We start from the raw sequence: 56,315 nt of genomic DNA on the forward strand, positions 1-56,315 counted from the left end.
CCAGATGGTACAGGCGCAGCTCGCGCTCGCCGGCAATTTTGGCCTCTTTCGAGTGCATATCCAGACAGAAGGTGCAGCCGTTCAGCTGCGACACGCGAATGTCGATCAGGTGCTTCAGCGCCGGGTCGATGGAGGTTTTTGCCACCTCCATGCTCAGGGCAGACAGCGCGTTGGCGAGGGCAGGTGTAACTTTATGGTGGTTAACGCGAGTGCTCATTGTCTTTCCTCTTTTTTTTGTGCGGCATGTGCTATGCAATGCAGCAAATCTACGCCGTTCATGACATAGTAAAAAGATACAAAAAGCGTGAAACGAGGTAGGACATGAAGCCGGGCTATCACGAGATTTACTCCCGCTATCGCGACAACATCACGCGCGGCGTGCTGAAGCCGGGCGATAAGGTCCCGGCTATCCGCGTGCTGGCGGAAGAGCTGAAGGTGGCGCGTAAAACCGTCGAAACGGCGTACGCCATTCTGACGGGTGAAGGGTATCTGGTGAGCCAGGGCGCGCGCGGCACGCGGGTCAACCCGGATCTGCTGTTGCCGGATAAGAGTGCCCCTGCGGAACAGCCTACCGGTGCGCTTCCGGCATCGCTCATCAGCCAGCGCGAGCGGGCGGGGTTTCTGCGCCCCGGCATCCCGGCCCTCGACAGCTTTCCGTATAAAAAATGGCTGCTGCTGGCAGGCCAGGCGACGCGCGCCATGCGTCAGGAGGAGATGCTCAACCCACCGGTGCTGGGCTGGTACCCGCTGCGCCAGGCCATCGCCAGCTATCTCAATATTTCGCGCGGGCTGTCCTGCACCGCTGAACAGGTACTGATCACCAGCGGCTACAGCGGCAGCCTGCGGCTGATCCTCGACACCCTTGCCAGCCGCAGCGACAAGGTGGTGTTCGAGGATCCGGGCTACTTTATGGGCCAGCAGCTGCTCAAGCGGATCGTGCCGCGCCTGCACACGGTGCCGGTCGATCGCAGCGGCATCGATACGAACTACCTGCTCCGTCACCACCGCGACGCCCGTTTTGCCATCGTCACCCCGTCGCACCAGAGTCCGCTGGCGGTCACGCTATCGCTGCCGCGCAAGCAGCAGCTGCTCGACTGGGCCAGCCAGAACGAGGCGTGGATTATCGAAGACGATTACGACGGGGAGTTTCACTACACCCGCAAGGTGCTGCCGTCGCTGAAAAGCCTCGACCAGCACGACCGGGTAATTTTTATGGGCACATTCAGTAAAACCATCATGCCGTCGCTGCGCATGGGCTACGTGGTGATGCCCGCCAGCACCGTCGGGGCCTTTACCGACTGCGCGGACATTACCACCAGCGGCCAGCCGGTGCTGACGCAAAAGATCCTCACCGCGTTTCTCAACGAAGGGCATTTTTTCCGTCACCTGAAAAAGATGCGCGCGCTGTATCAGACCCGCCGCGACTGGATGATTGCCGCCCTGCGCGAGGTGTATGGCGATCTGTTTTTCACCGAGCAAAATGACGGCGGGATGCATATCGTGGCGTTTCTGACCAGAGGAAGCGGTGACCGGGAAGTGGCGCGCTGCTGGCAGGAACAGCAGCTGCAGGTGAATGCGCTTTCGGAGTGGTATCGCGGCTCGGGCAAACGCTACGGGCTGGTGATGGGCTATAACAACGTGCGATCATATGAAGAGGCGGTGGCGTTGCTGGAGAGGCCGAAGCGGCAGACGCTTGAAATATTATTCTGAAATCAAATATCTGCCCAATTAGCATCGATTTAAAATATCGATATAATCTGATGGCTTTTTTACATTTCTAAGGAAAAGAAAATGAAATCAATTTTGGGATTTGATTATTTATTAACACCACGCGTGCTGGTCTTATTTTACTGGATCGCCATGCTGCTTATTTTTGCAGGCGGTGTGTATACCATGTTCAGCGACCATCTCATCACCGGCTTTATCGGTACGGTATGCAGCCTGGTCGGATGCCGAGTGATGTTCGAACTGATTATGGTTGCGTTCAAGAACAACGAATATTTGCGCCGCATCGCTGAAAACACGTCGATAAAATCTGCCGAATAATCCGCTTGTTATATGCCGGGTGGCGGCTACGCCTTACCCGGCCTACGGGATCGAGCAAGCCCGGTAAGCGAAGCGCCACCGGGCAATCCTATGCTCACACATCATACCGCGACAGCCCAACGTCCTTGAGCTGCTCGTCGCTCATCTGGCTCAGGATGCGGCGGGTACGGTTGATGCGATACCAGTTGCAGATCGTTTTGCCGATCCAGACAAACACGACGAACGGACGTTTTGAACGGTTCTCATAGAATTCCATGATGCTCTCCTCACTGTACCAGTGGGGTTATCATCCTGGAAATCGGCCTGTGCAATACAGACTCAAAAACACCTTTTGTTTAACATACAGATCCGCTAAAACAGTATCTGCATGCCAATTTTTACGGCAATCTGTACTGGTTTTACAATCTGTATGGTGAAAACAAAGGATACAGCATGACGCGCTATCAACATCTCGCCAACCTTCTGGCAGAACGCATTGAACAAGGGCTGTATCGCAGCGGCGAACGTCTGCCGTCGGTACGCACGCTGAGCCAGGAGCACGGCGTGAGTATCAGCACCATACAGCAGGCCTATCAGATCCTCGAAAACCTCCAGCTGATCACCCCTCAGCCGCGCTCCGGCTATTTTGTCTCGCAGCGCAAGGCCCAGCCGCCGGTTCCGGCCATGACGCGCCCGGTGCAGCGCCCCGTGGACGTCACCCAGTGGGATGAGGTGATGATGCTGCTGGACGCCCGCGCCGACAAAGAGATGATCTCCTTTGGCGGCGGCTCGCCGGATATTAACCAGCCGAGCCTGAAGCCCCTGTGGCGCGAGATGAGCCGCATTGCGCAGCATAATCCGGGTGAAATGCTGAGCTATGACGTGCTCGACGGCCGCCTGGAGCTGCGCGAGCAGATCGCCCGCCTGATGCTGGACGGCGGCTCGACCGTGGCAGCGAACGAGATTGTCATCACCAACGGCTGCCACGGCGCGCTGTCGATCGCCCTGCTCTCGGTGTGCAAGCCGGGGGACATCGTGGCGGTGGAGTCACCGTCGTTTCACGGCACCATGCAGATGCTGCGCGGGTTTGACATCAAGGCGATTGAAATTCCTACCGATCCCGAGACCGGGATCAGCATAGAGGCGTTAGAGCTGGCGCTGGAGCAGTGGCCGATCAAGGCGGTGATCCTGGTGCCCAACTGCAATAACCCGCTCGGGTTTATCATGCCGGAAGCGCGGAAAAAGCAGGTGTTAGCCCTGGCCCAGCGGCACGATATCGTGATCGTGGAGGATGACATTTACGGGGAGCTGGCGGCGGAGTACCCGCGCCCGCGCACCATCCACTCGATGGATATCGACGGCCGCGTGATCCTCTGCAGTTCGTTTACCAAAACCGTGGCGCCGGGCCTGCGCGTCGGCTGGATTGTGCCTGGGCGCTATTACGACCGGGTGATGCACATGAAATACGCCGCGGGCGGGTTTAACGTGCCGGGCACGCAGATGGCGGTGGCGGCGTTTATTCGCGACGGGCATTACCATCGCCACGTGCGCCGTATGCGTCAGATTTATCAGCAGAATATGGAAACCTACACCTGCTGGGTGCGGCAGTATTTTCCGGCAGAGATTTGCGTCACGCGCCCGCAGGGAAGCTTCCTGCTGTGGATTGAGCTGCCGGAGAAGGTCGATATGGTGTGCGTCAGCAAGCAGCTGTGTCGGCTGAAAATCCAGGCCGCGGCCGGGTCGCTGTTTTCCGCCTCCGGGAAGTACCGCAACTGTCTGCGGATCAACGTGGCGCTGCCGCCGACGGAGAAGAATCGTGAAGCGTTGAAGAAGATGGGTGAGGCGATTGTGATTGCGATGGAGGAGGGCTAGCGCGGCCTGATGCCCTCACCCCGGCCCTCTCCCACAGGGAGAGGGAGAAAACCGTGCCGCACTACTCGTCGAAGTACCAGTACCCCTGGTTAATCAGCCCGGTGAGCTCTTCAACAAACGCCGGGTTATTCAGCGCATCGCCCAGCTCGGCCTGGCCGAGTTCGGTGTAGCGGCACAGCGCATCCGCCGCCTTCGCGTCTACCGTCTCCAGCTGTTCGCTGTTGATAAAGAAGCTGCCGTTAACGTTCAGCACGCGCAGGCCGCTCAGGCGAGACAGCGTTTCGCCGCCCTGCAGCGCGTCCAGCACCTCTTCCGGCGCGTACGGCGGCTCGGCGGTGGCGATATCCAGCTCGTGGCGTGGCGTCGAGACAAAGCTGCCGAACCATTTTGTGAAATCATCCGGCTTGCTAATCATGTCGAACATCATCTGACGAATGCGATCCAGCTCGTACTGCTCCACGCGGCCCGGGTGTTCGCGACAGGTCAGATCCGGATCGCTGTAGTGCTCGCCGCCCAGATCGTTTTCCAGCGCGTAATCGGCGAAGCTGCTGATCAGATCGCGACCGTTCGGCCCGCGGAAGCCGACGGAGTAGTTGAGCGCCGTCTCATGGGTAAAGCCGTCGTGCGGGAATCCAGGCGGGATGTAGAGGATATCGCCCGGGGCCAGATCTTCGTCGATGATCGGCTCAAACGGATCCACATGCAGCAGCGCCGGATGCGGGCAGAACTGACGCATTGGCAGCTTGTCACCCACGCGCCAGCGGCGGCTGCCCATCCCCTGAATAATAAACACGTCGTACTGATCGATATGCGGACCCACGCCGCCGCCCGGCACGGAGAAGGAGATCATCAGGTCATCCAGACGCCAGTCCGGCAGGACGCGGAACGGACGCACCAGCTCTGCGGCGGGCATATGCCAGTGGTTCACCGCCTGCGCCAGCAGCGACCAGCCGGTTTCGCCCAGATCGTCAAAGTGCTCAAACGGACCATTGCTGGCCTGCCACTTACCGTTGAAATGGCTCACCAGGCGGCTATCGACTTCCGGCTCCATCGCCAGGCCTGCCAGCTCGTCCGGGGTAATCGGATCGACAAAATTCGGGAAGGCATTTTTCAGCACTACGGGTTGTTTTTGCCAGTATTTTTCGAGAAATTCCGGCCAGTTCAGGTTCAGTTGATACGCCATGGGTAGCACCAGTGAGAGGGGAAACAGGCGCGATTATAGGCAAGAAGGCAGAGGGGGAACTTGTCATGGGTCAAACGAGGGCGTGTAGGTCGGGTATCACCCGACTCAAACACGCCGCGAAAACTTAATCCAGCTTCAGCTCGTCATAATGGGTAATCAGCTTGCCCACGATGCCGTAGTCCAGCGCTTCTGCCGGAGACATCCAGAAGTTGCGGTCGGTGTCTTTTTTAACTTTTTCCAGCGGCTGGCCGGTGGCGTCGGCGATCAGCTTGTTCACGCGATCCAGCATGCGGATGATCTCGCGCGCTTCGATCTCAATATCCGTTGCCTGACCGCGCACGCCGCCCAGCGGCTGGTGGATCATAAAGCGGGTATTTGGCAGCGAGTAGCGGTGCTCTTTCTTCGCCGCCAGGAAGATGGTGATCCCGGCGCTCGCCACCCAGCCGGTGCCGATGACGTGCACTTCCGGGCGGATGAACTTGATGAAGTCGTGGATGGTATCGCCCGCTTCCACGTGGCCGCCCTGGCTGTTGATGTACAGCTTGATCGGATCGTTGCTGACGCTTTGCAGCAGGATCATCTGGGTAATGACCTTCTGCGCCAGCTCCTGGTTGATCTCACCAGAGATCACAATCGAACGGGACTCCAGCAGTTTTTGCTGCAGAGCGCCCGCGCCGTTTGACCCTTCCGCCTTTTCCTTGTCGCTTTCTTTCAGTGTGTAGTGCATTGTTATTTCCTCAGCTTGTAGCGCTCAAAACCAGAGTGTAGCCTGTTTTACCGATCAAAGTCCTCACAGACAAATAACGAGGGAGCATATGAATATTGCACATGTCGCACTCTGGACCCGCAGCCTGAACGCGCAGGTTGAGTTCTGGGAAACGGTGTTTAATGGCCGCAGTAACGAACGCTACGTCAGTAAAAATCGTCCCGGTTTTGAATCACACTTTATTACGCTGGATGACGGGCCGACCATCGAGCTGATGACGCTGCCGGACCTGCCAGACGCCCCTGCGCACCCGGAGTTTATCGGCTGGGCGCATATCGCCATCAACGTCGGCAGCAGGGCGCAGGTCGACAGCATGGCCGAGCGGGCGCAGGCAAACGGCACGCTGCTCAGCGCCCCGCGCATGACCGGGGACGGCTTCTATGAAGCGGTAATCGCGGATCCGGACGGCAACCGCATCGAGCTTGTGGGTGCATAAAATCAGCGTTTCGTTGCTTAACCGCCCCGGCCACGTATCGCTATACTTCATCTTCATACGGTTATCATATTGTTAAATGATAATGATAGTTAATGTGTTAAGATGAAAGTCAGCATAAACAGTCCCTTACGTAACGGTCGGGATTGTTTGCATCCTCGACATGTCAATCAGCACCGGGGCGGTGAATGGAACACATTGTGTATGTGGTAGATGACGATGACGCAGTCAGGCAGTCCGTGATCGGGCTGCTGGATTCGGCAGACCTGAACGCCGTCGGCTTTTCATCGGCAGAAGCGTTTCTTCAACACCGCTTTGAGGATTTGCCGTCGTGCGTGGTCCTCGATATGCAAATGCCCGCCATCTCGGGCTTTGAGGTGGCTGACGCCCTCAAGGACAGCGGGCGCGAGATCCCGATTATTTTTCTTACCGGCCACGGCACTATCCCGATGTCGGTGCGCGCCATTAAAGGCGGCGCGTACGAATTTCTCACCAAGCCCGTCGAATCCACCGCGCTTATTGACGCCATCGAGTCCGCGCTTCAGCTGGCGGAACATAACGCCGTGCGCAATAAAGAACACTACGCCCTGAAGCAGCGCCACATGTCCCTCACCCCGCGCGAGCACGAGGTGCTGACGCTGGCGATAAGCGGCATGCTGAACAAGCAGATTGCCGCCGAGCTGGGCGTCAGCGAGATCACGGTTAAGGTACACCGTCGCCGCGTGATGGAGAAAATGCAGGTGCGCTCCGTGGCGGAGCTGGTCAGGGCCGTTGAGCGCCTGACCAATAGCCAGCCTGCGGAGTAACCTTTACCCTTCCTGCGCCGCCAGCGGCAGCGCAAACGCGAACACCGTGCCGTACGGCTCCCGGCGGCGCGCGCTCAGCTTCCCGCAGTGGCGCTCGATGATGCTGGCGCTGATGGTCAGCCCCATCCCCATCCCCTGCGCCTTGGTGGAGTAGAACGAGTCAAAAATCTGCTCCAGCCGCTCGGGCTCAATGCCGCTCCCGGTATCGGCGATCTCGACGATCACCTTCCCGTCCGCGTTGGCGGTGCTGAGGGTAATGGTGCTGGCGCGATCCTTCACCTCGGCCATTGCCTCTACCGCATTCATCACCAGGTTCAACAGCACCTGCTGGATCTGCACGCTATCGCCGGTGATAAAGCTGTCCTGCGCCTTTAAAAGATAATCAACGCTAATGTGTCTCTGCTCCAGCTCGCTGCGCGAGAGCGTGATGATATGGTGGATTAGGTAGTGCATGTCGATGCGCGAGAAGGTGGGATCCTGCTTGCGCGTCAGGGACTGAATGCTGCGAATGATCTCCCCCGCCCGCGCGCCTTCCGCGGCGATCTCCTCCAGCCCTTCGCGCACTTTATCCAGCCGGGCGGGCTCGCGGTTGAGCCAGCGGAGGCTCGCCCCGGCGTTCGAGACGATCGACATCAGCGGCTGGTTGATCTCGTGGGCGATGGAGGAGGTCAGCTGCCCGACGGTGGTGGCCCGGGACACCCGCGCCAGATCCGCCTGCGCGACCCGCATGGCATCCTCCGCGGCGCGCTGGCTGGTGATATCGGTGATGATGCCGTAATACTCGTTCACCTCGCTGCCCACCCCCACCGGATCGCCAATCCCGAGGATGTAGCGGGTTGAGCCGTCGGTACGCTTAACGCGGAACTCCGCGCGCATGGAGAGCCCGTCGCGCACGCTCTCGGTGACGATGGCGCTGATGCGGGCGTAATCGTCCTCATGAACGAAGGTCAAAAACTCCGCCATGGAGATCATCTTTTGCCGCTCGGGCAGGCCGAGAATGCGGGCGTACTCTTCCGAGACAAACATCAGATCCTGCTCCAGCTCCCAGCGCCAGCTGCCGGTGTGGCTGATCTGCTCGCCGAGCATCAGCGAGGTCTGGCTGGATCGCAGCTCTTTCTCCACCCGTCGGCGCTGGATGTTCTCCGCCAGCAGCTCGGCGTACAGCCGCGCCGTCTCCAGGGATACCGCAGCCTGCGCGCCCAGCAGGCTCACCACGCGCGAGTGCTCGGCGGTGAAGACCTCCGGCATCAGGCGGTTTTCCAGGTACAGCACGCCCACCAGCCGCGCCTGTTTGAACATCGGGACGCACATAACCGCCGCCCCCGAGGTCACCAGATAGGGATCCTGACTGAAGGGATGGAACTCCTCCGGCCTGCCGGTGCGGATCTCCTGCCCGGTGCGGATCACCGCCGCCAGCACCGACAGCGGCAGGTCGGTCGCCGTCGGCACGTCTTTCAGGATCCGCACCCGCACGCCCTCGGTGCTGGTCCAGGCGCTGGCCTCGATCTCCGGGATGAGGCTCTCGCTTACGCGCAGCAGCAGGCCGCGCTGCGCCCCGGCGCGTTCGAGCAGGATGGTCATCAGGTTTTCGATTAAGCGCTCAAGGTTAATCTCTTCCGACAGCGCGCGGGAGGCTTTGATGACGCTTTGCAGATCGCGGATGGTCTCGTTCTGGGCGAACGCCACCGTGTCGTAGGCGCTGGCCTGCCCAGAGGCCAGCAGGTGCGGGAAATCCTGCTCCAGCTTGCGCACCTTGGCCTGCGCGCCCGCGCGGCCCCAGGCGGCAATCGAGCCGCGGAAGTGCGCGTCCGAGGCGGTCGGGTAGCCGCAGGCCAGCGCAAAGCGCCCCGCCAGCTCGTGGGCCAGGGCGTTGATCGGGTTAAAGCCGCCCTCGCGGGAGAGCCGCACCGCCTTCTCATACTGCTCGAGCGCAATGCTGTTCATCCCGTCCAGACGCACGATTTCGGCGTAGATCAGCGCCTCTTTATCCGCGAACGTACCGGGATTAACTCGCGCCCAGAGGGCGATTTTGTCGTAGTGGGTATGAATGCTGCGGCGGTGATTCGCCGAGAAGGTCTCCGGCGTCAGCTGACGTGACAGCGCCAGGGCGCTGTAGAGATGGTAATCCAGCAGATGGATGTGGCCCGGCGCAGACCACGCGTACCAGCCCGCCATCTCGAAATCCGCCTGCGCGTCGGCATATTCGCCGCAGGTAAAGTGCGCCATGCCGCGATACAGCCAGTACCAGAACAGCATGGTGGAGTTCTTCTCCGGCGCCTGCTCCGGCGACGCGGGAAGCAGCGCCTCCGGCAGCACCTGCGACGCGGTCCAGGTGCCGATGACCGGCGTGCGCAGAAACTCAACGTAGCCGCGCTGGACCATCAAAATGGTTTCCACGTCCTGGAAGTGGGTTTTACGCACGAACGCCAGGCCGCGATCGATGCTGGTCAGCACCCCGTCCAGGTGATCGCCCCGCGAGAGGAAGTTAATCACCTGGTGACAGGCCGCAAAGCAGGCCATCGTCATATCCCCGTGGGTCACCGCCGAGGTGAAGCAGGCCTTCGCGCACTCGATGGTAAACGATAAAGGCTGGGTCCAGACGCTGAGCTGGTCGAGCGGCAGAAGGGTTTTGGCTTCAAAGGCGTCGTAGCCGTGGCGATTGACCAGCTCGCGGGCCAGGGTGCCGTACTGAAACCCGAGACGGTACTCGGCGTAGCGGTGGCCAATCAGCACGCCAAACCAGGCCATCGCCGTGGTGGACGCGCCGGCAATGCCGTGGTCGAGGGTCAGGTGCATCATGCGGCAAAGCAGCAAAAAGTGCAGGCGCGGGCAGATGAAGCTGGCGCAGATGCTAGCGCTGTAGAGCAGGTTCATCACCGCTTCGGTTTCCGGGTTATCCATCCGCGAAAGCTGAGCATAGCGGCTTTGCGGCGCGTCGGCCGTGCGGTTGCAAAACAGCGCCCAGGCCTCGTCGCAGTCGGCATCTTCCGGATAGCGGCTAATCTGGATCCCGAAAATCCCCAGCCAGCAGAGCGCCGCCTCCAGCGCCAGACGGCTGTCCGACTGGCGAATGTACACTTCCACCAGCAGGTTGGCCGCCAGCGCCTTTTCGGTCAGCCCGCCGGGGCAGCCGAGAATGGCGTCGCACAGCTCGCGGGTGCGCTCCAGATGCCCCAGCGCAAACTCGCAGCCCGCCTCTTCGATGTCGAGCATAAAGTCCGACACCGTCCCGGCGTTGCCCAGCGCTCTGGCGGTCTGGATATAGCCGAGCGCCGAAAGGTAATCTCCCGAACGCTTCGCGCGTCGCGCGGCCAGCAGGCTCAGCTCGCGGAACATCTGCCGCTGCGGCGCGGGCTGGATGCTGTCCAGCGCGGCCGTGACGTGGTGAACGGCGCGGAACAGCAGCTCGTTCCCCGCCGCCTGACGCGCGGCGTCGGCCAGCAGGCTGGCGGTGGTCAGGTGAATATGGCTTTTCTCATGCCGATCCAGCAGCGCAAAGGCCGCCTCCTGCACCCGGTCGTGGGTGAAGGCGTACTTTTTTTCCGTCAGCACGATGAGCTGGGCCATCACCGCCGGGTGCAGCGCATAGCGCATTTCCGCCATCGACATGCTAACCACGCGGCAAATCATCTCCATCTCGCCCGTGCCGCCGAGGCAGGCGATGCTGCCCAGCAGGCGGCGCGTCTCGTCGGGCAGCTCTTCAAGCTGCTCCAGCACCAGAGTGACGACGTTTTCGGTGTAATGCCTGGCGCGGATCGCCTGCAGATCGTAGTGCCACTTGTCCTGATATTTGTTGTGCACCACCAGGCCGTCGTCGACGATGCGGCGGAAAAACTCGTGCACAAAGAGCGGGTTGCCGCCCGTCTTCTCGTGGATCAGCGTGGCGAGATCGGTCGTCGCCGCGCTGCGGGTGCGAAATACCGTCGCCAGCCAGCGCGCCACCGCCTTAACCGAGAGCGCCTGTGGGACAATCTCGCTCGCGTTTTGCGCCGCTTCCGGCAGGCACGCCAGCAGCGCCTGCAGGGCGGCGTCGGGCACGGCGCTGATATCCCGGTGGGCCGCGACCACCAGCAGCGGAACGGCGCCGCAGTTCATCAGCAGATATTTGAGCGTGTGCAGGCTGGCGGCGTCGCTCCACTGGAGATCGTCGAGCACCAGCACCAGCGGGCAGCCCTGCGAGGCAAAGGTTTTTACCAGCGCCAGCACCATATGGCTGAAGCGCGCCCGGGCATCAATGGAAAACGTATCCGCCGAGAAGCGCGGCTTGCTCTCAAGCAGCAGGCCCAGCTCGGGCACCAGGCTGACGGCCAGCGCCTCGTGCCCCTCCAGGGCGCGGGAGAGGAGGATTTTCCACTTCGCCACGTCCTCTGCGGGCAGTCCCAGCAGGTGCAGCGTCAGGGTGCGGAACGCGGAGCTTAATACGCCGTAGGGCAGCGACGGTGAAAACTGATCGACTTTGCCCACCGCCAGCAGCACCGTACGCTGCTGCAGCGTTTTGAGCGCAGTCGCGATAATTGAGGATTTGCCGATCCCCGACGGCCCGCCGATCGTCACCAGCTCCGGCACCAGGTTCTGCCCCACCCGCTCAAACGCGGCAATGACGTCGTTCGCCTGCGGATGCGTCGCGAACAGGGAGTCCGCCAGATGGATCGCCGGGGTGCGGTCCTGCTGGCCGGGGGTAAAGGCGACGATCTCGCCCTCGCAGGTCAGCGTCGCCTGGCAGCGGCGGAGGTCGGCAATCAGCCCGTCGACCGTCTGGTAGCGGTTATCGGGATGCTTTTCCAGCAGCTTCAGGATGATGGTCGACAGCATTCCCGGCACGTCCGGGCGGATCGCGTCCGGGGCCAGCGGTGCCGAGGCAATATGGTAGTGCGCCCAGTTGTCCCGATCGTTCTCCCCCAGCTCAAACGGCAGGCGTCCGGTCAGGAGCTCATACAGCACCATGCCGAGGCTGTAGAGATCGCTGCGGCCGTCGACGGGGCGCTGGGTGCGGGTGGTGTGCTCCGGCGACATATACGCGGGCGTACCGCCTGAAACGGCAAGCCGGGTCTGGGTGATGGCATCGGAGAGACTGCTGGAAAGGCCAAAGCTGCCCAGACGGCAGGTGGCATCGTGATGAACAAAAATAGTGCCGGGCTTGATATCGCCGTGGATCAGGTTTTGCAGGTGCATCTGGCGCAGGGGAACGCAGATCTGGATCGCCATCTCGAGAAAGCGCGTGATGCCCGAGATCGCCCTGCCCGCGCGCCGCGCCAGCAGCTCAAACGAAAACGGGGCGTACACCAGCGCGAAGCGCCCCCGGTACTGGGTGGAGGCAACGGCGCGGATGGCCCAGCTGTCCTGCAGCACGTCGCGCAGCGCAAACTCGTTTTTGAGCAGCCGGGTGGCCCGCTCTTCCTCTTCGTCGCTCACCGCGGTGGCGATAATGAACGAGCCGCCGGAGTGAGGATGTCGCGCGTGCATCCAGGCGATACCGCCCTCCTGCGCCAGCACGGTAAAAATCACATCCTCTTTAAGGACAAAAACCCGCCCCTGGTGAAGATTCCCCTGGGCGGGCCAGAATGCAGGCTGCTCGTGTTCGTTCATCCGCGATCCTTATTGTCGGCGGGCCAGCTCCCGCTGAATATGATCCAGCAGAATATCGATGTTAATGGGCTTACGCAAAAATGCAGCGGCGCCCAGATTAAGAGCGTACCGCTGCATATTTTCATCAGCATGACCGGAGATAAAGATCACGGGCGGAGGCGGTACGGCCAGCAGCCGCAGCTTGTCAAACAGCTCCAGGCCGCTCATGCCCCGCAGCTTGATATCGGCGATCACCAGCGCCGCGCCGGACAGGGCGAGCGGATGGCTCAGAAATACCTCTGCCGAATCAAACGTATCGGCGGCATAGCCTTCCGACTCCAGGAGATTACTCAGCCCGCTGCGGACGGAACGTTCGTCATCAATGATGGCAATGCGCCACGGCAGCGTCATGCTGTCTTTCCTCTGGTAAATCATTAAACGTCGCGATCGTCCTTCGCGGGCGCAGGAGGCGCCGTGCCGCTGATTTTCGGTACGCATTCGTGACGAAACCAGGCGAGGGTAAGCGGTTCGCGACTCAGTAAACGCCGTCCCACCGGGATGAGCTGTTCGCCCACCAGCATGCCAAACAGGCCAAGCAGGGCGACAACCGGCGGCGCCGGGGAATGGACGTCGAGCAGAGCGTAAATTACCCCAGCAACCACGCCGCACACCAGCGAAATTATCCATGCTTTCATGACGACGCTCCCGTCTGCGATTTGGCCTGCGGAACGGTCGCCTGAGGAGGGGGCGCGGCGTCGCGGGATAACAGATGGCGCGTCGCCTGTTCACCCGCCAGCATCCCCAGCAGGCCAATCAGCGCCAGCGCGGGCGGCGCGGGGGAGCGCACCTTCAGCACGGCATACATCAGGCCAATCAACACGCCTGCGGCAAGGGATATCAGCCCAGTACTCATTGTGAACTCCAGAGAAAGAGGCAGCGGCGAGCCGGATGAGGGACCAGCCCGCCAGCGGAACTTAGCGAGCCGGGACCGGCGCTAAGGTGCGGTGCTCGCTCTTCTGGCGAGACGGCGCTTTGTGCACCATGGTGTAGGCGTAATCGACGCCCATGCCGTACGCGCCGGAGTGCTCGCGCACGATATCCATTACCGCGGTGTAGGTCTCTTTACGCGCCCAGTCGCGCTGCCACTCCAGCATCACCTGCTGCCAGGTCACCGGGATCACGCCCGCCTGGATCATGCGCTGCATCGCGTAGTCGTGGGCTTCTTTGGAGGTGCCGCCGGACGCGTCCGCCACCATATAAATTTCGTAGTCGCCTTCCAGCATCGCGCACAGGGCAAAGCTGTTGTTGCACACTTCGGTCCACAGGCCGGCAACCACCACCTTCTTCTTGCCGTTGGCCTTCAGCGCGTCGCGCACCTTCTGGTCGTCCCAGGAGTTCATGGAGGTACGCTCCAGAATGTCCTGGCCCGGGAACACGTCCAGCAGCTCCGGATAGGTGTTACCGGAGAAGCTTTCGGTCTCAACGGTGGTGATGATGGTCGGGATGTTGAACACCTTAGCCGCTTTCGCCAGCGCCACGGTGTTGTTTTTCAGCACCTGACGGTCAATAGACTGCACGCCAAACGCCATCTGAGGCTGGTGATCGATAAAGATGATCTGACAGTTCGCAGGGGTTAACACTTCGAGCTTTGAAGAGGTCATAGCATTTTCCAGTGGTTAAGGGTGAAATCGCCGCGAGCGCCGCGACGATAAAGTCACCCTCATCCTGCGGTTTTCCGTCCCTGCGCGTAATTATCTCTTCGTATAGTTAACCTTAGGTATAGTTATACTTTGGTATACCTATCCTATTGTATAACTGGATCTTTGCCGAAACCGGTTCCCATAATCCTGACCATTCCCCTCTCAGTCAGGAGCAGTTTATGGTTACCCTCGGTAAAGCCGATCTCATTCTGGTTAACGGCCAGTTTCACACCGTCGATCGCGAGAACCCCGTCGCGGAAGCCGTTGCCGTGCGCGACGGAAAATTTCTGGAAGTGGGCACCGTCGCGGAGGTGATGCAGCACCACTGCGAAGGCACCAAAGTGGTCGACTTAAAAGGCCATACCGCCATCCCCGGCCTGAACGACTCGCACCTGCACCTGATCCGCGGCGGGCTGAACTACAACCTCGAGCTGCGCTGGGAAGGCGTGCCGTCGCTGGCCGACGCCCTGCGGATGCTGAAAGAGCAGGCCCTGCGCACGCCGTCGCCCCAGTGGGTGCGCGTGGTGGGCGGCTGGACCGAGTTCCAGTTTGCCGAGCGCCGCATGCCAACCCTGGACGAAATCAACGACGCCGCGCCGGACACCCCGGTCTTCATCCTGCACCTGTACGACCGCGCCCTGCTCAACCGCGCCGCGCTGAAGGTAGTCGGCTACACCAAAGACACGCCAAACCCGCCGGGCGGGGAGATCCAGCGCGACGCCAACGGCAACCCAACCGGGATGCTGATTGCCCGTCCGAACGCCATGATCCTCTACGCCACGCTGGCCAAAGGGCCGAAGCTGCCGCTGGAGCAGCAGGTCAACTCCACCCGCCAGTTCATGCGCGAGCTGAACCGTCTGGGGCTGACCAGCGCCATCGACGCGGGCGGCGGCTTCCAGAACTACCCGGAGGATTACGAGGTGATTGCCGAGCTGCACGAGAAAAAGCAGATGACCATCCGCATCGCCTACAACCTGTTTACCCAGCGTCCGGGCCACGAGCTGGAAGACTTTGAAAAATGGACCGACATGCTCACGCCGGGCCAGGGCAGCGACTTCTTCCGCCACAACGGCGCGGGCGAGATGCTGGTCTTCTCCGCCGCCGATTTTGAAGATTTCCTCGAGCCGCGCCCGGACCTCGCGCCGGGCATGGAGGACGAGCTGGAGCGCGTGGTGCGCCATCTGGTGGAGCACCGCTGGCCGTTCCGCCTGCACGCCACCTACAACGAATCCATCAGCCGCATGCTGGACGTCTTCGAGAAGGTGAACCGCGACATTCCGTTCAACGGCCTGCACTGGTTCTTCGACCATGCGGAAACCGTCACCCAGGCCAACATCGACCGTATCAAAGCACTGGGCGGCGGCATTGCCGTGCAGCACCGCATGGCCTTCCAGGGGGAATACTTTGCCGAGCGCTACGGCATCGAAGCTACCCGCCACACGCCGCCGGTGGCGAAAATGCTCGAGACCGGCGTGCCGGTGGGCTTAGGGACGGACGCCACCCGCGTGGCGAGCTACAACCCGTGGACCGCGCTCTACTGGCTGGTCTCCGGCCGCACCGTCGGCGGGATGCAGATGTACGATCACAGCGCCCGTCTGGACCGCGATACCGCCCTGATGCTCTGGACCCAGGGCAGCGCGTGGTTCTCCAGCGAGCAGAACCAGAAGGGGCAAATTAAGGTCGGCCAGCTCGCCGATCTGGCGGTGCTGAGCAAAGACTACTTCCGCGTGCCGGAAGAGGAGATCAAGGGCATCGAGTCCGTCCTGACGGTGGTCAACGGCGACATCGTCTACGCCGCAGGCAGCTTTGGCCCGCTCGCGCCGCCGGCCATTCCGGTTCTTCCCGAGTGGTCCCCGGTGGTGAAGGTACCGGGCCACTACCGCAGCGCGCCGCCGCAGGCCGCCCGCGTCGGGATGAGCGCCATCCATCACTGCAGCGGCCCGTGCGGGGTTCACAGCCACCAGCATGATTTCGCCCGCACGTCAGAGATGCCGGTGTCCGACGATAACGCTTTCTGGGGGGCGCTGGGCTGCAGCTGCTTTGCATTCTGATGAAAAACACCTTTGCTCCGCCCCGGGTCGACCTGGGGCTGTTCTTCCTGCGCCTGACCGGCAGCCTGCTGCTGCTGTACGTGCACGGCCTGCCGAAGGTGCTGCACTTCAGCGAAGAGCTGACGCGCATTGAAGATCCGTTCGGCTTCGGGCCTTACGCCAGCCTGATCCCGGCGATTGTCGCCGAGGTGGTTTGCCCGCTGTTTATCATTGCGGGCGTGTACACCCGCCTGGCGTGTCTGCCGATTATCGCCGTGCTGCTGGTGGCGATGCTGGCGGTCCACCCGAACTGGTCGATTGCCGAAGGGCAGTTTGGCTGGCTGCTGCTGATTATCTTCACCACCCTCGCCCTCACCGGGCCGGGCCAGTGGCGGCTGCAGCGTAAGACAGCGGAGAGGTTCGCATGACCCAGGTTAACGACGTTCGCGACGCACACGTCGAGACGACGCCCGCATCGACGGTTTCTCCCTGGCAGCCGCTGAGCCAGCCGGTGTTCCGCATGCTGTGGATCGCCACGGTGGTCTCTAACGTCGGCTCATGGATGAGCGACGTCGGCATCAACTGGAGCATGCTGACCCTGAGCGCCGACCCGCTGGATATCGCGCTGGTACAGGCGGCCAGTAGCCTGCCGATGTTCCTCTTCGCCCTGCCGTCCGGGGTGATGGCGGACATCGTCGACCGACGTAAATACCTGCTCTTCTCCCAGCTGTGGGTGTTCATCGCCGCCGCCGGGCTGACGGTGCTCTCCTTCACCGGACACGTCACCCCCGCCGTTCTGCTGGTGGCGACGTTTCTGCTGAGCGTGGGCGCGGCGATGAGCTCGCCGCCGTTCCAGGCCGTGGTGCCCGATCTGGTGAGCAAGCCGGAGCTGGGCGCCGCCGTGGCGCTGAACTCGCTCGGAGTGAACATCAGCCGGGCGATTGGCCCGGCGCTGGGCGGTTTCCTGCTGTCGCTCGCCGGGCCGTGGATGGTGTTTGCCCTCAACGCGCTCTCCGTAGTCGGCGTGGCGTGGGTGCTGTGGCGCTGGCGTCCGGCGCCGTCCATACAGCGTCTGCCGCCGGAGCACTTCTTCTCGGCGGTGCGATCCGGGATTCGCTACGTACACGCCGCGCCGGTGCTGCGCAACGTGCTGGTGCGCACCGTGGCCTTCTTCGTTTTCGGCAGCGCGGGCTGGGCGCTGCTGCCGCTGGTGGCGCGCCGCGAGCTGGGCTTAGGCCCGGCTGGCTACGGCGTAATGCTGGCGTGCATTGGCCTGGGGGCGATTGCCGGGGCCATCCTGCTGCCGCGCCTGCGCCAGCGGCTGGACGCCGACCGCCTGATGGTGGCCGCCAGCCTGACCTTTGCTCTCACCATGCTGGCGCTGGCGTTCGTGCGCCACGTCTGGCTGCTCAACCTGTTTGAGTTTTTCACCGGCTTCGCGTGGATTGCGGTGCTCTCTACGCTGAACCTCGGCGCGCAGCGCAGCGCCGCCCGCTGGGTGAAGGCCCGCGCGCTGGCGGTCTACCTGACGGTGTTCTTCGGCTCGATGACCGCGGGCAGCGCCATCTGGGGGCAGATCGCTTCCCGCTTCGGCACCCCGACCTCGCTGGTTGTCGCCACGCTGGGAATGGTGCTGGCGAGCGCGACGGTGTTCCGCTGGAAGCTGGGCAAAGATCCGGATCTGAATCTCGACCTCAGCGGCCAGCCGCTGGACGGCGTGGAGATCGACTTGCCCAACGAGCGCGGCCCGGTGCTGGTGTCGCACGAGTACATCATCGACCCGAACAACACAAAGGCCTTCCTCGAGGCGGTCCACGAGCTGCGCCGGGTGCGCCGCCGCGCCGGGGCGATGAGCTGGGCGGTGTACGAGGATATCGAACGTCCCGGCCTGTTTATCGAGACCTTCCTGATGGGCTCGTGGATTGAGCATCTGCGCCAACAAGAGCGCCACACCATGAATGACCTTCTGCTGCAGAGCCGCGTTCTGGCTTTTCATCAGGGCACAACATCACCGGCAATTCGCTACCTGGTCGCGCCGGTATAACCATAACCATCACCTGCACAGGAACACACTATGGCAACGTTTAAGGCAAAAGACGGCACGCAGATTTACTACAAGGACGGCGGCGCGGGCAAACCGGTTCTCTTCAGCCACGGCTGGCCGCTGGACGGCGACATGTGGGACAGCCAGCTGAACTATCTGGCCGAGCGCGGCTTCCGCGCCATCGCCTTTGACCGTCGCGGCTTTGGCCGCTCGGATCAGCCGTGGAACGGCTACGACTACGATACCTTTGCGTCCGACATCAACGACCTGATCGTCACCCTGGACCTGCAGGACGTGACGCTGGTGGGCTTCTCCATGGGCGGCGGCGACGTGACCCGTTACATCAACAACTACGGCAGCGCGCGCGTGGCCGGTCTGGCGCTGCTGGGCGCGGTGACGCCAATCTTCGGCAAATCCGACTCCTTCCCGCAGGGCGTGGATCAGAGCGTGTTCGACGGCATTCGCGACGGACTGCGTAAAGATCGCGCCCAGTTCATCAGCGACTTCGCCACCCCGTTCTACGGCATCAACGCCGGGCAGACCGTTTCCGCCGGTGCCCTGACCCAGACGCTGAACATCGCCCTGCTGGCGTCGCTGAAGGGCACCATCGACTGCGTGACCGCGTTCGGCGAAACCGACTTCCGCCCGGATATGGCGAAAATCGACGTGCCGACGCTGGTGATCCACGGCAGCAACGACCAGATCGTGCCGTTTGAAAGCACCGGCAAGCTGGCGGCGGAGATGATTAAAAACGCCACGCTGAAGGTGTACGACAACGCGCCGCACGGCTTCGCGCTGACCCACCAGGACCAGCTCAACGAAGACCTGCTGACGTTTGTGAAGTCGCTGTAAGTTCCCGGGGCTGACGCCAGAAGGCGTCAGCCTGAATATGCACTTCCGGACATACCAAATTTGAGCGTAGAACTCCCTCTCCCTTGTGACTAGTATTCCTTCATTTCAAAGGGAGACTACATAAGATGAATATCCAGTTTCATAAGCGGCTAACTCGAAAGTTTATCATCGCTATTTTAACATCCTCTTCATTTGTCACAGCCTGTACATTTAGCGTTATATGGTTCTATCTTGCGAATATTGACCGGCTTGATATTTTATATGATGCATTGAGCGTGAGTAGTGCAGTAGGAATAATATTTGGGTTTACCCTTGTCTCACTACTTGGCTTCAGCCTTGTCATTTTTATCTCATCTTTCCTTGCTTACTTAATTTACACCGCACATGAGAAAGAGTTTGTTAAATACGAAGGTTTGACACATAGCTTTACCTCAGTCTGTTTTGGTAATAGCGTTGTGATGTGCGTTGTGCTTATCGGAGCGTTCTGCTTACAATTTTTTCTGCATGTAAATGGTTTTATCGTTCTTGCCTTAGCGATAGCAATAATACTGGCCGCATCGTATGGCTTATGCTACAAGCTTATGTTCAACGTTCAGTCATATAAGGATGTTGATGATACGCGTGATGTAAAATATTTGCAGAAAAACGCCGTCAGGAACTGGCTGCCTCTGTTATTGATTGCCCCTGCTTTTACACAAATCTTCCCACTCATTTTTATCGCGGGTCAGCTAGATTTTAACGAAGAAAGTAATACGTTCTTACAGGTTATCATTTTCCTTGCACTCTCGGTCGCGATGATTATTGTGGGTATCTTCCCAGGAATGATCCTGATAAACGAAAAGAAAAATAAAAATTTATTGCAAATAATCATTTATACACTAATCATTATTCCTGTCAGCATGCTTGTCCTGACAATGATTTTCCGCCCCACCCCCAATATGATCATTAACATGACCATGAACCTTTCCGGCATTAGCGACTGGCGCACACATCAATATTACATAGATACTCACACTCACCCGCCAGCGATGTTTGATGGTTTAACATGGAACACACGTTACTATAAAGATATCCCTTCGAGATTCTTTATCACCGGCGTAAACATTTTCTCGCTTGGAAACATTCAGCTTATTTGCCCTACGCAAATCAATCATGCCAGATCGCTGAGCCTGAAAACTACGCCAGACAACTTTGACGAATATGACCTTCGCATAAAACGGTTAAAAAACACCGCTATGAAATGTATCCCGTTTAAGAAGGATGAGATACACCAATGGGATTCGCCTATAGCTGAACCTGTTTATTTTCAGAAAATTAAATCTACCGGTGATAGCCTTTTATTAAAGTTGCTTCATGATATCAAGTAGCTTTTTAAGAAACGCCCGCAGCGCGGGCGCTACTTAATCAATTCACCGTAAGCGGAGGATCATGCTTCTGCCCGGGCTCACCGCGTAATGGCCAAATTCGACGTGCCGACGCTGGTGATCCACGGCAGCAACGACCAGATCGTGCCGTTTGAAAGCACCGGCAAGCTGGCGGCGGAGATGATCAAAAACGCCACGCTGAAGGTGTACGACAACGCGCCGCACGGCTTCGCGCTGACCCACCAGGACCAGCTCAACGAAGACCTGCTGGCGTTTGTGAAGTCGCTGTAAGTCTTTAAAAGCGAAGCCTGATGGGGCTTCGCTTATCAGGCCTACAAGGGCTGGTCCTGTAGGCCGGGTAAGGCGCAGCTGCCACCCGGCGCTTTCGCAGACGCGTTCCGCTCCGCCAGCAGCCGACAAATCTCCGCATGCTTCTCCTCGGTGAAGGTAAAGCGCGACATAAACACGATGCGGATCAGCGACCCAATCGCCGGCAGCAGGCAGATCCCGAAGAACAGCCCCGACAGCACGCCTTCGCTCTGAATTTGCGCCTGCGGCACGTAGCCAATCATCGTCAGGAACACGCCGATTAACCCACCGCCCACCGCCACCGACATCTTGCCGGTAAAGGTCTGCCCGGAGAAGGTGATCGCCGCGCAGCGCTTGTGGGTGTGGTACTCCGCATACTCGATGGTGTCGGCAATCATCGATGAGGTGAGGATGTTGGTCATCATCACGAACAGGGTGCTCAGGCCGAGCAGAATAAACAGCATCGTCACCTGCTGATACCCGACAAACCACATCACCACGCGCACCGCCACGTCCAGCCCGCAGAGGATCATAAACAGCTTCCGCTTCTGCATCCGGCGCGTCAGCATCGGCGCAACCAGGCACAGCACCGCCGCCACGATCCCCATCACGCCAATCGCCATCTGCAGGCTGCCATCGCCCAGGTTGTTGATAAAGAAGTAGATATACAGCCCGCCCGCCACGTTGTGGAACACGCAGAAGAAGAACGACAGCAGGACGATAAACAGCGGCTTGTTCTGACGCAGGCTGTGGAAGGTGTCGCGGATGGTCACCTTTTCCGGGCTCGGCGGCACGCGCTCTTTGATCTGCATAAAGCCGTTGAGCATCAGCGGCAGGCCCACCAGCATCATCACCAGCGCCGCCATAAAGTAGCCTTTATCGTTGCTGTACTGGGCGAAGAACGCCGCCAGCTTCGGGAAGAAGATGTTGGCGCAGGCAATCCCCGCGTTGACCCCGAGCATCGCCGCCGTCACCGCGCGGGTGCGCTGGGCGGAGTCGTTGGTCATCACCGACGACATCGACCAGAACGGGATATCGGAGATGGCGTACAGCGTCCCCCACAGGATGTAGGTCACCCCGGCGTAGAGGATTTTGGTGGTCATGTCCGCTTCGATTTTATAGAACGACAGCAGCGTGACGCCGGTGATCAGCAGCGGGGCGATCAGCAAAAAGTGGCGAAACTTGCCGAACCGGCTGTTAATGGTGTCCATAATGCTGGCAAACAGCGGATCGTGAACCGCGTCCCACGCGCGGGCAATCAGGAAGATGGTGCTCGCCGCCAGCGCCGAGATCCCCAGCACGTCGGTGTAAAAATAGTTAATAAACGAACCCACTAAACCAAAGCTAAAACACTGACCTAAACCATAGCCAAAATAAGACCACAACTCGCGAGACGGTATTTTCATTGTCGTTGCCATTGTTATATGCCTGCCTGATTGCCCGGCGGTGGTCCGCCGGGTCGATATTATTAGCCCTGAACTTACGGGGCGATCTTGCGCAGCTGCTGCATTAATGCGATTTCACGGCGCGAGAACGGGATGCCGTTCTCCTCGAACACATCGTGGAACCAGAGGCGGCAGTAGTCCGTGGACTCCTTCATCACCACCGGCCACGGCAGCCACGTCTGGGTTTTGCCGCGCACCAGCCCCCACTGGTACGGCGCGACCTTCGCCGCGTACATCAGCGGAAGCTGCTCTTCCATCGTGCTGCCCACGTGCCGCGCCAGCCATTCGGTGCAGAACAGCGGGCGACCAAGCTGTTGCAGCTGCTGGATAATCGCCGTCATCCGGCCCGTGTGGGTGTAGGCGTGGAAGCTCACCACGTCCGAGAGCGCCAGCGCGGTCTGGTCCAGCGGATGCCGGAAGAACGTCTCGCCCTCCTCTTCCGGCGGCAGGCGCCACGCGCAGACGGTGAGCGGCTGGGTCGGGTCTTCTTCACGCACCCACTGGAATGCCAGCTTCATCAATTCGTGAGCGCAGGTCTCCAGCTTCGCGTCGTACTGCACCTCCTGCGTGCCGGTCGCGAAAATGCCGCGGTTGCCCGGCTCGTTATACAGATCCCACAGCAGGACGCGCCTGTCGTCGCGGAACTGGCGGACAACGTCGCGGATATAGCGCTCAATGTCAGCCCAGCAGTCGGGATCGCACACCCTGTCGCGCCCCGGGCTCGCCGCCGCCTGGCTGTTGTGCTTGCCCGGCACGGGCGGCTTCTGCGGGCCGAGGTACGGCTCGTCGCCGGAAAAGCCGCAGTCGTCCATCAGGGTCAGCATGGTGCTGAAGCCTCGACCGTCGGCAATCGTCAAAAACCGGTCGATGCGCGCCATCAGCCCGTCGCGGTCATGCTCCCAGACGATAAACGGCAGGTTGATGCGCAGGGTGTTATAGCCCGCGTCCGCCGCCCAGCCCAGCTCGCGCTCGATGGTGGCGGCATCAAAGGTCTCTTCCTGCCAGATATCGGTCCAGTTCACCGCCGTCGACGGCAGATAGTTAAACCCGCACAGCCAGCCTTTTTGCTCATACCACGCCTGGGCCAGCTCCCTGCTCCACTGCTCTTTCATTACGCGTCCTCTTACTGATAATATTTAGCTAATAAATATTAGTTGAAGGGTAAATGCGCAAATCACGGCATTTAGAAAAGCGACGGCTCTCACAAAGTTCACGCTTCGATGAATGAGAAACGTGATCGACGGCGCTAAAGCGTGCGGTTAGGGTATGATGCGAAGTCGCGAAAGGGAGAGGACGGATGAAGCGAAAAACGAAAGTGACGATGAACGATATTGCGCGGGCGGCGGGCGTGTCGCAGGCGACGGTATCGCTGGTGCTTAACCAGTCCCGCAACATCAAGCTCAGCGACGACACCCGCCAGCGGGTGATTGGCGTCGCCACCGAGCTCGGCTACGACCGCCTCCCCGCCGTTCACGCCCCGCGCAACCAGGAGGAGATTGCCCTGCTGGTCAGCTCCATGCAAAGCTTCGACCCGTTTATCGACGCCATCAGCCAGGCGCGGGAAGCGGCGTGGCGCAACGAAACGTTGCTTACCGTCTACGACTACGGCGACGACATCGAGCTGGCCCTGAACATCATCCGCCAGCTGGAGAAGCGCAACTGCATCGGGATTATTCTCGCGTCTCCGGTCACCACGCTGGTGGACATGACGGCCTTCCAGGACTGCACCCGCATCCCGCTGGTGCTGCTCAACCAGCGCGACCCCGGCTCGCCGCTGCTGCCGTCGTTTATTCCGGACGACTACGCCAACGCTTTTCAGGTGACTAAACACCTCATCGCCTGCGGGGCCACGCGCATCGCCCACATCACCGGGGAGAGCTGGATGGAGGCCTCGCGCCAGCGTCTGGCGGGCTACCAGGCGGCATTACAGCAGGCCGGACTCGCGTGCGACGACGGCCTGGTGCGCCAGACCAACTGGCAGTTCAGCGAGTCCTTTACCGCGACGACCTCCCTGCTGGAACTGGCCGAGCGCCCGGACGCCATCTTCTGCGCCAGCGACTGGCTGGCGATTGGCTGCTATCAGGCGCTGGCGGTGAACGGCGTGCGCATCCCGCAGGACATGCTGCTGGCGGGCTACGACGACCAGAAGATCTCCGAGCAACTCACTCCGCCGCTGACCAGTATCCAGCTGCCCTACAGCGAGCTGGGACGGCTGGCGGTGGAGTACCTGTGCAATCAGGAAGATGCCGCCACGCACGTGACGCTGGCGGGCAGGCTGAAGGTGCGCGCCTCAAGCCTCGTCTGAGGTAAACACCATGCCCGCGTAGGGCTTCTCGCGACACGCCGCCAGCCGCGCGGCGAGGCTGCCCACGTGCAGCTCCAGCTTGTGCCCGTCCGGGTCGAGAAAATAGAACGACGCCCCCTCGCTTTTGTTCTGCTTCCAGACGGTGACGCCCGCCTGCTCAAGCCTTTGCGAGAACGGTTCAAAATCCGCCTCCGCCACGGTAAACGCGTAGTGGGTGTAGTCGCTCTCCTCCGGCGGCACGTGCTGGCGCGCCTCGTCGTACGACAGGCAGACCCACAGTTCGCCGCAGGTGAGATAGGCCCCGGTATTCCAGCGGGCGTGCAGCGCAAGCCCCAGCAACTCGTGCCAGAAGGTGACGCTTTTTTGCAGGTCGCTGACCGCGAGGGTCAGGTGGTTGAGAGATTGCAGCATGACGTGCCCTTTTGTTTTTCGCGCCGGACGTGATACGGTAAAGAGATGAACATAAACCACGCCGTGCTCACCGTAAACCGCTGGTGGCTGCCTTCTTAAAGGCGGCACGGAGTAGTTTTCCCCATTTTCAGATAGCCGCCGAAAGGCGGCTTTCACATTTCTAAGACCCCTTTCGGCAACTGCACATTAAGGAGTCTTTATGAACGCACCAACCATCCTCACCGGCGATCGCCCAACCGGCCCGCTGCACCTCGGCCACTACGTCGGATCGCTGCGCCAGCGCGTGGCGCTCCAGCAGACGCACAGCCAGTTTGTGCTGATTGCCGACCTGCAGGGGCTGACCGACAACGGCAGCAACCCGCAGAAGATCCGCGACAACATCCCCGAAGTGCTGGCCGACTACCTCGCCGCCGGCATCGACCCGAACCTGACCACGATCTGCCTGCAGTCCGCCCTGCCCGCCCTCGCCGAGCTGACGATGCTGTATATGAACATCGTCACCGTCGCCCGCGTGGAGCGTAACCCGACGGTGAAAAACGAGATTGCGCAGAAGGGCTTTGCCCGCTCGCTGCCGGTCGGGTTTATGGCCTATCCCATCAGCCAGGCGGCGGACATCACCGCGTTTAAGGCCGAGTGCGTGCCCGTCGGCGACGACCAGTTGCCGATGATTGAGCAGACCAACGAGATTGTGCACAAGATGAACAGCCTGCTGCCTGCCCCGGTGCTGCGCCACTGCAAGGCGATGCTGAGCGACACCAGCCGCCTGCCCGGCATCGACGGCAGCGCCAAGATGTCGAAATCGCTGGGCAACACGCTGCACCTTTCGGCCAGCGAAGAGACCATTCACCGTGCGGTCAGCGCTATGTACACCGACCCGAACCACCTGAAGGTGAGCGACCCGGGGCAGATTGAGGGGAACGTGGTGTTTACGTACCTCGACGCGTTTCATCCGGACAAGGAGAAAGTGGCGGCGATGAAGGCGCACTATCAGGCGGGCGGGCTGGGCGACCGGGCGTGCAAGAACGAGCTGGAGGCGTGCCTTCAGGAGCTGATTGCGCCGATGCGGGAGCGGAGGGCGATGTATATGCAGGACAAGGGAGAGTTGATGGCGATGCTGAAGCGTGGGACGGAACGGGCGCAGGGGGTGACGCAGGCGACGTTGAGGGCGGTGAAGGTTGGGCTGGGGGTGCCGATGTTTAGTTAAGTTAGAATTAGCGGTGGAGTGAGTGGGAAGAGTACGAAGCCGCTAAATCGATTATTACGGAAATAAACGAGGCGAAATAAAGTATTAAATCCATTATTAGCCAATGTCGTTTATCATTCTTTCAAGAATGCTATATTCATGGATTCTTTATATCTTTAATGCGCGGCGTAAAATGATATGAGTAAGTTTATTATTTCCATGCTGAATACGTTACTGTGTGTTTTTGTGATTACACTGTGCCTCATTTGCTTAGGTATCTCTGATAACTGGAAAGAATGCACTCTAGCTATAATCATTATTTTAGGAGGTACACACCTTACTTGTTTTTTACTGAATCGTGTATTGCCTCATAAGTTATCTATCTTAGAAGGAATACTGGAAGTATTGGGGGGACCACTATTAGTTATAGGCGCAATTGTGTGCTTTGATGTATTCGAACCCTGGCCGCTAAAAATCATTGGGATGTTTGTGTTGGTTGTTTTGGTTTTCTTTGGACCTTCGATGTTCAGTCCCAGGCGTTAACTCGATCTATTAATAAACGTATACGTTATTGTTGAGAACAACCTAATCGAAGACGATCTTGATATTTGCGGCATGGATGGCGATGCCCTGATTGAAGACTGCGAGGAAGCGTTTGGCGTTACGCTCGTCACTGAAGAAGATGGCTATGAGAAAACTTTTTCCCTCGCTGAAAACGAGTTTCTTTTTAGCACCGAGGGCATAGATTACTTTGGTATCTGCCGCTTAGTTCGCAGGCTACGAGGCATTCCGGAACCTGTGATACGCGATTTAACCGTTGGCGAACTCCATGCTGTACTGGTTAAAACTGTGAAAGACCAAATACATCATGATTGAGTGACTTTTAGCGTAGTGCGGGAATGCGCTCACATGCCCGTGCATACTGGTTTGAAGTTTAAACAGCCTGCCCACTGCCACGCTTAATCACCGGAACATCACCCGTATCATTCAGCGCACCCGGGAAGGTCTTCAGCCACTGTGCGACTTTCTGTTTATTGATATTCACCACGCTCATACCTTCCAGGCATCCCCATAATTCTCTTGTATGCTGCTGCGTAATCACAATGCAGTCTTTCATGGCGCGGATTTTCACGGGCATACCGTTGATAAAGCCTGCACGGGTTAACCAGTCGCCGCCCAGAAGAAGATATTTCATATCTATGCGCGCATACAGTTCGCAGCAGGCGGCACTGTCCTGCGGCGTTTCCGCGCGAGGATGGACGGGCGCCGCGTTGGGCTGGTTGCCGTGAAGTCGGCGGGCGCTGTTTTTGCGCACCAGCTCGCGGTTTTCAATCATGCCGGTGAAAGCGTCTGATTCTGTTTTGAAAACAGTAAACTCTGGCTTAAAATTCGTCGCAGCCATTTTCAACTCCGTTATAGTTGGTTGTGGTTAGCGGTATGGGGGTGTTGCAGCACCTTCATATCGCGAATTCTCTCTTTAAATATTCCTTGATACTTCCTTTGCCGTTCGGCGTAATTTCTGGTGCTCATTATACAGGGCTGAATATAAATACAGCGGTTTTTGGGTGGGGCAAATTTGAAATTTGCGAGGGAGATTCAGGAATTAGTGTTGTGGGCAGTAAGGTCATGTTTTTGTTGATTGTGGGTTGATTGGTCTGGGTTTTGCGAGCATCATCGCAATTATTTACCTTCTTCCGTAACGTGATGGCTTCCAGCAAAACTCTCGAACAGGCAATTGCCGACATTACCATCTGGCGCAAAGGTGAACAGCGTGCGCCGCATAAGCCTTTATTGCTTCTGTACGTTCTGGCGAACTATCAGCAGGGGCATGCGCGACTGTTTGATTATGGAACCGAGGTACACGAGCAGTTGCTTAGCCTGTTAGAACGCTTTGGACCGCAACGGAAGACACATTACCCGAACATGCCCTTCTGGCGGCTTAAGGGGGATGGGTTCTGGGATCTTCAGAATACTGAGTTCTGCTCAACCACTGGCAGTAAACAACCGCCTGTTAAAGAACTTGTAGAACATAATGTCGCAGGCGGGTTTGATGAAGAACACTTTGCGCTGCTGAATAAGAACAAAAATCTGATCGGCTCGCTAGCGCAGCAGATCCTTGAAGCGCACTTTCCTGAAAGCATTCAGGAAGAGATCGCGGATGAAATGGGCTTTGATATCCAGCAGTACCGTAAGGTTCGCGATCCGCTGTTCCGCCAGCAGGTATTGCGTGCGTATAACTACGAGTGCGCAATTTGCGGATTCAATATGCGGCATGATAACGCCTCTGTTGGACTTGAAGCCGCGCATATCAAGTGGAAGCAGTTTGGCGGACCGTGTGAGATCCCGAACGGACTAGCGCTGTGTGCGATTCATCATAAGGCGTTTGATAAGGGATCGATTGGGCTGGATGAGAATATGCGGGTGCTGGTATCAGAGGCGGTGAATGGGAATGGGATTGTTGGGCGGTTGTTCTGGGATTTTGCTGGTAAGCAGATTGCTTTGCCGATGGTGAAAGGGAATTATCCAAGGGAGGGGTTTGTGGAGTGGCATAGGAAGGAGGTGTTTAAAGAATGAGTGCGAAGGCCGGACTCGCACATAATGATTAATCCTTTGATTTTAAAATAATTAAAAATAATCTTTAGTTAATGTACCAACATCGATACCAACACATTAAATCGTTGATTTTGGGACTCGAATCGGGGCAATGGTTACCTGGAAAATGCTCACCATCGAGCGTATCTCTGGCGCTATGCATCAATCACATCCAATGCCGTTATGCGAAAACAGGCATAGGCCTCTTCCCAGGAAACGTGGCTTTCACCGAACACCATTGGTGTAACAAACTGCAGATAGCGTTCGTTATAAACAGGGTTGCTCGCCAGTTCTTCCAACCCCATTTTTAGTTCTTCAACAGGCGACTCGCAGAATTCAGGATACTGAGCACCGTAACGTTGGATATCCTGCTCAATACATTCCTGCACAAAGCGCTTCAAAACAGGAACGTCAGCACCTTTTTCTCTGACAATACAAAAGTTGTCGTAGATATGACGCACCAGTGACTCATCCACTGCACGCTCCACATCACGCATACTTGCAGCCGTTCTGCGCATCATCGAGATCAGTTTTTCAGCCTGCGTGCTGCCGATAGTTGCGCAGGGAAAAGCCCTCACTACTTCGCCCTTCTTTGTTAGGTCCATTACCAGTGAGCTAATAGCACGATTTTCCGCAGCCTCAAGCAAATCCGTTTCCATCAGTTCCAGTTTGATAAATGGCCTTAAACAGGGAATTTGTACATATTCCTGCGGGTAGCGCACCGGAATTTCATTATAGCGGCTTTCATCACGAGTAACCTTTGGGTACTCCTCATCCATGCTAAACATACCTGAAGCTACAATCGTTTCGGTGATGGTCTTAATAATATCTTTACGGATATTTTTACGTTGATTTCTGGAATATTGCATGGAAAAGCCGGTGACAGGAACAAGCTTAATGTCCACGTCCTCCGACATCCTGTTCAAAGATATACCCGCTTTAGACAATGCTGTTCCACCGGCAAAAACCAGCTGATGTGTATCAAAGGACAGAGGCTGGAGCAATCGCAATAACTCAACGATGTAATAATCTTTCTCTACAATTGCAACTGATTCAATGCCCAGAGCATCAGCAACGTCCGGGAATAGCTTTGTCAAATCATCCATTTAGTTTGCTGCTCCCTACTGACAATGTTCTCTTGAAACGGGGGGAGGTTTTGATTTCAAGTGACGCGGGGATCTGGGTAGATTTACCACTGTTGTAGGCACTTGTTGCTCCTGCCAGGCGGTAATCCACTTTCAGACGTTCCAACGCCTCAATCATTACCGCAGCAGAACCTCCGGGAGCAGCAGGCATCAGCTTACCGGTAATCGCATTTTGCCGCGCTTTGGTATAGACGCCATAGCCTACTTTCAGTAGCTGCCCTTCATTCATCAGCTCACGCAGTGCTCTGCCTATTTGATCGTAGCCAGCAAGATCTTTGAAATCGTCACGAGTGAAAACATAACGCTTTGAGCGCTTCAGCCGTGACTGAATACGAGCTTTTATGGTCATGTCATCCTCCTTTGTTCGTTTCTTCATCATAGCAAACATACGACACTTTTAACAGCAAACATACGACAACTAACTTACCTCGCAGCCAGCATTCCCGGATAGTGTTTTGCTATGATGTCGTTCATACGTTTAATCAACTCCAGACGCTTAAAGGTCAAGTGCGCCGTACCTTTTTGATAGTAACGAATGCTGAATAACTCATCTTCGTAAACATTCTTAGCCGGATTATCACGAATATGCTCCATCAATCGGGTAGAGATATCACCCCGGTTGTCAGGGATGGGTTTGCCATCCAGCAGAAACAGCATTCTCTCCAGATCCGCCAGTTGATCCCGTCGCCAACCCCAGTTAAGGCTAAAGCCCCAGCGGTTATGCGTCACCAGATTGTTAATGATGATCTTCTTACCGAAGCTGCAGGGACTGTTGGTCTTATAATCCCATGACAGTCCTTTGAACACATTGATGATGCCACGTTCGAAGACATCCATTTTGTTCAGATGTAACTGCTCAAAGGTGCTGAGAATATTCGCCTCGCTGATAGCAGGAAGATCGCCCTCCTCCAGATTCTTATGCCACTGGTCGCGAGCCTGAGCATCCATCAAGGCCATCATGCCGGACTTCAGCATCAAATCGCGCCAGATACTGCGATCTATATTGCAGGTGACGGCAGGCATTGCTTTATCAACCTTTTCAGTCAGCCAGCTATCGTAGCGGTGCCCGGACTTCATAGCCCAGTCTTGTGCTGTACCACCGCCAATTTCTGAGGTCAGCCGTGAGATGGCATCAAGCTGCTGAATGAGTTGTTCGATCCGTTTTAGTGCGGTATCGTGGCCCGTAACAATACGCTCGATACTGGTCGAAAGAATGAGTTCATTGTGTTCCGTCAACACGTCGGGTTCTGTTTGCATCGTTAATCGTCCATAAAAGCAAACACGCCTGCCGGGAATGGCAGGCGCATTATGCAATGAATAAAAAAGGTGGGAAGTTCAGAAGCCAAAATCAGGAATGAGGCTCGAAGAATTTAAGTATTTATTAATCCGGTAGCTCGCCTGGCTCGGAGAATATCAGTCGCGGTCAGGAACGGAGTCTGTTCCTGCCAGCTAAACCCTTTGCGGTCGATGCGTACCAGTTCATAACGTTCCACAAGAAAATTAACAGCATCGGCGAGCGTGATTCCTGCATCGATATGCTCCTCGATGGCCGCGTCGTCATGGAATGGTGTGTCGTTAAGCGTCAGGCCGTAATGGTGATCCAGCAGATACGTTAAAAGTTGCTGCCAGACCTGCACGGGCGACAGACGTGACGAAACCGGCACCGTGGCCGGTATAGCTGAAATGTGCATGAGTTGAGTCCTGATAAAAGAGAAGAGAGAAGGTGTTACTGGGTTGGATAGATCGAAATGTAAACGTAGCCACAGCTACCACGGGTATCAGCTATACAGGTTAAACTCGCAAGTTGAATGGTCACCTGATATTGCTGATGTGGATTTAGTTCGCCAACGCGCAACATATTTTCCAGTTGTTCTATAAACAGCGGGAAAGCCTGATCCAGTTTCTGCAGGTGTATCGGGCTAAAACTCCCCGTCAATCCAGCCCTGTCAGCCAGGTAATGCAGTCGATTGCCTTCCTGAACTAATCTCGCGCCAAATCGTGGGGTGATATCGCTTTGTAGACCCCATTCATGAGGTGGTGTGATTGACATGAAAACCTCCGTTTAAAGCAAACCCTGCTCAGCAAAAGAAACGACTTCATTCCCAACAACCAAATGATCCAGCACTCGCACTTCTACCAGTGCTAACGCTTTCACTATCCGCTGAGTGATGTGTTTGTCCTGCTGACTGACTTCTGTCGTACCTGACGGATGGTTATGCGCCAGAATTACCGCAGCGGCATTGTGTTTCAGAGCCAATTTAACCACTTCGCGGGGATGCACTTCGGTATGGCTAAGTGTGCCGGTAAACAGTGTTTCGCATCCCAGCAGGCTGTGCTGATTGTCGAGATACATCACGATAAAAACTTCACGCTCCTGATGAGCCATCTGTAATTGCAGCCAGGTCTTAGTGAAGCTGGTGGAGGTAAATGACTCACTCGGTTGACGCTGATATTTCTCCAGCAGGCGTAATGCCCGACGAATGACGCGTTGCTCGTTTGCAGGAAATACAGGGGACAAATTGAATACAGGCATAATTGCTCCTTAAAACAAAAAACCTCGCCGGTTTATTGGCAAGGCCTGAAGGAAGGGATAATAAAAAGGCTCATGAGGCAAGCTGCAGCATATTCTCGGCCATAACCCAAAGGGCGCGGTTAAGCTTCACATCGCCGTCGATGCCTTTCACCGCGCGGGTATGTGCTCGCTTGCCTTTAGTCGTTCTCCCAGACAGACCGCCTTTAATCAGGTTTTCCTGAATGCGCTGATAAGTGGTCCACAGGTCGTTACTTTCATCCTGCCAGCGGCGCGGGGATAGGATTTGCGAATCCGTCACCGGCTGATGCTCTTCACCAAAGCGATAGGTTAATGCCGCTTTCGCCATCGCCTGCTGTGCTGGCGGAGTTAACATTAGCGACTGCATGGCATCGCGTTTCTCTTCTACACGGTCAAATATTCCCAGCACTTCGTAAGCCCCTTCAATGACTTTCTCCACCACGTTGCCTTTATGAGGTACACGAACCTCACCAAAACTCTCACCGCAAATTAGTCCATTCTGGCAGACTGAACGAAATAATCCCGGCAACATCTGATAACTGCTCGAGCCATCGTGGCTGTTGAGCAGAATAATTTCCGGAACTTGCTTGCCAGTGATTTGGCCCTCACGACGAAGACGCAGCATGTGTTTGGTGTGTTCGCGCTTGCTCTGGTCGCGCACTCGGGTCTGGCAGGCAAAGAAAGGCTGGAAACCTTCACGTTGCAGATTATCGAGCAGGGTTATTGTCGGGATATAAGTGTATCGGTCGCTGCGGGAATCATGCTTTTCTTCACTGAAGACGCTGGGCACGTAATGTGCCAGTTCGTCGTGAGTTAATGGGCGGTCGCGGCGTACAACATTAACCGCACCAAAGCGGCTGGCTAATCGGATCATGATTAATTCCTTTTTTGGCGATTAAAAAAGAAAAGGCCATGCTTCCCGAAGGAGGCATGGCCTGATGTTGTTGTGAGTCTGAGGTCTGGCAGATTTAAGTCTAAGCCAGTTATGATGCCTTATTCACAGCAACCGATACTGACAGTGGCTGATAAGACTGAGGGTCGAAAACGGACAGTGGCAGCCTGGCCTGATGGCCGTTGCGCTCTTCGGTCGCATTCATGATTTCAATAGCGCTGACGTTTTCGACACATTCATGCTCAAGAAAAGCTTCCTGAGAACGAGTAGCATCGCTGTCGCCAAAGGGGGCTACGTCCATTGTTCCCATCGCCAGCGTGTTGCCCGCCTTGTCTTTCAGCCCCAGCAAAACTGACAGAGGGCCAAAACCCACACCGCTACCACCATTATCCAGACGGAACTGATACACACAGATATTACCGGGAGTCCACACGGTATCGGTATTGCGGATACTGATATAGCGTTGTTCATCTGCGTAAGCAGATGACGGATGGCACAGCATTAAAACGACAATGGCAGGTAAGGTTTTAGCCAATCGGCTGACGAGTGGCATAATTTTGCTGTAACTAGGTTTTGCCCATACCCTTACTATTGTGAAAGAAGATATATCTATATCTTTCTGACAATCCTTTTCCATCGTTCTTTTCCTTCAGTGGCATTTGGGACGTGGCTTTTGGGAAGTGCTCAGCAGTTGCCTGCGCGACGACACAATTCCGCTAAGCTTTTCTGTGCGACCCATTGCTGTAGTTTCCGATCCTCTTCCGAGCGCTTAGCCGCTAATGTGGCTTGCTGCTGTTTATTCACACAATTATCTGGCATCACCATAATGACTTTTGGGGCTATCTGTTGTCTGACTTTTGCAATCTTAGCCTTAAGAACAGCATCCGTATCTTGGGGTGCAGACCAGTCGGGGTATATAAGAGCATCGATAGCCTTATCACGTACCGAAGCTTGGTTATCAATAACGGCAAAGTAGCAGCCTTCCCCTTTATCATCTCCCTGATAAACCGTTTCAATATCGTTGTAGGTTTCACCGACAGGATTCAGTTTTAGTTGACGAATAGTGTGGGTTTTCTTATCGGCCAGGAAAATTGCACCACCACCACGGGTACGTAGCAAAAACTGCTTCGTCCACGGGTAGTTATCAATAACATTGGCCTGGTAGAGCATATTGTGCAGCGTATTGTCATCCATGCCATCAGCGGATTTCCAGCCGTCAGCCTGCATGTACTCCCAGGCTTTGACAGAGCCGACAATATTGCCAGCGTCAGCCAGAAAAACTGCACTCAGACAAATGCTGGTAGACAGCAATGTAGTGGTAAGTAATTTCATCGTGGTTATTCCTTCTGAGGTATAAGCCCGTCGTCAGTCGCGACAAGCAATGAATGGAAAAAGCGAAAGTGAGGTAACGCCTGAAGAAAATCTGTGCGGGACAGGATGTCGCGCACGGCGGTATCCGGGGTAAAGCTGTCATTGTGGAGCGTGACAGCCCTGATATCTGCAAGTGGAAATGCGGTAACTCGAGCCTGATGCTCACCCGTCAGATACCACTCTCCTTCACGTAGAACCAGCCGATAGGGAGCAAGACCTGTACAGCGGCAACCGTTACTGAGTAGTGTCACCTTTCGATGCTCCGATACCGCGCTTACTAACCGAGTGAATACGCCTGAGTCTGGGGATGAAAACTGGGCTGTTCCCTGCCAGATAAGGCAAGGAGACTCCCCTGGTCCGCTCAACAGTGAACTGACCAGATGGTTATCCATATCAGGAAACAGTACTTCAACGCCTGACTGGCGGGCAAATGTCATTACCGCCAGCTCTCTCTGGCGGCTACCGGATAACAAACGGCATCGGCCTTTGCAATACTCCAGATCCAGATAAATCAGGCGTTCCCGAAAGTCCCGGCGTAGAGTTCGAACCGACACACTAAATTCAGTTGCCAGCGCTCGTAAATCCAGTGTTTCTCCAGCCACCAGACGGCTGATAATTAACGACAGTCGGACGGCAAGCCGATCATGACGACGTTCAACCTGAACCATGAGGCAGGTTCTCCAGTAATATAATTAACTGAAAATAAAAAGGTTATTTTAACCAGGGGGCAGGACAGGGAATGGACACCAGAAGACGTATTTTTTAATGTTGCTGAATGCAGCCACGACGGGCTATCAAGAGAAAGCGGACCAAATTTGATAGCCTATAAAACGTCAGAACGGACAGGGTGTGTCCCGATGATAACCGCAGGTAAGCCAAGGTTAGAAGAAAATCCAGTCCCAAACTGCACGGGCAACGGATACTACGGCATCGCGGACTGTACGAATGACCGCTTTTAGTGGTGCGGGAATAAATGATGCCGTTTCCGCAGAATCAAACACCTCCCCGACCGCATTACCAAAGCCCTCACGAGCCTGCTTTTTTACCGGCTCACTGCATAACCTCCCATGCAGTTGTGTCGCCAATGGGCTGGTGGCTCGGTCTGGCAGGCAGCACATCATCGTTTCTATCATTGATGGGAGATTCCATTCTGTTCTCGCTGAGACAGCGCATACCGGATGATGTGGTGAGAATAACTGGCGAATAGACGCCAGCCTGGCCTCAATATTCACCCACTGGTGCGGTGATGGTGCATTGCCGGTGACATACCACTCATGGCTTGGCTCGATTTTGTCAACCTGATTAACGATAAACAGAAACCGTTGTTGGTAGCCAGTCATCACTCGCCGGTAGAAGCGTTCATCCACAGAGAATGCTCGATCATCGGCTTTGATAACCCACAGGATGAGATCCAGCTCAGGGAGAATATTGCGATATAGAGATTCATATTCTTTATCCCGTTGCTCGCTCTCGCCTACTCCGGGTAGGTCTATTAGTATCAAGCTATGGTCACCACTGCTCAGACGCAATCGCAGTACGTCACGGGTGCAGGCGTGGACATCACTGATGGGCGTAACCTCACCTTGGAAAAGCGCATTACAGAGAGATGATTTTCCCGCGCCTGTTTTGCCCATGATCCCGATGACTGGTTCGTAATGAGTGAGTTTTTGAATATGGTCAAGAATATGTTTGCCAATGGCATGGGGGAGTGACGCTAGTGGCTTTTCAATGGCCATTAGACCTTCTGATTTTTTCATTAAACTACCTCAGACAGAAAAAACAAAACCCCCGAGCCAGGAAGGCGTCGGAGGTGATTCACTGCGATAATATCTGTCTGAAATTATTTGGAATGATGTGCAAACAAGTGTCCTGCATCACATCTGATTTTACACTATACAGGTTTCAACATGCTCAAGCGTGATAACTCATTGTCGATAAGACATTTGAGTGTCTCATCTAGCGTCATGCTTTTACTTTCAGCAATCTGACCCAGCCTTTTTTGGTATAATTTGTTCAATTTCAAAGGGGGATGCGTATCTTTTATCTTTTTCCTACGGGATTTTTGCTCCCAAGCTTTACTCAGTTCTTCTAGCAATATTTCTTTGCAGCTTAAAGTACTAGTACCACCCAACCCATGCGAAATGAACTTCCCATCCTTTCTTCTTTTATTTTCTTTCAGATAACCTAGTTGCTCGTCACTCCACCCTTTCCAGTTATCAAAGATAGCAATAATAAAATGGTAGCGTTGCTCACAGGAAATAGGTTTGGTATCAATAGAAATATATTTCTTCCTCATTTGCTCCCAAACCCATAAACATTGCTCTTCATTATTCTTATCCAGCCATGAAAATGCTCTAGGGAACTGATTGCTGGCATTAGCCCAATCACCCATCACTTCCGTGATAGCCTGGTCTGCTAACCTCGTCGATGGGTACATTTTCAAAATGGTATCGATTATTTTTTCCATTACATCTGGGATGACATCCGTATTAGTTACCTTGGAGAAGTCTAATCCATTAGCTTGCTCACATTTTGGTGGGGAAAAATTCAGATCCAAGTCCTGCAGATTTATGTCTAAATCCTGGAAGTTTATCTCGCCTTTATTATTTATTTTTCCCGTATTTTGAGGGGACATGACCACATCGGGGGCATGGATATTAAACTGTGGCATATCGAGCTTTGTTCGGATGTTCGTACTGGCGAGTGCTACGGTTTTGTTCGCTAGTAAACGAAAGAGAAAGAAATGCATTGCCCTTGGGTTTTTCCTCAACCACTTTAGGCGACTTGCCTGTCGCAGTCTCTTTTTTCGCATTTCCCGTTCATCGAATTCATACTCCTCCATGGTGCCCCTCCTGCTCCAGAATGGTTGTTTTCCATCATTTCACTCAAGAGTAAAAGAAGCAAACCCAGATGTAAATCATGCTTTTTTTGAAGGTAAAAATGATATAAAAACAGCGTAATAACGTAGTAAAAGTGTAGTGTTAAATTTCATCTACAATACAAAATATCAATAAGTTAGGTATGAAACCTAGCCTTATTAGCATCAAAAATACAGTATTCTACTTACAATCCACGAAGAAACCTACCCCATGGTGTTCTGCACAAAAATCGTAGCCAAATTCAGCAGGCACGTCCTTCTACCATTAACTCGATTGACTGCTCAGAAACTGCCAAGGAAAGAAGTGGATGCTTTATTCACTCCCGCAGTAAACGACCTTTGACATGCAATGAAAAAATTTCCCTTAGTGCAGTGCTCAATGGCAGCCAAAAAATTGGTATGGAGTGGCGTTCAGAAAACTCAGTAGCTGATAGCTGGCGGTTCGTTATGATGCAGCACTTAGGGGCTCAATTTTCCTATAGGCCGGTAGTGGCATAGAGGTCAATGACCTTCAACTTTTTTACAGATTACCGGGTTGGTATGCCGAAGCACGTGGTCGTTATCAAACATCACGAGTCTGGCTTACCTTTCTTAACCGGAGATTCGAATAATGAACACCCATCTTTCTCTTTTAGAAGACCAGTTTGTCAATATGGCATATATCACCAACCTGACTGGTTTAACGGACAAGTGGTTCTATAAGCTAATTAAAGATGATGTTTTCCCAAAACCAATAAAAATGGGTCGTAGCTCCCGCTGGCTAAAAAGCGAAGTTGAAGCCTGGCTCCAGGAACGTATTAACCAATCCCGTAAATAACCTCAATCCGAACTAAAGTTGCAGTACGAAGACAGCTATCCGGCTCCCCGGAGATTTTCTGCTGCCTGTAATTTAAGCCAGAAGGAATATAAACGATGAAAGACTATAAACCGCGTTACGAAGAACTTCAAAAATGCTACCAGACTTGGTTGACGGATTTTACGAAGCTGACTGTCCGGCACGGAATGTGCCATCAAAACATATATCACTATCATAGTCTGACGGTTGGCTGTCTAAATTTTCATGGTAAAGAAGCTGTTATTGCTATTGTGCCCCACTGGCTACACCGGCTTATTTACGGAAAGGCAACGGCGGCATCATTATCGATAGATGATGACCTGAGCGTAAGCTTATTAACGCAGGAGCACTTGTTGGCCCATCATCCCATGCTTGAAGGCGTTCTGCTTTCCGAATGTGTCCGTTTGAAACACCGTTCACTGGCAAATAAGCTCACCAGCCTGTTTCAGCAGTTTAGAGGGACTGAGTTGCGTCTAAAGCTTGTCTGGCTGTGCTGGTACGATTTGATGTTGGGGAATTGTCTTGCTGACTGGATTGAAAGTCTCAAGTTCAAAACAAGCGAGAAGGTAAATAACTGGGTTAATGACCGACAGGCTGAGAACCATATGCTTACCAGCATGATGGATGAGTACGTCTGTTTTGCCTACCGTACTGTACTCGATCCGCTGATTTGAGCCTCAAGCCTTGTTCTGTAAGGGCTAAGAAATGTTCAGGGAGTTAAAATTAATATCGGTTAATTAATATAATTAATAGGTACTCCCTTTTTATATTCCTCATAAACCTGTCTACAGATCTGCTCATTAATAATCCATCCCTCAGCTTCTTGCCGGGGGATCACCCTCCTCTACATGGCTGCTCCAAGCAGCGGCCAGGAAATAACCACATGAATATTGAACGATCCTGGACACCAGACTGGTTTCTGGAGTCTGTCTTGAACTGGCATACGGATAGTATGATCAACCGGTATGCTTGCCTGCGGGCTATTCGAATAGACCTGTTCTACAAAAATGGAACGCCAAGATATGTACAACCCGGACACCACCAACTGGAACTGGATATCCAATTATTAATGAAAAACATGATGAGTCTGCGAGCCGTAGTAGGTTATTTTTGGGTCATAGAGTGGACTGAGGATCACCGCTACCACGCCCATGCAGTCTTCTGGTTAGATGGTAATCGGACCCAGATAAGCTATCCATGGGCTGCGAAAGCGGGTGAGCTATGGAGCAACATTACAGACAGGGAAGGCTGGCATCACCGTTGCGAATACAAGGAACACTATCGAGCAAATATCAATATCCCTGTTCACTACAACGATCCTGGAAGTATTACCAACATACGGCAGGTACTCGCCTATATGACAAAAATCCAACAGAAGGAGGGGTTGCTACTCCACGGCTGCAATGAAGTACCTGAGCGTCCACTGACAGGTCGTCCACGGCTTCCCCAGCGACTCAACTGAACAGGTATGCAGGTTTATCTGCTGCAGGATACGATCTAATGCCCAATGCGGCAGACCAGAAAACGATTACTGCAGCACAACAAATAATCAAATTTTACTAATGCACACAGATAGAGGTAACTGGCATAGCCTTTCTGCCATCGTGAAACCACTTATCGGAAGAGTCATAACTGGATCTGATATAGATGCAGTCGTTGTGAACAAATTGCGGTAAAATCTCGTCAACAGCAGTTGCTAAGAATCGAACTCAGGATAAAAAAAATGACAAGCTTTCAACAGCGTGCAGAACTACATCGCCAAATCTGGGCTATCGCCAACGATGTCAGAGGCTCGGTAGATGGATGGGACTTTAAGCAGTATGTCCTTGGTGCACTTTTCTACCGCTTTATTAGTGAAAACTTCTCCAATTACATCGAAGCCGGTGATGACAGCATCCACTATGCTGAGCTGGATGACAGTATCATTACCGATGACATTAAAGATGATGCCATCAAAACTAAAGGCTATTTCATTTACCCGAGCCAGCTATTCTGCAATGTTGCTGCTAAAGCGAATACTAACGATAGGCTGAATGCTGATTTAAACAGTATTTTTGTCGCCATTGAAAGCTCAGCTTACGGTTACCCGTCTGAAGCTGACATCAAAGGCCTGTTTGCTGATTTTGACACCACCAGTAACCGCTTGGGTAATACTGTTAAAGACAAAAATAGCCGCCTGGCTGCCGTGCTGAAAGGCGTAGAAGGTTTAAAACTGGGAAACTTTGACGACCACCAGATTGACTTGTTTGGTGATGCATACGAGTTTCTGATTTCCAACTATGCGGCGAATGCCGGTAAGTCAGGCGGAGAGTTCTTCACACCACAGCACGTTTCAAAACTGATTGCACAACTGGCAATGCACGGTCAGACCCACGTTAACAAAATCTACGACCCGGCAGCAGGCTCGGGCTCACTGCTGCTGCAGGCGAAGAAACATTTTGATAACCACATCATCGAAGAAGGTTTCTTTGGTCAGGAAATAAACCATACGACGTTCAACTTGGCACGTATGAACATGTTTCTGCACAACATCAACTACGACAAATTTGATATCAGACTGGGCAATACCCTGACTGAACCACACTTTGGCGACGAAAAGCCGTTTGATGCGATTGTGTCGAACCCGCCGTATTCGGTGAAATGGATTGGCAGCGACGATCCGACTTTGATTAACGATGAGCGTTTTGCTCCGGCAGGTATGTTGGCTCCAAAATCAAAAGCTGACTTTGCGTTTGTGCTTCATGCGCTGAACTATCTGTCCGCCAAAGGCCGTGCAGCAATAGTTTGCTTTCCTGGCATTTTCTACCGTGGTGGCGCGGAGCAAAAAATCCGTCAGTATCTGGTCGATAACAACTATGTTGAGACGGTGATTTCACTCGCGCCAAACCTGTTCTTTGGTACCACCATTGCCGTTAATATTCTGGTGCTGTCAAAGCATAAAACAGATACCAATGTGCAATTCATCGATGCCAGCGGTTTGTTTAAAAAAGAAACCAATAACAACATTCTCACCGATGACCATATCGCTCAAATCATGCAGGTTTTCAGCAGCAAATCAGATGTTGACCATCTGGCGAAATCAGTGCCCTCCGAAAAAGTGGCCGGGAATGATTACAACCTGTCTGTCAGCAGCTACGTGGAAGCCAAAGACACCCGAGAAATCATTGATATTACGGAACTTAATGCCGAATTGAAAACTACCGTCCGGAAAATCGACCAGTTACGTAAAGACATTGATGCGGTTGTCGCTGAAATTGAAGGTAGTGAGGTGCAGGAATGAGTGAACTGAGTTATCTGACTAAGCTGCTTGATGGTGATAGCGCTGAATGGGTGTCTTTGAGGGAAATAGCCGAATACTCAACTACCCGAGTCGATGCTATTAAACTTGACGCTACTTCATTCACTGGAGTGGACAATCTCATTTCCAACAAAGGTGGGCGTATCGATGCAAATTATCTGCCGAATACTGCCCGTTTGACCGCATATGAACCAGGGGATATTCTTCTTGGTAATATTCGACCATATTTGAAAAAAGTTTGGTTGGCTACGCATTCAGGCGGGTGCAGCGGTGATGTTCTTGCAGTCCGTATTCGTTATGAATGCAGGTCTTTCGTAAATCCGAAGTTTTTATATTTTATTTTATCATCTGATGCATTCTTCTCATACAGCATGCAGCATGCAAAAGGTGCAAAAATGCCACGAGGAAGCAAAGCCGATATATTAAACTATGAAATCCCAATCCCTTGTCCGAGCAATCCGGAAAAATCCCTTGCCATCCAGTCTGAAATCGTCCGGATTCTGGATACATTTACTGCACTTACCGCTGAGCTTACCGCTGAGCTTACCGCTGAGCTTACCATGCGTAAAAAGCAGTACAACTACTATTGCGAGCAGTTGCTGAGTTTTGATGATGGTGGGGCTGAGTGGAAAACATTAGGAGAGTTGGCAGAGAATCTTGACGCCAAAAGAAAGCCAATCACTAGTGGTTTGAGGGAAGCAGGGAAAATACCTTATTACGGAGCATCAGGGATTGTCGATTATGTAAAAGATTATATTTTCGATGGCGACTTTCTATTAGTATCAGAAGATGGCGCAAACCTGTTGGCTCGCAATACTCCGATAGCGTTCAGTATCAGTGGTAAGACTTGGGTGAACAATCATGCTCATGTGCTTAAATTCGATACCTATGCAGCAAGAAGATACGTTGAGTACTATCTGAATAGTATTGACTTAACAACCTACATTTCAGGTGCCGCACAACCTAAGCTGAATAAGAAAAACCTAGAGAGCATCCGTATCCCAAATCCGCCGCCAGAAGAAAAGGAGAGGATCGTTTCAATCCTCGATAAGTTTGATGCATTAACAAACTCCATCACTGAAGGCCTTCCTCGCGAAATCGAGCTCCGCCAGAAACAGTACGAATATTATCGTGACATGTTATTTAGCTTTCCGAAGCCGGATGTAGTAGAGGCGTGACATGAGCAAGACACTCCTGGAAATAGCCCAACAGCTAAGTACGCCTAAGAAAGTCAAGAAAACTGTCTCTGAAAAAACAAAGGAAGTTGAAGAGACCAGGCCCGTACCAAAGGTGCAGTTAATCTACGCTTTCAATGGCACAGGCAAGACACGTCTTTCCCGGGATTTCAAGCAATGGATTACGTCCAAAGTCATTGACGGAGAAGGTGATGACGAAGCTGAACAGTCGGAGTTTTCGCGCAAAAAAATCCTTTATTACAATGCTTTCACTGAGGACTTGTTTTACTGGGATAACGATCTGCAAGAAGACGCCGAGCCGAAGCTGAAGGTGCAGCCTAATTCTTATACAAACTGGTTGCTGACCTTGCTAAAAGATTTGGGACAGGATAGCAATATCGTCCGTTATTTCCAGCGCTATGCGAACGACAAGCTAACGCCACACTTCAATCCAGATTTTACCGAAGTCGCTTTTTCTATGGAACGCGGCAATGATGAGCGTTCCGCCCATATCAAGTTATCCAAAGGTGAAGAAAGCAACTTCATCTGGAGTGTGTTTTACACCCTACTGGATCAAGTGGTCACAATTCTCAATGTCGCCGACCCAGATGCGCGCGAAACCCCCGCATTTGATCAACTGGAGTATGTATTCATTGATGATCCCGTCAGCTCTCTAGATGATAACCATTTGATTGAACTGGCGGTTAATCTTGCGGGGCTGATCAAATCCAGTGAATCCGATTTGAAGTTCATTATCACGACACATAGCCCAATCTTTTATAATGTACTTTTCAATGAGTTGAACGGTAAAGCTTGCTACATGTTGGAGAGTTTTGAAGATGGTACATTTACCCTCACAGAAAAATATGGCGACTCTAACAGGAGTTTTTCCTACCATCTCCATCTAAAGCAAACAATCGAACAGGCAATTGCTGACAACAACGTTGAAAGATATCACTTCACGTTACTGCGCAATCTTTATGAGAAAACGGCCAGCTTTCTGGGCTACCCTAAATGGTCTGAACTCTTGCCTGACGACAAGCAGCTTTATTTGAGCAGAATAATCAATTTTACCAGCCACAGCACGCTATCGAATGAAGCCGTTGCGGAGCCAACGCAAGCGGAGAAAGCGACTGTCAAACTGTTGCTCGATCACTTGAAGAACAACTGTGGCTTCTGGCAGCAGGAACAAAAAAATGGTTGATTGCACCAAGCCAATTGCTGAGTCCAATAATTTTATCATTTTGGACAAATACAACCCGGACTGGAAGATTACCGAGAGCTACCAGAGCGAAGGTGATCTGGAGCGTGAGCTGATTCAGGATTTAGTCAACCAGGGCTATGAATACCTGCCAACCCTGAACAACACCAAGGCTATGCTCGCCAATGTCAGGGAGCAGTTGCAAAGCCTTAACAATGTGGAGTTCTTGGAGGCTGAATGGCGTCGCTTTGTGGAAACCTGGATGGACAAGCCCAGCGATGGCGTTGTCGAAAAGGCCCGCAAGATTCATGATGATTATGTTCATGATTTCGTCTTCGACGATGGCCGTATTCAGAATATCTATCTGCTGGATAGAAAAAACATCCTTCGCAATAAAGTGCAGGTCATCAAGCAGTTTGAACAAGCAGGCACGCACGCCAATCGCTACGATGTCACCATTCTGGTCAATGGCCTGCCGCTGGTACAAATTGAGTTGAAAAAACGCGGTGTAGCGATTCGTGAAGCTTTTAACCAGATACACCGTTACAGCAAGGAAAGCTTTAACAGTGACAATTCGCTGTTTAAATACCTGCAACTGTTTGTCATTTCCAACGGTACCGATACCCGTTACTTTGCCAATACCACTAAACGAGATAAGAACAGTTTCGATTTCACCATGAACTGGGCGAAGTCTGATAATGCGCTGATTAAAGACCTGAAGGACTTTACTGCCACTTTTTTCCAGAAGCATACCCTGCTCAAGGTGCTGTTTAACTACAGTGTGTTTGACAGTAGCCAGACGCTGCTGGTGATGCGCCCCTATCAGATTGCTGCCACTGAGCGAATCTTATGGAAAATTAACAGTTCCTTTAAAGCAAAGAACTGGTCAAAACCGGAAAGCGGGGGATTTATCTGGCACACCACCGGATCAGGTAAAACCCTGACCAGCTTTAAGGCCGCTCGTCTGGCAACCGAACTGGATTTTATTGATAAAGTATTCTTTGTCGTGGACAGAAAAGACCTCGATTACCAGACAATGAAAGAGTATCAACGCTTCTCGCCGGACAGCGTTAATGGTTCTGACAATACTGCAGGCCTTAAACGAAATCTGGATAAAAATGATAATAAAATAATCGTCACAACGATTCAGAAGCTGAATAACCTGATGAAAGCGGAAGCCGACTTATCCGTCTATCAACAACAGGTCGTCTTCATCTTCGATGAGTGCCACCGCAGCCAGTTCGGTGAAGCACAGAAGAACCTAAAAAAGAAATTCAAACGTTTTTACCAGTTCGGTTTTACCGGTACCCCGATTTTTGCCGGTAAAAATGCTTTGGGCGCAGAAGATACAAAAAGCGTCTTCGGCGTGGAGCTACATTCTTACATCATCACCGATGCCATTCGGGATGAAAAAGTACTGAAATTTAAAGTCGATTACAATGATGTCCGACCGCAGTTTAAAGCATTAGAAACCGAAACTGATGAGAGAAAACTCAATGCAGCTGAAAATAGACAGGCCCTGCTTCACCCAATGCGAATTCGCGAAGTTACGCACTATATCCTGAAAAACTTCCGCCAAAAAACGCACCGAGCGTTTTCTGGTGCAACAGGTTTTAATGCTATGTTTGCCGTCAGCAGTGTAGATGCAGCAAAAGCTTACTACGAAGCCTTCAAAAACATCCAGCAGGCAGCCCTCGAGCAAGATAACCACTACAAACCATTGACGGTTGCCACTATCTTTTCTTATGCCGCCAATGAAGAGCAGGATGCAGTCGGGGATATTAGCGATGAAAGCTTTGATGTTACTGCCATGAACAGCAGTGCTCGGGAGTTTCTGGAATCGGCTATTAGAGATTATAACTCCACCTTTAAAACCAACTTCAGTACCGATGGAAACAGTTTTCAAAACTACTACCGTGACCTTGCGAAACGGGTTAAGGGGCAAGAAGTTGATCTGCTGATAGTAGTCGGCATGTTCTTGACTGGCTTTGATGCCCCAGCGCTCAATACATTATTTGTGGACAAGAACCTGCGCTACCACGGGCTGATGCAGGCATTTTCCCGCACTAACCGGATTTACAATGCAACAAAGACCTTTGGGAACATTGTCACCTTCCGTGACTTAGAACAGGCGACCATCGATGCCATCACTCTGTTCGGAAAAAGCAATACCCGAAGCATGGTGATGGAAAAAAGTTATGCCGAATACATGGACGGCTTTACGGACAGTTTAACCGGCGAGGCGAGACGCGGTTTTATGGATATCGTAACCGAACTGGAGACTCGCTTTCCAAACCCTGCAGGTATCGAATCCGAAAAAGAGAAAAAGGCTTTCGTTAAATTGTTCGGAGAATACCTGCGAGCAGAGAACGTACTGCAAAACTATGATGAATTTACCACGCTGAAAGCCTTGCAAACCGTTGACCTCAGCGATCCAGTCGCTACAGAAGAGTTTAAAGCGGAACATTATCTGGACGATGAGCAATTCGCTGAGCTACAGATAATTCGCTTACCAACTGAGCGTAAAATTCAGGACTATCGTTCAAGTTACAACGATATCCGCGAGTGGCAGCGCCGTGAACGTGAGGCTAATGAAAAAGACAACAGCACGGTTGACTGGGATGATGTGGTCTTTGAGGTGGATTTGCTAAAATCGCAGGAAATTAACCTCGATTATATTATTGGACTAATTTACGACTACCACCAAAAGAATACCGATAAAGCAACAATGAAAGATGAAGTGAAACGGTTAATCCGCGCAAGTGTAGGCAACCGGGCAAAAGAAGGATTGATAGTTAATTTTATCGAACAGACGAATCTCAATGATATGCCGAGCAAAGAGAGCATTATTGAAGCTTTCTATACCTTTGCCCAGCAGGCCCAACAGCTTGAAGCTGAAGCCTTGATCAAGGAGGAAAACCTGAATGATGAGGCTGCCAGACGTTATATCAGAAACTCGCTGAAGCGAGAGTATGCAACGGAAAACGGTACGGCACTGAATGATACACTGCCTAAACTCAGTCCATTAAACCCTCAGTACAAAACAAAAAAACAAACGGTCTTTCAAAAGATAAGTGCCTTTATTGAGAAGTTTAAAGGTGTAGGCGGACAGTTTTAGATTTAGCCGCAAGGGGGACCATGAGGCCCCCTTACGGAGTTATTTCATCTAACTCACCTAAATACCAAAGATTCTTGAACACAAGCGCGTGGAACTAAATTGGGTGTACTTACAGTGGACCTAAACTGATTAGCAAGGTTAAAATGGAAGGTAATCCATTCTATTAGTTAGGTAAACGTGCTATGCCCATTAGCCAAAGAGTAAAACGGATTGTTTGGGTCAGAGATGGTGGCTGCTGCGCAATTTGCAGGGAAAGGCTCCTAGTAGAAGACGAAAATGGACTATCATCTCAGTTTATTGGAGAGGTGGCTCATATTGTTGCAGAGCAGCCAGAAGGCCCAAGAGGAGATTCACCACTGAATCTTAAGCAAAGGAATCATGAATCAAACTTGTTACTTCTTTGTTGTAATCATCACACAGAAATTGACTCTGGGGTAGACAATTTCCCTATAGAGCGTCTTCATAAAATCCAACGAGAGCATTCCCTTTGGTTAGAAGAAAAATTTAAAGTTGAAAATCCCTGGAAGACCAAATTACATAATTTTTACTATCTAAATATTCCAAGGCTGTTAACCCTAGCCGCCCACGCAGGCATTAAAGTTGATCTGTCTGAATACAATAAAATTATTGCATTACACGAGTTAGGATGGAATTTAAATTACCTGATGATGGCATTTGAAAATCTCTTTAAAAAGATAGAGGTAAAAGCCATTACTGCTGAAAAGCTAGTAGAGCTTGGAAATCAGGCCAGGGGGGCAATTGTTGCCTTCGATCAGCAATTCCGCACAAAGAATATAGAAATGCCCAGTTCTTTAGGCGCATATGCACAGGCTATTCGTGGGGATGCTTCGAGAGATCCGCAAATCTACACCTATTTTTCAGGGATAAAGGCAACGCTTATTATTGATCCTCGCTGGATTACTACTACAACTGCTTTTGTCCAATTCCGACCTTCAGGTGGGCGTGGGAATTTTGCTGGATTAGGTATTGTTAATCATATTGATAAGTCTCGTATCAGCATTACACCATTGGTGGTTGGATTACCTTCTAACCCCTTTATTGAAGCTTTGTATGGCCCAATATAATTCTTAAATTAGGTCTTATCTTTTTGGTAAGGCCTAATTTTCGTTATATCGGAGTAGATAAAGCATATTCTTATGCCATAGCCCACAGAACGCAGAGCGCAGAGCGCAGAGCACAATTGATCTTTACATCACCATCGTTATCTTTCACTGCACGGGTGTTTGCCTCTGGTTATTCTGAACACCCCACTACCCAATATAAATCACAGTTAGTAATATTTTTTGCCACATTGCATATTGTAGTTTATTAGCTAATAATCGCAAAAATAAGCCATGTTTTTTAAAAGAACAGTTTTGGTAAACTACCCCCCATTTGTATAAATTTATTCTATTGCATTTGGTGAGCACGCACACGCTCACCTTTATCATATTTACTATCCCATCAATTCGCAGAAAGAACTTCTAAATCTCACTCATTCTAAATACCTCGCTGTTCATCCATTCACATTATGTCTGTTTCGCAATCATATTTCTTATTGAAACATTAGAGCGAATTATCTATTCCAGAGCGCTTTGTGTATTTTTCCTGTCTGGTGATAATCTGAAACCAGATCGATAAACTCTTTAAAATCCTTGTTCTCAACCACCAAGCGGTTGACGGATTGCCAATCAATACTTGTTCGCTCTCGTGCAGGAATCAGCGTTTGACTATTACCGGGATCTTGCGGATTAAGAAGGATCACACCAATACCATGCAATGCACACAACATCTGCAGTTCTCTTTCTACACCACGCTGCTTATCTTCATTTATTTCGGTCGCGACAAGATAACCAAAATGGGCCCAGCTTGAATTGCTCACTGCCTGGAAGAAACATTCTCGAACATTGCTACGGTTAAGCTGACGTTTTACCTCAAAAGACCACAGACGGGTTAAACGCCCTTCGCTATACCGTACGCAGTTTTGCACAACGCTATCCCAACCTTTATCAAGAGGCTGCAAAGCAACAATATCCGGATAAAGCCAATGGTTTGCCCCAAGACCTTTGTTATTGCTTGAACGCTTTTCATCGATACGACGGCAAAGCAATTCTTCTTCTTCTGAAAGGTACTCAATCAAAAGCGGGTAAAGAGCATGCTCAGAAAAAGCTACCGTCTCAGCAGACGGAGTCGGAGCAATATCAAAAGATGACTCTGGTTGCATGCCATTATCGATTTGCTTACCCCAGTAATAAAGCCTGGGCCGAGGTTTGTCACGCGTCATAACCTGAGGACACATCGCTTTTGCTTGAACGGTTCTGCTCCCACCGACTTCAGCAGCTATTTGACTCAAGAAATCTTCATCACTGGCGAATCGAGGATTTTGACGCTTTACAGCAAGCTCTGCGCCATAGTGATCAATGATTTTTTGGGCAAGCTGACGGGCTGTAAATTGCTCATCAGGATTAGCCTGAAGAACATTAATAATCATCTGTGGGCGACTAGTCATGGCTCCTGCCTTTAATGTAACAGTAAGAACGCTTCTATCTGAATGAATGGCTAAATCTCAGATGCTGCTTTTCTGATGAAACAGTGTAAAACTACCTATCACTTGAACCAAGCTTACAATATGAGTTTTTGGCATTGAACAACAAATTTCATTACAAAAACGAACACCGCATCAGAAGCCATGTTAAATAAAAAAATAAGGTATATCAGACACATACCTTAAATACATCTAATCATTCCATGCTTAATTTGGCAAAATCAAACGGACTCACCGCCTTCTCACGATTCGCATCAAGAAAATCAGCCCACCACTGTAGCATCAATCTGCGCTCATCCAGATGCTCGGCCTTATGAATATAAGCCGCACGCACAGAGTTACGCTCCATATGGCTCATCTGCCGTTCAACCGCATCCCTCGACCACAATCCCGATTCTATCAACGAGCTACATGCCATCGTCCTGAAACCATGCCCACAAACCTCTATCTTAGTGTCATAACCCATAACGCGCAGAGCCTTGTTTACCGTATTTTCACTCATCGGTTTACGATGGTCGTGATCGCCAATGAAAACGAAATCGCGATCGCCACTAAGTTTGTGTACCTGTTTAAGGATTGCTAACGCCTGACGAGATAACGGCACCAAATGAGGTGTACGCATTTTTGAGCCACGCTGGGAGTGCTTTATCCCTTCAATAGCCTCGCGCTCTGCGGGTATCGTCCACATTGATGTTTCAAAATCAATCTCAGACCAACGAGCAAAACGCAATTCGCTGGAGCGGATGAAGACAAGGAGGGTTAACTCAACGGCAAGACGAGTCAAAGGCCTGCCGGTATAGCTATCAATGCGCTGAAGCAGTTCGGGAGTACGTCTCAACTCTAACGCAGGCCTATGCTGCCGGTTACTTGAAGCAACAGCACCGGCCATCTCCTGTGCCGGATTATAATCAAGCAAACCACTTTGTACGGCATAACGCATAATTGCCGTAGTTCGCTGTTGCAGCCGTGATGCGACCTCAAGACGTCCAGACATCTCTACGGCTTTTATCGGTGCTAACAAATCCCGTGTTTTAAGTTCGGCTATATTACGTTTGCCAATGGCTGGAAAGAGATTGTCCTCCAGGCTTTTCAGCACTCGTCGGCTATGTTCTTCCGACCACTTTTTATTCGTGGCGTGCCACTCAATAGCAAGTTGTTCGAAAGTACGCGCTTCTTCCAGCTCAACCCTATCATTTTTCTTTTTATCTCCCGGATCGATGCTGTTTGCCAAAAGCTTACGCGCTTCGTCGCGGCGTGATCTAGCATCCGCCAATGTGATTTCAGGATATACCCCAAGTGCCAGCATCTTTTGCTTGCCGTCAAAACGGTACTGCAAACGCCAGTACTTAGAACCATTAGGATGGACGAGAAGATGCATACCGTTGCCATCGGTCAGCTTATATTGCTTATCCATTGGCTTGGCTGTTCTGACTTTGATATCTGTTAGAGCCATGCTTATCCCCTCCCTGTTGGTACAAGCATTATCGAATCGGAAATACCATCATCTGTACCAACATCTGTTGGTAGATGTACGTTGAAGTCGGTTGACCTTGAGAGAGTTAATATAGCGAGAAAGGTAGGTAAATGCTGGATTTTAGACATAAAAAAAGACCTCAGTTGAGGTCTATTTACATACTAATGGTGCCGAAGGCCGGACTCGAACCGGCACGTATTTCTACGGTTGATTTTGAATCAACTGCGTCTACCGATTTCGCCACTTCGGCACTGAAGGGGATGCGGAAACGTTGTGGATTATACCTGTCGCGCGCCGCCATGCAAGCGACGACGCGCTAAACCCGCGCTAAGTGCCCAAAAAACCAGCGCCCTTCGTCAGTCCAGCTCAGACACCGCCAGCCGAATCACCCCCGCCGCCTTCTGCTCCGGCAGCGCCAGCACCTTCGCCCACATCTCCTGCACCATATCGCAGGAAAGCTTCTCTTTGCCCGCCGCCTTCTCCGGCATCTGCAGCAGCTGGATGTCCTCGCCGTACTTATCGGCAAGTGCCTTCATAATCGGTCGCACGTCCTCGACAGCCGCCTCGCGTTCGGCCGGGGTCACGGTGTGGCGGTTTTTGCCGTAGGCCGCGCGCATCATGTCGGCGTCGGCCTGCATGCGCCGCGCCATCAGGTCTTTATCCAGCATGCGCATCGGGTTCACGCCGCCCTTCACCGTCGGGTAGAGGAAGCGGAAGCAGGCGTCGTCGCTCACCTTCTGGATGGCGGCGGTTTGCTCCATGTTAATGGTCATGTAGTTAACCACATTGGCGTCCGGAGCGTTTTGCAGGCGCGACATCTGCAGATGCAGGATCTGCGGCTGGATGGTGTCGATAATCTGCTGCTCCGGCTCGCCCGCTTTTTGCAGGGCGGCCATCTGGTCGAGGATGCGCTGATGCAGCGCGGGCTCCTGCTCCTTAATCACCTGCCAGGCGGGCATCGCGTTAAGAGCGGAATCCATCTGCCGTTCCGGAGCGCGCTGCCTGTCGAAGAACATCCAGAACGCCACGGCGGCGGCCACCACAACAACCATCACGGTACGGGTCCACGTTTTATTCATCTCGCATCCTTATCCTTGAGTTGTGCCGGTTTACACCGGCACGCCGCTGTGGAAGCGAAACTCGTGGTCCGGTGTCGAGATAAGTGTGGCTTCAATTTCGCCAAAAAGCTGTATGCGCGGTGAGATATCGTCGTCGCTCACCTGCTGGGCCAGCGTCAGGTAGTCCTGATGGTGGCGCGCTTCCGAGCGCAGCAGCGAGAGATAGAACTTCTGCAGGTCGTCGTCGAGGAACGGGGCCAGCGCGGCGAAGCGTTCGCACGAGCGGGCTTCGATGTAAGCGCCGCAGATGAGCTTGTCGATTAGCGTTAGCGGTTCGTGGGTGCGCACTTCCTTCAGCATCCCTTTGGCGTAGCGGCTGGCGGTGATTTTGACGTACGGAATGTTGCGGGCCAGCATCGCCTCGCGCACCTGCCAGAAGTGGTGCAGCTCCTCTTTAATCAGCAGCACCATGCTGTCGATGAGCGCCTGGCCCCACGGGTCGTCGGTTTTGGGCATCACGCTTTTGCCAATCTGCCGGTGCAGGGCGATGAAGTCCGGCTCCGGGCCGTCGCGGAAGGTGAACTGTTCGTAGGGTTTGAGCCAGTCGAGCAGCGCGTCGGCACCGCTTTCGTCGGCGACGTATTTACGCACCAGCAGCAACGCGGTCTGGGCGGCCTTGAGCTCGCACACCATGTGGTCGGTGAGCAGCAGCGGCAGGTTCGCCGGGTCGCGGGCTTTATCAATCCATGCTTGCGGGGTCGGACACTGGAGGAAGTTGAGTACGGGGGCGAGTATCTGCGGGTAATCCATGGTTCTGCCTTGAAAAAGCGGTGGCGCGCGCCACCGCCTGAATCACTTAGTGACGCACGCCGTCGTCGTCTTCGTCGACGTAATCTTCGTCGTCGCCTTCTTCGCCGTCTTCACCGTTCGGATCTTCGAAGTAGGTTCCCCAGCCGTCGTATTCCACTTCAAACTTCTCGGCCAGGTTCATCAGCTGTTCTACCTGCGCGTCGATCAGCTCTGCCTTCAGCGCGCCTTCGCTCAGGATGTCGCAGCAGATGACGGTGTCGCCCTCTTCCACTTCCAGCTCTTCCGGCTCGGTCACTTCGTAACCCAGCTTGAAGGCTTCCACGGCCAGTTTTTCCAGCGCGTCGAAATCATCCGCAGAGAAATGGTGCTCGATGGTGTACAGCGCGTCCGGATCGCTACCGTCTTCCAGCAGTTCTTCAATAATCAGACGCGTCTCTTCGCGTTGCTCTTCCAGGTGTTCCGGGTTTGCCATGGCTCAATCCTCTTTAAAGTGCGGCAGATACTTCTATTTTCACACACGGACGGGTTTGCCTCCACCTTTGTAAGAAAGAATTGTGAAACGGGGTTGCAAATGAATAATTACACATATAAGGTGAATTTTAATTCAATAAGTGGCGTTCGCCATGCGAGGATAAAATGTCCGATTTATACAAAAAACACTTTCTGAAACTGCTCGACTTTACCCCTGCACAGTTCACCTCTCTGCTGACCCTTGCCGCACAACTCAAAGCCGATAAAAAAAATGGCAAGGAAGTACAGAAGCTTACCGGTAAAAACATCGCGCTCATCTTCGAAAAAGACTCGACCCGTACACGTTGCTCTTTCGAAGTTGCCGCATTTGACCAGGGCGCGCGCGTCACCTATTTAGGGCCGAGCGGCAGCCAGATTGGGCATAAAGAGTCAATTAAGGACACCGCGCGGGTTCTCGGGCGGATGTACGACGGCATTCAGTATCGCGGCCACGGCCAGGAAGTGGTCGAAACGCTGGCGCAGTATGCGGGCGTGCCGGTGTGGAACGGGCTGACCAACGAGTTCCACCCGACCCAGCTGCTGGCGGACCTGCTGACCATGCAGGAGCACCTGCCGGGCAAGGCGTTTAACGAGATGACGCTGGTCTACGCGGGCGACGCGCGCAACAACATGGGCAACTCGATGCTGGAAGCGGCGGCGCTGACCGGGCTGGATCTGCGCCTGGTGGCCCCGAAGGCCTGCTGGCCGGAAGAGAGCCTGGTGGCGGAGTGCAGCGCGCTGGCGGAGAAGCACGGCGGGAAGATCACCCTGACGGAAGACGTGGCGGCGGGCGTGAAGGGCGCGGACTTTATCTATACCGACGTGTGGGTGTCGATGGGCGAAGCCAAAGAGAAGTGGGCGGAGCGGATCGCGCTGCTGCGCGGGTATCAGGTGAACGCGCAGATGATGGCGCTGACCGGCAACCCTAACGTGAAGTTCCTGCACTGTCTGCCGGCGTTCCATGACGACCAGACCACGCTCGGCAAGCAGATGGCGAAAGAGTTCGATCTGCACGGCGGGATGGAAGTGACGGACGAGGTGTTTGAGTCGGCGGCGAGCATCGTGTTCGACCAGGCGGAAAACCGGATGCATACGATTAAAGCGGTGATGGTGGCGACGCTTGGGGAGTGAGCCCCTCTCCCACCTTGAGATGGTGATTATCTGCTGAATTATTTTCAGCAGATAATCATTTCCAGTTTACGCGCAGAAAAAATCATTTTACTGACGCTTCCTCAGATAAGCATCAACCATAATATGTATTTATGATTTTATTAACCATTATTTATTAGATTGATGATGGTTAATATTAGATCATTATCAATTACAAACCATTGTAAATATTCGGTGTAATGTTTCCTTATTACTACGTTTCGTTAATAAAATAAGGATTATTTTATGTCATGGAATAAGCATGAAGCTGTGTCATATGCCCGCAGCCACGCACATCATAACAGTACGGGTTACTGCGCTCGCGCCGTCGCTGCAGCTATTCGTGCCGGAGGTTTGAAAATTGATGGTGCTGATGCAAAAAACTTCTGGCGCTCTCTTGAGAAGGCAGGATTCAGCAAGGTGTACGGCACACCCATTGAGGGTGATGTCGCAGTTATTGACGCATTACCAGGTGCGCATCAGAATGGGCATGCATGTATCTACGACGGATCGGGTACCTGGTATTCAGATTTTAAACAGAACAGCCTTTATCCCGGCCAGACATATCGGAAGATACAGCCAAAAATAACCCTTTACAGGCACTACTGATATGAAAAATATCTTACTGCTTCTCTTTATATTTTCTTTCTCTGTAATGGCTGGCCACTCTGACCCGATTGAGCGTGCTGTAAAATTTAACAGCTGGTACGTTAATCAAATTAATAAAGATGCATTTCCCATTACTGATGGAAACGAAATAGATAAATATGTCACAGCATCAACAATAAAAAAACTCCGACACGCGCATGATCCTCGCTATGCAGACGAAGAGTTTTACGAGGCCGATATATTTTTAAAAGCGCAATACATCGGCGATGACTGGCCGCAGAACGTAACTGCCATAGCCGGGGATACCGATCCAGTCTGTGTCAACGTATACATTGCATTCGGTAAAAAGCAGGACCACGTAGTCATAGACTGCATGGTTAAAGAAAACAACTTATGGAAGGTGCAGTCGGTTTCTGCAGTTGAATTTTCAAGAAACCTGACTATACCGAACTGAGCCAAACAACGTACTGACAATGATAATGAATCGGTGCGCTCTTCTTGCCGGGTGTCGCTTCGCTTACCCGGCCTACAAAACCCGTAGGCCCGTGCAAGCGAAGCGCCGCCGGGCAAACCGGCTCCATTTCATTGATTTTTCACCCCGAAAAAGGTACGTTTTCGCCTTAATTCCAGCGTGGACATGCCAGCATTATGCCGATTATTCAGTCTGTTGAACGTGCGTTGCAGATCCTCGACCTGTTCAACGAGCAGGCCACCGAGCTTAAGATCACCGACATCAGCAAACTGATGGGGCTGAGCAAGAGTACCCTCCACTCGCTGCTGAAAACCCTGCAGCTTCACGGCTATATCGATC

At 53.3% G+C, this 56,315-nt stretch carries 57 protein-coding genes, 1 tRNA gene and 1 pseudogene (2 of these 59 only partly in view); 28 read left to right on the top strand and 31 right to left on the bottom strand.

Annotated elements, in window-relative coordinates:
* On the bottom strand, nt 1-217 hold the 5' portion of the coding sequence (locus BJ885_RS17660) for a carboxymuconolactone decarboxylase family protein (protein ID WP_014882392.1). Its footprint begins 263 nt before the window's first position; only the first 217 of its 480 coding nucleotides appear in the window; its start codon is at nt 215-217; its stop codon lies off the left edge, out of view.
* Between the two features lie 104 nt (nt 218-321).
* On the opposite strand from BJ885_RS17660, the gene BJ885_RS17665 reads away from it, so the two are divergent.
* The gene (locus tag BJ885_RS17665; protein ID WP_121932420.1) at nt 322-1,710 is read left to right on the top strand and encodes a PLP-dependent aminotransferase family protein; all 1,389 of its coding nucleotides are present in this window, start codon (nt 322-324) and stop codon (nt 1,708-1,710) included.
* Between the two features lie 81 nt (nt 1,711-1,791).
* On the top strand, nt 1,792-2,046 hold the full coding sequence (locus BJ885_RS17670; RefSeq protein ID WP_023334365.1) for a DUF4282 domain-containing protein: 255 nt from the start codon (nt 1,792-1,794) through the stop codon (nt 2,044-2,046).
* 94 nt (nt 2,047-2,140) lie between these two features.
* Here BJ885_RS17670 and BJ885_RS17675 read toward each other — a convergent pair whose 3' ends face one another.
* Nucleotides 2,141-2,302, bottom strand: coding sequence for a DUF1127 domain-containing protein (locus tag BJ885_RS17675; protein ID WP_023334364.1), 162 nt, complete (start codon nt 2,300-2,302; stop codon nt 2,141-2,143).
* A gap of 176 nt (nt 2,303-2,478) precedes the next feature.
* Here BJ885_RS17675 and BJ885_RS17680 point away from each other — a divergent pair, with 176 nt between their 5' ends.
* Nucleotides 2,479-3,897 carry a PLP-dependent aminotransferase family protein gene (locus BJ885_RS17680; protein WP_047646554.1) on the top strand — a complete coding sequence of 473 codons (1,419 nt, stop codon included), beginning with the start codon at nt 2,479-2,481 and terminating at the stop codon, nt 3,895-3,897.
* A 61-nt stretch (nt 3,898-3,958) separates the two neighbouring features.
* Here BJ885_RS17680 and BJ885_RS17685 read toward each other — a convergent pair whose 3' ends face one another.
* Together BJ885_RS17685 and BJ885_RS17690 are read right to left on the bottom strand one after the other, a co-directional pair.
* On the bottom strand, nt 3,959-5,080 hold the full coding sequence (locus BJ885_RS17685) for a cupin domain-containing protein (RefSeq protein ID WP_033144538.1): 1,122 nt from the start codon (nt 5,078-5,080) through the stop codon (nt 3,959-3,961).
* Nucleotides 5,081-5,204: 124 nt separating this feature from the next.
* Nucleotides 5,205-5,807 (bottom strand): ATP-dependent Clp protease proteolytic subunit, encoded by a 603-nt coding sequence (locus BJ885_RS17690; RefSeq protein WP_024909504.1) that lies wholly within the window; start codon nt 5,805-5,807, stop codon nt 5,205-5,207.
* Between the two features lie 88 nt (nt 5,808-5,895).
* Here BJ885_RS17690 and BJ885_RS17695 point away from each other — a divergent pair, with 88 nt between their 5' ends.
* Complete coding sequence (locus BJ885_RS17695) at nt 5,896-6,282, top strand: VOC family protein (protein WP_121932419.1); 387 nt, start codon at nt 5,896-5,898, stop codon at nt 6,280-6,282.
* A gap of 185 nt (nt 6,283-6,467) precedes the next feature.
* Nucleotides 6,468-7,085 (top strand): response regulator transcription factor, encoded by a 618-nt coding sequence (locus BJ885_RS17700; protein WP_121932418.1) that lies wholly within the window; start codon nt 6,468-6,470, stop codon nt 7,083-7,085.
* Between the two features lie 3 nt (nt 7,086-7,088).
* Here the strand turns inward: BJ885_RS17700 and BJ885_RS17705 are convergent, their stop codons facing one another.
* The 5 genes from BJ885_RS17705 to BJ885_RS17725 form a co-directional block, all read right to left on the bottom strand.
* On the bottom strand, nt 7,089-12,671 hold the full coding sequence (locus BJ885_RS17705) for an ATP-binding protein (protein WP_121932417.1): 5,583 nt from the start codon (nt 12,669-12,671) through the stop codon (nt 7,089-7,091).
* A gap of 9 nt (nt 12,672-12,680) precedes the next feature.
* Nucleotides 12,681-13,061 (bottom strand): response regulator transcription factor, encoded by a 381-nt coding sequence (locus tag BJ885_RS17710; protein WP_047646549.1) that lies wholly within the window; start codon nt 13,059-13,061, stop codon nt 12,681-12,683.
* A gap of 23 nt (nt 13,062-13,084) precedes the next feature.
* Nucleotides 13,085-13,345 (bottom strand): XapX domain-containing protein, encoded by a 261-nt coding sequence (locus BJ885_RS17715; RefSeq protein WP_010427264.1) that lies wholly within the window; start codon nt 13,343-13,345, stop codon nt 13,085-13,087.
* Nucleotides 13,342-13,563: a DUF1427 family protein gene (locus tag BJ885_RS17720; RefSeq protein ID WP_047646548.1), complete on the bottom strand. Its 222-nt coding sequence runs from the start codon at nt 13,561-13,563 to the stop codon at nt 13,342-13,344. Before BJ885_RS17720 ends, BJ885_RS17715 begins: the two co-directional genes overlap by 4 nt.
* Nucleotides 13,564-13,624: 61 nt before the next feature.
* Nucleotides 13,625-14,311: a hydrolase gene (locus BJ885_RS17725; protein ID WP_008501349.1), complete on the bottom strand. Its 687-nt coding sequence runs from the start codon at nt 14,309-14,311 to the stop codon at nt 13,625-13,627.
* A gap of 218 nt (nt 14,312-14,529) precedes the next feature.
* On the opposite strand from BJ885_RS17725, the gene BJ885_RS17730 reads away from it, so the two are divergent.
* The 6 genes and pseudogenes from BJ885_RS17730 to BJ885_RS17755 form a co-directional block, all read left to right on the top strand.
* Nucleotides 14,530-16,401 (top strand): amidohydrolase, encoded by a 1,872-nt coding sequence (locus BJ885_RS17730; protein WP_047059057.1) that lies wholly within the window; start codon nt 14,530-14,532, stop codon nt 16,399-16,401.
* On the top strand, nt 16,401-16,808 hold the full coding sequence (locus BJ885_RS17735) for a DoxX family protein (RefSeq protein WP_029739322.1): 408 nt from the start codon (nt 16,401-16,403) through the stop codon (nt 16,806-16,808). Before BJ885_RS17730 ends, BJ885_RS17735 begins: the two co-directional genes overlap by 1 nt.
* Nucleotides 16,805-18,424 (top strand): MFS transporter, encoded by a 1,620-nt coding sequence (locus BJ885_RS17740; RefSeq protein ID WP_121932416.1) that lies wholly within the window; start codon nt 16,805-16,807, stop codon nt 18,422-18,424. The genes BJ885_RS17735 and BJ885_RS17740 overlap by 4 nt, the downstream gene beginning before the upstream one ends.
* A gap of 30 nt (nt 18,425-18,454) precedes the next feature.
* A complete protein-coding gene (locus tag BJ885_RS17745) occupies nt 18,455-19,276 on the top strand; it encodes an alpha/beta fold hydrolase (RefSeq protein WP_121932415.1) in 822 nt (273 codons plus the stop codon).
* A gap of 125 nt (nt 19,277-19,401) precedes the next feature.
* The gene (locus BJ885_RS23500) at nt 19,402-20,643 is read left to right on the top strand and encodes a hypothetical protein (protein ID WP_047646544.1); all 1,242 of its coding nucleotides are present in this window, start codon (nt 19,402-19,404) and stop codon (nt 20,641-20,643) included.
* Between the two features lie 75 nt (nt 20,644-20,718).
* Nucleotides 20,719-20,931, top strand: a pseudogene (locus BJ885_RS17755) (alpha/beta fold hydrolase); the annotation flags it as partial.
* Nucleotides 20,932-20,972: 41 nt separating this feature from the next.
* On the opposite strand, the gene BJ885_RS17760 reads toward BJ885_RS17755, so the two are convergent.
* Both BJ885_RS17760 and BJ885_RS17765 read right to left on the bottom strand, forming a co-directional pair.
* Nucleotides 20,973-22,367: an MFS transporter gene (locus BJ885_RS17760; protein WP_121932414.1), complete on the bottom strand. Its 1,395-nt coding sequence runs from the start codon at nt 22,365-22,367 to the stop codon at nt 20,973-20,975.
* Between the two features lie 62 nt (nt 22,368-22,429).
* Nucleotides 22,430-23,506 carry a cellulase family glycosylhydrolase gene (locus BJ885_RS17765; RefSeq protein WP_121932413.1) on the bottom strand — a complete coding sequence of 359 codons (1,077 nt, stop codon included), beginning with the start codon at nt 23,504-23,506 and terminating at the stop codon, nt 22,430-22,432.
* A gap of 185 nt (nt 23,507-23,691) precedes the next feature.
* Here BJ885_RS17765 and BJ885_RS17770 point away from each other — a divergent pair, with 185 nt between their 5' ends.
* Nucleotides 23,692-24,699: a LacI family DNA-binding transcriptional regulator gene (locus tag BJ885_RS17770; protein ID WP_010427279.1), complete on the top strand. Its 1,008-nt coding sequence runs from the start codon at nt 23,692-23,694 to the stop codon at nt 24,697-24,699.
* Here BJ885_RS17770 and fosA read toward each other — a convergent pair.
* Nucleotides 24,685-25,110: a FosA/FosA2 family fosfomycin resistance glutathione transferase gene (fosA, locus tag BJ885_RS17775; RefSeq protein WP_121932412.1), complete on the bottom strand. Its 426-nt coding sequence runs from the start codon at nt 25,108-25,110 to the stop codon at nt 24,685-24,687. The genes BJ885_RS17770 and fosA overlap by 15 nt on opposite strands.
* A gap of 199 nt (nt 25,111-25,309) precedes the next feature.
* On the opposite strand from fosA, the gene trpS reads away from it, so the two are divergent.
* Nucleotides 25,310-26,314 (top strand): tryptophan--tRNA ligase, encoded by a 1,005-nt coding sequence (gene trpS / locus BJ885_RS17780; RefSeq protein ID WP_121932411.1) that lies wholly within the window; start codon nt 25,310-25,312, stop codon nt 26,312-26,314.
* 594 nt (nt 26,315-26,908) lie between these two features.
* The gene (locus BJ885_RS17790; protein WP_259467226.1) at nt 26,909-27,169 is read left to right on the top strand and encodes a hypothetical protein; all 261 of its coding nucleotides are present in this window, start codon (nt 26,909-26,911) and stop codon (nt 27,167-27,169) included.
* A gap of 58 nt (nt 27,170-27,227) precedes the next feature.
* On the opposite strand, the gene BJ885_RS17795 is transcribed toward BJ885_RS17790, so the two are convergent.
* Nucleotides 27,228-27,695, bottom strand: a complete 468-nt coding sequence (locus tag BJ885_RS17795) for a SymE family type I addiction module toxin (RefSeq protein WP_121932409.1) — start codon at nt 27,693-27,695, stop codon at nt 27,228-27,230.
* Nucleotides 27,696-27,997: 302 nt separating this feature from the next.
* Between BJ885_RS17795 and BJ885_RS17800 the strand changes: the two genes are divergently transcribed.
* Entirely contained in the window at nt 27,998-28,867 is an 870-nt protein-coding gene (locus BJ885_RS17800) for a phosphorothioated DNA-binding restriction endonuclease (protein WP_121932408.1), read from the top strand.
* A 173-nt stretch (nt 28,868-29,040) separates the two neighbouring features.
* Here BJ885_RS17800 and BJ885_RS17805 read toward each other — a convergent pair whose 3' ends face one another.
* The 12 genes from BJ885_RS17805 to BJ885_RS17860 all read right to left on the bottom strand — a co-directional run bounded on the left by BJ885_RS17805 (nt 29,041) and on the right by BJ885_RS17860 (nt 37,686).
* Nucleotides 29,041-29,991 (bottom strand): nucleotidyl transferase AbiEii/AbiGii toxin family protein, encoded by a 951-nt coding sequence (locus BJ885_RS17805; protein ID WP_121932407.1) that lies wholly within the window; start codon nt 29,989-29,991, stop codon nt 29,041-29,043.
* On the bottom strand, nt 29,984-30,379 hold the full coding sequence (locus BJ885_RS17810; RefSeq protein ID WP_121932406.1) for a DUF6088 family protein: 396 nt from the start codon (nt 30,377-30,379) through the stop codon (nt 29,984-29,986). Before BJ885_RS17810 ends, BJ885_RS17805 begins: the two co-directional genes overlap by 8 nt.
* 74 nt (nt 30,380-30,453) lie before the next feature.
* Nucleotides 30,454-31,287, bottom strand: coding sequence for a DUF4942 domain-containing protein (locus BJ885_RS17815; RefSeq protein WP_121932405.1), 834 nt, complete (start codon nt 31,285-31,287; stop codon nt 30,454-30,456).
* A gap of 113 nt (nt 31,288-31,400) precedes the next feature.
* Entirely contained in the window at nt 31,401-31,721 is a 321-nt protein-coding gene (locus tag BJ885_RS17820; RefSeq protein WP_121932404.1) for a TA system toxin CbtA family protein, read from the bottom strand.
* Between the two features lie 35 nt (nt 31,722-31,756).
* Nucleotides 31,757-32,080 (bottom strand): type IV toxin-antitoxin system YeeU family antitoxin, encoded by a 324-nt coding sequence (locus BJ885_RS17825; protein WP_121932403.1) that lies wholly within the window; start codon nt 32,078-32,080, stop codon nt 31,757-31,759.
* A 12-nt stretch (nt 32,081-32,092) separates the two neighbouring features.
* Nucleotides 32,093-32,563 (bottom strand): DNA repair protein RadC, encoded by a 471-nt coding sequence (radC, locus tag BJ885_RS17830; protein ID WP_088208764.1) that lies wholly within the window; start codon nt 32,561-32,563, stop codon nt 32,093-32,095.
* Nucleotides 32,564-32,633: 70 nt separating this feature from the next.
* A complete protein-coding gene (locus tag BJ885_RS17835; RefSeq protein ID WP_121932402.1) occupies nt 32,634-33,455 on the bottom strand; it encodes a DUF932 domain-containing protein in 822 nt (273 codons plus the stop codon).
* A gap of 109 nt (nt 33,456-33,564) precedes the next feature.
* Nucleotides 33,565-34,026: an IrmA family protein gene (locus tag BJ885_RS17840; RefSeq protein ID WP_121932531.1), complete on the bottom strand. Its 462-nt coding sequence runs from the start codon at nt 34,024-34,026 to the stop codon at nt 33,565-33,567.
* A 131-nt stretch (nt 34,027-34,157) separates the two neighbouring features.
* The gene (locus tag BJ885_RS17845) at nt 34,158-34,805 is read right to left on the bottom strand and encodes a hypothetical protein (protein WP_121932401.1); all 648 of its coding nucleotides are present in this window, start codon (nt 34,803-34,805) and stop codon (nt 34,158-34,160) included.
* Nucleotides 34,806-34,810: 5 nt separating this feature from the next.
* On the bottom strand, nt 34,811-35,512 hold the full coding sequence (locus BJ885_RS17850; RefSeq protein ID WP_121932400.1) for a WYL domain-containing protein: 702 nt from the start codon (nt 35,510-35,512) through the stop codon (nt 34,811-34,813).
* Between the two features lie 213 nt (nt 35,513-35,725).
* Complete coding sequence (locus tag BJ885_RS17855) at nt 35,726-36,601, bottom strand: GTPase family protein (protein ID WP_121932399.1); 876 nt, start codon at nt 36,599-36,601, stop codon at nt 35,726-35,728.
* A 134-nt stretch (nt 36,602-36,735) separates the two neighbouring features.
* Nucleotides 36,736-37,686 (bottom strand): hypothetical protein, encoded by a 951-nt coding sequence (locus tag BJ885_RS17860; protein WP_121932398.1) that lies wholly within the window; start codon nt 37,684-37,686, stop codon nt 36,736-36,738.
* A gap of 646 nt (nt 37,687-38,332) precedes the next feature.
* Between BJ885_RS17860 and BJ885_RS17865 the strand changes: the two genes are divergently transcribed.
* The 8 genes from BJ885_RS17865 (at nt 38,333) to BJ885_RS17900 (ending at nt 48,434) form a co-directional block, all read left to right on the top strand.
* On the top strand, nt 38,333-38,539 hold the full coding sequence (locus tag BJ885_RS17865; RefSeq protein WP_121932397.1) for an AlpA family transcriptional regulator: 207 nt from the start codon (nt 38,333-38,335) through the stop codon (nt 38,537-38,539).
* A 95-nt stretch (nt 38,540-38,634) separates the two neighbouring features.
* Nucleotides 38,635-39,231 carry a hypothetical protein gene (locus BJ885_RS17870; RefSeq protein WP_121932396.1) on the top strand — a complete coding sequence of 199 codons (597 nt, stop codon included), beginning with the start codon at nt 38,635-38,637 and terminating at the stop codon, nt 39,229-39,231.
* A 209-nt stretch (nt 39,232-39,440) separates the two neighbouring features.
* Nucleotides 39,441-40,019 (top strand): inovirus-type Gp2 protein, encoded by a 579-nt coding sequence (locus BJ885_RS17875; protein WP_121932395.1) that lies wholly within the window; start codon nt 39,441-39,443, stop codon nt 40,017-40,019.
* A 261-nt stretch (nt 40,020-40,280) separates the two neighbouring features.
* Entirely contained in the window at nt 40,281-41,837 is a 1,557-nt protein-coding gene (locus tag BJ885_RS17880; RefSeq protein ID WP_121932394.1) for a type I restriction-modification system subunit M, read from the top strand.
* On the top strand, nt 41,834-43,033 hold the full coding sequence (locus BJ885_RS17885; RefSeq protein WP_121932393.1) for a restriction endonuclease subunit S: 1,200 nt from the start codon (nt 41,834-41,836) through the stop codon (nt 43,031-43,033). Before BJ885_RS17880 ends, BJ885_RS17885 begins: the two co-directional genes overlap by 4 nt.
* A 1-nt stretch (nt 43,034) precedes the next feature.
* Nucleotides 43,035-44,234 carry an AAA family ATPase gene (locus tag BJ885_RS17890; RefSeq protein WP_121932392.1) on the top strand — a complete coding sequence of 400 codons (1,200 nt, stop codon included), beginning with the start codon at nt 43,035-43,037 and terminating at the stop codon, nt 44,232-44,234.
* The gene (locus BJ885_RS17895) at nt 44,227-47,349 is read left to right on the top strand and encodes an HsdR family type I site-specific deoxyribonuclease (protein ID WP_121932391.1); all 3,123 of its coding nucleotides are present in this window, start codon (nt 44,227-44,229) and stop codon (nt 47,347-47,349) included. The genes BJ885_RS17890 and BJ885_RS17895 overlap by 8 nt, the downstream gene beginning before the upstream one ends.
* 182 nt (nt 47,350-47,531) lie before the next feature.
* The gene (locus BJ885_RS17900) at nt 47,532-48,434 is read left to right on the top strand and encodes an HNH endonuclease (protein WP_121932390.1); all 903 of its coding nucleotides are present in this window, start codon (nt 47,532-47,534) and stop codon (nt 48,432-48,434) included.
* Nucleotides 48,435-48,925: 491 nt separating this feature from the next.
* On the opposite strand, the gene BJ885_RS17905 is transcribed toward BJ885_RS17900, so the two are convergent.
* The 6 genes from BJ885_RS17905 to rraB form a co-directional block, all read right to left on the bottom strand.
* A complete protein-coding gene (locus BJ885_RS17905) occupies nt 48,926-49,858 on the bottom strand; it encodes a COG2958 family protein (protein WP_121932389.1) in 933 nt (310 codons plus the stop codon).
* A gap of 232 nt (nt 49,859-50,090) precedes the next feature.
* Nucleotides 50,091-51,347 (bottom strand): phage integrase central domain-containing protein, encoded by a 1,257-nt coding sequence (locus BJ885_RS17910; protein WP_121932388.1) that lies wholly within the window; start codon nt 51,345-51,347, stop codon nt 50,091-50,093.
* 186 nt (nt 51,348-51,533) lie between these two features.
* Nucleotides 51,534-51,618: transfer RNA gene (locus BJ885_RS17915), tRNA-Leu, on the bottom strand.
* A gap of 106 nt (nt 51,619-51,724) precedes the next feature.
* Nucleotides 51,725-52,447 (bottom strand): topoisomerase II, encoded by a 723-nt coding sequence (locus tag BJ885_RS17920; protein WP_121932387.1) that lies wholly within the window; start codon nt 52,445-52,447, stop codon nt 51,725-51,727.
* Between the two features lie 30 nt (nt 52,448-52,477).
* Nucleotides 52,478-53,236 carry a tRNA isopentenyl-2-thiomethyl-A-37 hydroxylase MiaE gene (miaE, locus tag BJ885_RS17925; protein ID WP_121932386.1) on the bottom strand — a complete coding sequence of 253 codons (759 nt, stop codon included), beginning with the start codon at nt 53,234-53,236 and terminating at the stop codon, nt 52,478-52,480.
* Between the two features lie 46 nt (nt 53,237-53,282).
* Entirely contained in the window at nt 53,283-53,708 is a 426-nt protein-coding gene (rraB, locus tag BJ885_RS17930; protein ID WP_029739283.1) for a ribonuclease E inhibitor RraB, read from the bottom strand.
* Nucleotides 53,709-53,807: 99 nt separating this feature from the next.
* On the opposite strand from rraB, the gene argL reads away from it, so the two are divergent.
* The 5 genes from argL to xynR form a co-directional block, all read left to right on the top strand.
* Nucleotides 53,808-53,903, top strand: a complete 96-nt coding sequence (gene argL, locus BJ885_RS23360) for a putative translational regulatory protein ArgL (RefSeq protein WP_211180486.1) — start codon at nt 53,808-53,810, stop codon at nt 53,901-53,903.
* Nucleotides 53,873-54,877: an ornithine carbamoyltransferase gene (argF, locus tag BJ885_RS17935; RefSeq protein WP_023299201.1), complete on the top strand. Its 1,005-nt coding sequence runs from the start codon at nt 53,873-53,875 to the stop codon at nt 54,875-54,877. The genes argL and argF overlap by 31 nt, the downstream gene beginning before the upstream one ends.
* 264 nt (nt 54,878-55,141) lie before the next feature.
* On the top strand, nt 55,142-55,504 hold the full coding sequence (locus BJ885_RS17940) for a hypothetical protein (RefSeq protein WP_033144509.1): 363 nt from the start codon (nt 55,142-55,144) through the stop codon (nt 55,502-55,504).
* A gap of 1 nt (nt 55,505) precedes the next feature.
* Nucleotides 55,506-55,958 carry a DUF3828 domain-containing protein gene (locus BJ885_RS17945; RefSeq protein WP_121932385.1) on the top strand — a complete coding sequence of 151 codons (453 nt, stop codon included), beginning with the start codon at nt 55,506-55,508 and terminating at the stop codon, nt 55,956-55,958.
* Nucleotides 55,959-56,152: 194 nt separating this feature from the next.
* Nucleotides 56,153-56,315 carry the beginning of a DNA-binding transcriptional repressor XynR gene (gene xynR, locus BJ885_RS17950; RefSeq protein WP_121932384.1) on the top strand. It continues 596 nt past the right edge of the window, so 163 of the gene's 759 nt are visible here — the first part of the coding sequence; it begins with the start codon at nt 56,153-56,155; the stop codon falls past the right edge of the window.

Source organism: Enterobacter sp. WP_7_1 (assembly GCF_003688535.1).
Taxonomy (GTDB): Bacteria; Pseudomonadota; Gammaproteobacteria; order Enterobacterales; family Enterobacteriaceae; genus Enterobacter; species Enterobacter asburiae.

Excerpts from the sequence above, each read along its gene's own strand:
- BJ885_RS17850 (WP_121932400.1), bottom strand. The coding sequence starts at position 35,512 with ATGGTTCAGGTTGAACGTCGTCATGATCGGCTTGCCGTCCGACTGTCG.
- BJ885_RS17900 (WP_121932390.1), top strand. The coding sequence starts at position 47,532 with ATGCCCATTAGCCAAAGAGTAAAACGGATTGTTTGGGTCAGAGATGGT.
- BJ885_RS17910 (WP_121932388.1), bottom strand. The coding sequence starts at position 51,347 with ATGGCTCTAACAGATATCAAAGTCAGAACAGCCAAGCCAATGGATAAG.
- BJ885_RS17710 (WP_047646549.1), bottom strand. The coding sequence starts at position 13,061 with ATGACGCTGCCGTGGCGCATTGCCATCATTGATGACGAACGTTCCGTC.
- BJ885_RS17860 (WP_121932398.1), bottom strand. The coding sequence starts at position 37,686 with ATGGAGGAGTATGAATTCGATGAACGGGAAATGCGAAAAAAGAGACTG.
- BJ885_RS17920 (WP_121932387.1), bottom strand. The coding sequence starts at position 52,447 with ATGAATAAAACGTGGACCCGTACCGTGATGGTTGTTGTGGTGGCCGCC.
- BJ885_RS17700 (WP_121932418.1), top strand. The coding sequence starts at position 6,468 with ATGGAACACATTGTGTATGTGGTAGATGACGATGACGCAGTCAGGCAG.
- BJ885_RS17675 (WP_023334364.1), bottom strand. The coding sequence starts at position 2,302 with ATGGAATTCTATGAGAACCGTTCAAAACGTCCGTTCGTCGTGTTTGTC.
- BJ885_RS17705 (WP_121932417.1), bottom strand. The coding sequence starts at position 12,671 with ATGAACGAACACGAGCAGCCTGCATTCTGGCCCGCCCAGGGGAATCTT.
- argL (WP_211180486.1), top strand. The coding sequence starts at position 53,808 with ATGAATAATTACACATATAAGGTGAATTTTAATTCAATAAGTGGCGTT.
- BJ885_RS17810 (WP_121932406.1), bottom strand. The coding sequence starts at position 30,379 with ATGACCATAAAAGCTCGTATTCAGTCACGGCTGAAGCGCTCAAAGCGT.
- BJ885_RS17905 (WP_121932389.1), bottom strand. The coding sequence starts at position 49,858 with ATGACTAGTCGCCCACAGATGATTATTAATGTTCTTCAGGCTAATCCT.
- BJ885_RS17680 (WP_047646554.1), top strand. The coding sequence starts at position 2,479 with ATGACGCGCTATCAACATCTCGCCAACCTTCTGGCAGAACGCATTGAA.
- fosA (WP_121932412.1), bottom strand. The coding sequence starts at position 25,110 with ATGCTGCAATCTCTCAACCACCTGACCCTCGCGGTCAGCGACCTGCAA.
- rraB (WP_029739283.1), bottom strand. The coding sequence starts at position 53,708 with ATGGCAAACCCGGAACACCTGGAAGAGCAACGCGAAGAGACGCGTCTG.
- BJ885_RS17715 (WP_010427264.1), bottom strand. The coding sequence starts at position 13,345 with ATGAAAGCATGGATAATTTCGCTGGTGTGCGGCGTGGTTGCTGGGGTA.
- BJ885_RS17685 (WP_033144538.1), bottom strand. The coding sequence starts at position 5,080 with ATGGCGTATCAACTGAACCTGAACTGGCCGGAATTTCTCGAAAAATAC.
- BJ885_RS17730 (WP_047059057.1), top strand. The coding sequence starts at position 14,530 with ATGGTTACCCTCGGTAAAGCCGATCTCATTCTGGTTAACGGCCAGTTT.
- BJ885_RS17835 (WP_121932402.1), bottom strand. The coding sequence starts at position 33,455 with ATGATCCGATTAGCCAGCCGCTTTGGTGCGGTTAATGTTGTACGCCGC.
- radC (WP_088208764.1), bottom strand. The coding sequence starts at position 32,563 with ATGCCTGTATTCAATTTGTCCCCTGTATTTCCTGCAAACGAGCAACGC.
- BJ885_RS17765 (WP_121932413.1), bottom strand. The coding sequence starts at position 23,506 with ATGAAAGAGCAGTGGAGCAGGGAGCTGGCCCAGGCGTGGTATGAGCAA.
- BJ885_RS17690 (WP_024909504.1), bottom strand. The coding sequence starts at position 5,807 with ATGCACTACACACTGAAAGAAAGCGACAAGGAAAAGGCGGAAGGGTCA.
- BJ885_RS17890 (WP_121932392.1), top strand. The coding sequence starts at position 43,035 with ATGAGCAAGACACTCCTGGAAATAGCCCAACAGCTAAGTACGCCTAAG.
- BJ885_RS17865 (WP_121932397.1), top strand. The coding sequence starts at position 38,333 with ATGAACACCCATCTTTCTCTTTTAGAAGACCAGTTTGTCAATATGGCA.
- BJ885_RS17855 (WP_121932399.1), bottom strand. The coding sequence starts at position 36,601 with ATGAAAAAATCAGAAGGTCTAATGGCCATTGAAAAGCCACTAGCGTCA.
- BJ885_RS17720 (WP_047646548.1), bottom strand. The coding sequence starts at position 13,563 with ATGAGTACTGGGCTGATATCCCTTGCCGCAGGCGTGTTGATTGGCCTG.
- BJ885_RS17795 (WP_121932409.1), bottom strand. The coding sequence starts at position 27,695 with ATGGCTGCGACGAATTTTAAGCCAGAGTTTACTGTTTTCAAAACAGAA.
- BJ885_RS17825 (WP_121932403.1), bottom strand. The coding sequence starts at position 32,080 with ATGTCAATCACACCACCTCATGAATGGGGTCTACAAAGCGATATCACC.
- BJ885_RS17790 (WP_259467226.1), top strand. The coding sequence starts at position 26,909 with ATGGATGGCGATGCCCTGATTGAAGACTGCGAGGAAGCGTTTGGCGTT.
- miaE (WP_121932386.1), bottom strand. The coding sequence starts at position 53,236 with ATGGATTACCCGCAGATACTCGCCCCCGTACTCAACTTCCTCCAGTGT.
- BJ885_RS17840 (WP_121932531.1), bottom strand. The coding sequence starts at position 34,026 with ATGCCACTCGTCAGCCGATTGGCTAAAACCTTACCTGCCATTGTCGTT.
- argF (WP_023299201.1), top strand. The coding sequence starts at position 53,873 with ATGTCCGATTTATACAAAAAACACTTTCTGAAACTGCTCGACTTTACC.
- BJ885_RS17665 (WP_121932420.1), top strand. The coding sequence starts at position 322 with ATGAAGCCGGGCTATCACGAGATTTACTCCCGCTATCGCGACAACATC.
- BJ885_RS17945 (WP_121932385.1), top strand. The coding sequence starts at position 55,506 with ATGAAAAATATCTTACTGCTTCTCTTTATATTTTCTTTCTCTGTAATG.
- BJ885_RS17940 (WP_033144509.1), top strand. The coding sequence starts at position 55,142 with ATGTCATGGAATAAGCATGAAGCTGTGTCATATGCCCGCAGCCACGCA.
- BJ885_RS17895 (WP_121932391.1), top strand. The coding sequence starts at position 44,227 with ATGGTTGATTGCACCAAGCCAATTGCTGAGTCCAATAATTTTATCATT.
- BJ885_RS17670 (WP_023334365.1), top strand. The coding sequence starts at position 1,792 with ATGAAATCAATTTTGGGATTTGATTATTTATTAACACCACGCGTGCTG.
- BJ885_RS17805 (WP_121932407.1), bottom strand. The coding sequence starts at position 29,991 with ATGGATGATTTGACAAAGCTATTCCCGGACGTTGCTGATGCTCTGGGC.
- BJ885_RS17735 (WP_029739322.1), top strand. The coding sequence starts at position 16,401 with ATGAAAAACACCTTTGCTCCGCCCCGGGTCGACCTGGGGCTGTTCTTC.
- BJ885_RS17800 (WP_121932408.1), top strand. The coding sequence starts at position 27,998 with ATGGCTTCCAGCAAAACTCTCGAACAGGCAATTGCCGACATTACCATC.
- BJ885_RS17760 (WP_121932414.1), bottom strand. The coding sequence starts at position 22,367 with ATGGCAACGACAATGAAAATACCGTCTCGCGAGTTGTGGTCTTATTTT.
- BJ885_RS17745 (WP_121932415.1), top strand. The coding sequence starts at position 18,455 with ATGGCAACGTTTAAGGCAAAAGACGGCACGCAGATTTACTACAAGGAC.
- BJ885_RS17815 (WP_121932405.1), bottom strand. The coding sequence starts at position 31,287 with ATGCAAACAGAACCCGACGTGTTGACGGAACACAATGAACTCATTCTT.
- BJ885_RS17885 (WP_121932393.1), top strand. The coding sequence starts at position 41,834 with ATGAGTGAACTGAGTTATCTGACTAAGCTGCTTGATGGTGATAGCGCT.
- BJ885_RS17870 (WP_121932396.1), top strand. The coding sequence starts at position 38,635 with ATGAAAGACTATAAACCGCGTTACGAAGAACTTCAAAAATGCTACCAG.
- BJ885_RS17725 (WP_008501349.1), bottom strand. The coding sequence starts at position 14,311 with ATGACCTCTTCAAAGCTCGAAGTGTTAACCCCTGCGAACTGTCAGATC.
- BJ885_RS17875 (WP_121932395.1), top strand. The coding sequence starts at position 39,441 with ATGAATATTGAACGATCCTGGACACCAGACTGGTTTCTGGAGTCTGTC.
- BJ885_RS17880 (WP_121932394.1), top strand. The coding sequence starts at position 40,281 with ATGACAAGCTTTCAACAGCGTGCAGAACTACATCGCCAAATCTGGGCT.
- BJ885_RS23500 (WP_047646544.1), top strand. The coding sequence starts at position 19,402 with ATGAATATCCAGTTTCATAAGCGGCTAACTCGAAAGTTTATCATCGCT.
- BJ885_RS17770 (WP_010427279.1), top strand. The coding sequence starts at position 23,692 with ATGAAGCGAAAAACGAAAGTGACGATGAACGATATTGCGCGGGCGGCG.
- BJ885_RS17820 (WP_121932404.1), bottom strand. The coding sequence starts at position 31,721 with ATGCACATTTCAGCTATACCGGCCACGGTGCCGGTTTCGTCACGTCTG.
- trpS (WP_121932411.1), top strand. The coding sequence starts at position 25,310 with ATGAACGCACCAACCATCCTCACCGGCGATCGCCCAACCGGCCCGCTG.
- BJ885_RS17845 (WP_121932401.1), bottom strand. The coding sequence starts at position 34,805 with ATGAAATTACTTACCACTACATTGCTGTCTACCAGCATTTGTCTGAGT.
- BJ885_RS17695 (WP_121932419.1), top strand. The coding sequence starts at position 5,896 with ATGAATATTGCACATGTCGCACTCTGGACCCGCAGCCTGAACGCGCAG.
- BJ885_RS17740 (WP_121932416.1), top strand. The coding sequence starts at position 16,805 with ATGACCCAGGTTAACGACGTTCGCGACGCACACGTCGAGACGACGCCC.